Source organism: Streptomyces sp. NPDC059255, assembly GCF_042752355.1.
Classification (GTDB): Bacteria; Actinomycetota; Actinomycetes; order Streptomycetales; family Streptomycetaceae; genus Streptomyces.
In genome coordinates, this window is record NZ_JBHYZP010000039.1 from 1 (window position 1) to 57,671 (window position 57,671).

The 57,671-nt window shown below is 72.2% G+C and carries 37 protein-coding genes and 3 pseudogenes (1 of these 40 running past the window's edge); 28 read left to right on the top strand and 12 right to left on the bottom strand.

The window, feature by feature from the left end:
* On the bottom strand, window positions 1-407 hold a 407-nt coding region (locus ACFXKG_RS33495; RefSeq protein WP_384846999.1), incomplete at its 3' end, for an SDR family NAD(P)-dependent oxidoreductase.
* 341 nt (window positions 408-748) lie between these two features.
* On the opposite strand from ACFXKG_RS33495, the gene ACFXKG_RS33500 reads away from it, so the two are divergent.
* Window positions 749-1,465 (top strand): TetR/AcrR family transcriptional regulator, encoded by a 717-nt coding sequence (locus ACFXKG_RS33500; protein ID WP_384847001.1) that lies wholly within the window; start codon window positions 749-751, stop codon window positions 1,463-1,465.
* Between the two features lie 211 nt (window positions 1,466-1,676).
* Here the strand turns inward: ACFXKG_RS33500 and ACFXKG_RS33505 are convergent, their stop codons facing one another.
* Complete coding sequence (locus ACFXKG_RS33505) at window positions 1,677-2,375, bottom strand: alpha/beta fold hydrolase (RefSeq protein ID WP_384847126.1); 699 nt, start codon at window positions 2,373-2,375, stop codon at window positions 1,677-1,679.
* 159 nt (window positions 2,376-2,534) lie between these two features.
* Here ACFXKG_RS33505 and ACFXKG_RS33510 point away from each other — a divergent pair.
* Window positions 2,535-2,649, top strand: a pseudogene (locus ACFXKG_RS33510) (glycerol-3-phosphate acyltransferase); the annotation flags it as partial.
* Between the two features lie 110 nt (window positions 2,650-2,759).
* On the opposite strand, the gene ACFXKG_RS33515 reads toward ACFXKG_RS33510, so the two are convergent.
* The gene (locus ACFXKG_RS33515; RefSeq protein WP_384847003.1) at window positions 2,760-3,917 is read right to left on the bottom strand and encodes a Dyp-type peroxidase; all 1,158 of its coding nucleotides are present in this window, start codon (window positions 3,915-3,917) and stop codon (window positions 2,760-2,762) included.
* A 220-nt stretch (window positions 3,918-4,137) separates the two neighbouring features.
* Here ACFXKG_RS33515 and ACFXKG_RS33520 point away from each other — a divergent pair, with 220 nt between their 5' ends.
* Complete coding sequence (locus ACFXKG_RS33520; RefSeq protein ID WP_384847128.1) at window positions 4,138-5,349, top strand: right-handed parallel beta-helix repeat-containing protein; 1,212 nt, start codon at window positions 4,138-4,140, stop codon at window positions 5,347-5,349.
* 7 nt (window positions 5,350-5,356) lie between these two features.
* On the opposite strand, the gene ACFXKG_RS33525 is transcribed toward ACFXKG_RS33520, so the two are convergent.
* Window positions 5,357-6,061: a hypothetical protein gene (locus ACFXKG_RS33525; protein WP_384847130.1), complete on the bottom strand. Its 705-nt coding sequence runs from the start codon at window positions 6,059-6,061 to the stop codon at window positions 5,357-5,359.
* 213 nt (window positions 6,062-6,274) lie between these two features.
* On the bottom strand, window positions 6,275-8,698 hold the full coding sequence (locus tag ACFXKG_RS33530; protein WP_384847005.1) for an SdrD B-like domain-containing protein: 2,424 nt from the start codon (window positions 8,696-8,698) through the stop codon (window positions 6,275-6,277).
* Window positions 8,699-9,249: 551 nt separating this feature from the next.
* On the opposite strand from ACFXKG_RS33530, the pseudogene ACFXKG_RS33535 reads away from it, so the two are divergent.
* From ACFXKG_RS33535 to ACFXKG_RS33570, 8 genes and pseudogenes are all read left to right on the top strand, one after another.
* Window positions 9,250-9,396, top strand: a pseudogene (locus ACFXKG_RS33535) (IS5/IS1182 family transposase); the annotation flags it as partial.
* A gap of 32 nt (window positions 9,397-9,428) precedes the next feature.
* A pseudogene (locus ACFXKG_RS33540) lies at window positions 9,429-9,527 on the top strand (IS5/IS1182 family transposase); the annotation flags it as partial.
* Between the two features lie 236 nt (window positions 9,528-9,763).
* Complete coding sequence (locus ACFXKG_RS33545) at window positions 9,764-10,801, top strand: SMP-30/gluconolactonase/LRE family protein (RefSeq protein WP_384847007.1); 1,038 nt, start codon at window positions 9,764-9,766, stop codon at window positions 10,799-10,801.
* Window positions 10,802-10,961: 160 nt separating this feature from the next.
* A complete protein-coding gene (locus ACFXKG_RS33550) occupies window positions 10,962-13,313 on the top strand; it encodes an MMPL family transporter (RefSeq protein ID WP_384847009.1) in 2,352 nt (783 codons plus the stop codon).
* A gap of 253 nt (window positions 13,314-13,566) precedes the next feature.
* A complete protein-coding gene (locus tag ACFXKG_RS33555) occupies window positions 13,567-14,244 on the top strand; it encodes an HAD family hydrolase (protein WP_384847010.1) in 678 nt (225 codons plus the stop codon).
* Window positions 14,241-15,884 (top strand): FAD-dependent monooxygenase, encoded by a 1,644-nt coding sequence (locus tag ACFXKG_RS33560; protein ID WP_384847012.1) that lies wholly within the window; start codon window positions 14,241-14,243, stop codon window positions 15,882-15,884. Before ACFXKG_RS33555 ends, ACFXKG_RS33560 begins: the two co-directional genes overlap by 4 nt.
* 52 nt (window positions 15,885-15,936) lie before the next feature.
* Window positions 15,937-17,004, top strand: coding sequence for a ScbA/BarX family gamma-butyrolactone biosynthesis protein (locus tag ACFXKG_RS33565; protein WP_384847014.1), 1,068 nt, complete (start codon window positions 15,937-15,939; stop codon window positions 17,002-17,004).
* Between the two features lie 170 nt (window positions 17,005-17,174).
* Window positions 17,175-17,417, top strand: a complete 243-nt coding sequence (locus ACFXKG_RS33570) for a transposase (protein WP_384847016.1) — start codon at window positions 17,175-17,177, stop codon at window positions 17,415-17,417.
* A gap of 244 nt (window positions 17,418-17,661) precedes the next feature.
* On the opposite strand, the gene ACFXKG_RS33575 is transcribed toward ACFXKG_RS33570, so the two are convergent.
* Complete coding sequence (locus ACFXKG_RS33575) at window positions 17,662-18,018, bottom strand: hypothetical protein (protein ID WP_384847018.1); 357 nt, start codon at window positions 18,016-18,018, stop codon at window positions 17,662-17,664.
* A gap of 373 nt (window positions 18,019-18,391) precedes the next feature.
* On the opposite strand from ACFXKG_RS33575, the gene ACFXKG_RS33580 reads away from it, so the two are divergent.
* From ACFXKG_RS33580 to ACFXKG_RS33605, 6 genes are all read left to right on the top strand, one after another.
* Window positions 18,392-18,754, top strand: a complete 363-nt coding sequence (locus ACFXKG_RS33580) for a peptidase inhibitor family I36 protein (protein WP_384847020.1) — start codon at window positions 18,392-18,394, stop codon at window positions 18,752-18,754.
* A 573-nt stretch (window positions 18,755-19,327) separates the two neighbouring features.
* Window positions 19,328-19,642, top strand: a complete 315-nt coding sequence (locus ACFXKG_RS33585) for a hypothetical protein (protein ID WP_384847022.1) — start codon at window positions 19,328-19,330, stop codon at window positions 19,640-19,642.
* A 245-nt stretch (window positions 19,643-19,887) separates the two neighbouring features.
* Window positions 19,888-20,274: a hypothetical protein gene (locus ACFXKG_RS33590; RefSeq protein ID WP_384847024.1), complete on the top strand. Its 387-nt coding sequence runs from the start codon at window positions 19,888-19,890 to the stop codon at window positions 20,272-20,274.
* Window positions 20,275-20,438: 164 nt separating this feature from the next.
* The gene (locus ACFXKG_RS33595; RefSeq protein ID WP_384847132.1) at window positions 20,439-22,310 is read left to right on the top strand and encodes an ABC transporter ATP-binding protein; all 1,872 of its coding nucleotides are present in this window, start codon (window positions 20,439-20,441) and stop codon (window positions 22,308-22,310) included.
* A 248-nt stretch (window positions 22,311-22,558) separates the two neighbouring features.
* Window positions 22,559-23,587 carry a GNAT family N-acetyltransferase gene (locus tag ACFXKG_RS33600; RefSeq protein ID WP_384847134.1) on the top strand — a complete coding sequence of 343 codons (1,029 nt, stop codon included), beginning with the start codon at window positions 22,559-22,561 and terminating at the stop codon, window positions 23,585-23,587.
* 492 nt (window positions 23,588-24,079) lie between these two features.
* Window positions 24,080-24,985 (top strand): phosphotransferase family protein, encoded by a 906-nt coding sequence (locus ACFXKG_RS33605; RefSeq protein WP_384847026.1) that lies wholly within the window; start codon window positions 24,080-24,082, stop codon window positions 24,983-24,985.
* A 31-nt stretch (window positions 24,986-25,016) separates the two neighbouring features.
* Here ACFXKG_RS33605 and ACFXKG_RS33610 read toward each other — a convergent pair whose 3' ends face one another.
* From ACFXKG_RS33610 to ACFXKG_RS33620, 3 genes are read right to left on the bottom strand one after another with little or no spacing between them, the layout of a single operon-like run.
* The gene (locus ACFXKG_RS33610; RefSeq protein WP_384847028.1) at window positions 25,017-25,820 is read right to left on the bottom strand and encodes an ABC transporter permease; all 804 of its coding nucleotides are present in this window, start codon (window positions 25,818-25,820) and stop codon (window positions 25,017-25,019) included.
* The gene (locus tag ACFXKG_RS33615; protein WP_384847030.1) at window positions 25,817-26,431 is read right to left on the bottom strand and encodes an ABC transporter ATP-binding protein; all 615 of its coding nucleotides are present in this window, start codon (window positions 26,429-26,431) and stop codon (window positions 25,817-25,819) included. Before ACFXKG_RS33615 ends, ACFXKG_RS33610 begins: the two co-directional genes overlap by 4 nt.
* Before the next feature lie 12 nt (window positions 26,432-26,443).
* Entirely contained in the window at window positions 26,444-27,814 is a 1,371-nt protein-coding gene (locus ACFXKG_RS33620; RefSeq protein ID WP_384847032.1) for a wax ester/triacylglycerol synthase domain-containing protein, read from the bottom strand.
* 651 nt (window positions 27,815-28,465) lie between these two features.
* Between ACFXKG_RS33620 and ACFXKG_RS33625 the strand changes: the two genes are divergently transcribed.
* From ACFXKG_RS33625 to ACFXKG_RS33640, 4 genes are all read left to right on the top strand, one after another.
* Window positions 28,466-29,605, top strand: a complete 1,140-nt coding sequence (locus ACFXKG_RS33625; protein ID WP_384847034.1) for an SDR family oxidoreductase — start codon at window positions 28,466-28,468, stop codon at window positions 29,603-29,605.
* 78 nt (window positions 29,606-29,683) lie between these two features.
* On the top strand, window positions 29,684-31,279 hold the full coding sequence (locus ACFXKG_RS33630) for a PfaD family polyunsaturated fatty acid/polyketide biosynthesis protein (protein WP_384847036.1): 1,596 nt from the start codon (window positions 29,684-29,686) through the stop codon (window positions 31,277-31,279).
* Between the two features lie 56 nt (window positions 31,280-31,335).
* The gene (locus tag ACFXKG_RS33635; RefSeq protein WP_384847038.1) at window positions 31,336-37,428 is read left to right on the top strand and encodes an SDR family NAD(P)-dependent oxidoreductase; all 6,093 of its coding nucleotides are present in this window, start codon (window positions 31,336-31,338) and stop codon (window positions 37,426-37,428) included.
* 78 nt (window positions 37,429-37,506) lie between these two features.
* Window positions 37,507-44,232, top strand: coding sequence for a beta-ketoacyl synthase N-terminal-like domain-containing protein (locus tag ACFXKG_RS33640; protein ID WP_384847040.1), 6,726 nt, complete (start codon window positions 37,507-37,509; stop codon window positions 44,230-44,232).
* A gap of 27 nt (window positions 44,233-44,259) precedes the next feature.
* On the opposite strand, the gene ACFXKG_RS33645 is transcribed toward ACFXKG_RS33640, so the two are convergent.
* Entirely contained in the window at window positions 44,260-45,120 is an 861-nt protein-coding gene (locus ACFXKG_RS33645; RefSeq protein ID WP_384847042.1) for a helix-turn-helix transcriptional regulator, read from the bottom strand.
* A 127-nt stretch (window positions 45,121-45,247) separates the two neighbouring features.
* Between ACFXKG_RS33645 and ACFXKG_RS33650 the strand changes: the two genes are divergently transcribed.
* Entirely contained in the window at window positions 45,248-46,243 is a 996-nt protein-coding gene (locus tag ACFXKG_RS33650; protein WP_384847044.1) for an aldo/keto reductase, read from the top strand.
* Between the two features lie 34 nt (window positions 46,244-46,277).
* Here ACFXKG_RS33650 and cobF read toward each other — a convergent pair whose 3' ends face one another.
* Window positions 46,278-47,156: a precorrin-6A synthase (deacetylating) gene (gene cobF, locus ACFXKG_RS33655; RefSeq protein WP_384847046.1), complete on the bottom strand. Its 879-nt coding sequence runs from the start codon at window positions 47,154-47,156 to the stop codon at window positions 46,278-46,280.
* Between the two features lie 321 nt (window positions 47,157-47,477).
* Between cobF and ACFXKG_RS33660 the strand changes: the two genes are divergently transcribed.
* Window positions 47,478-51,416 (top strand): amino acid adenylation domain-containing protein, encoded by a 3,939-nt coding sequence (locus tag ACFXKG_RS33660; protein ID WP_384847048.1) that lies wholly within the window; start codon window positions 47,478-47,480, stop codon window positions 51,414-51,416.
* A gap of 187 nt (window positions 51,417-51,603) precedes the next feature.
* Window positions 51,604-52,473, top strand: coding sequence for a TauD/TfdA dioxygenase family protein (locus ACFXKG_RS33665; protein ID WP_384847050.1), 870 nt, complete (start codon window positions 51,604-51,606; stop codon window positions 52,471-52,473).
* Between the two features lie 85 nt (window positions 52,474-52,558).
* Here the strand turns inward: ACFXKG_RS33665 and ACFXKG_RS33670 are convergent, their stop codons facing one another.
* Complete coding sequence (locus ACFXKG_RS33670) at window positions 52,559-53,602, bottom strand: LacI family DNA-binding transcriptional regulator (RefSeq protein WP_384847052.1); 1,044 nt, start codon at window positions 53,600-53,602, stop codon at window positions 52,559-52,561.
* Window positions 53,603-53,897: 295 nt separating this feature from the next.
* On the opposite strand from ACFXKG_RS33670, the gene ACFXKG_RS33675 reads away from it, so the two are divergent.
* The 4 genes in view from ACFXKG_RS33675 to ACFXKG_RS33690 are tightly spaced (at most 29 nt apart) and all read left to right on the top strand, a layout consistent with a single transcriptional unit that may run on beyond the window.
* Window positions 53,898-55,292 carry an ABC transporter substrate-binding protein gene (locus tag ACFXKG_RS33675; RefSeq protein ID WP_384847054.1) on the top strand — a complete coding sequence of 465 codons (1,395 nt, stop codon included), beginning with the start codon at window positions 53,898-53,900 and terminating at the stop codon, window positions 55,290-55,292.
* A complete protein-coding gene (locus ACFXKG_RS33680) occupies window positions 55,289-56,257 on the top strand; it encodes a carbohydrate ABC transporter permease (protein WP_384847056.1) in 969 nt (322 codons plus the stop codon). Before ACFXKG_RS33675 ends, ACFXKG_RS33680 begins: the two co-directional genes overlap by 4 nt.
* Window positions 56,258-56,286: 29 nt before the next feature.
* Complete coding sequence (locus tag ACFXKG_RS33685) at window positions 56,287-57,117, top strand: carbohydrate ABC transporter permease (protein ID WP_384847136.1); 831 nt, start codon at window positions 56,287-56,289, stop codon at window positions 57,115-57,117.
* A gap of 6 nt (window positions 57,118-57,123) precedes the next feature.
* Window positions 57,124-57,671, top strand: the 5' portion of a protein-coding gene (locus tag ACFXKG_RS33690; RefSeq protein WP_384847058.1) for a hypothetical protein. The gene runs 55 nt beyond the window's last position; the window shows 548 of its 603 coding nt (coding positions 1-548); it begins with the start codon at window positions 57,124-57,126; its stop codon lies off the right edge, out of view.

Sequence of the window (57,671 nt, forward strand, 5' to 3'; positions counted from 1 at the left end):
ATGCTCGGCCAACGGGCACGTCCGGTTCGGCGGGCGGGGATGGGAAAACCGACACCCGAGAGGGTGCACGGCGTCCCGTCCCCGACCCAACTCCTGAAGAAGGGCACGGGCTCGGCCGGGCCCGGGAACCGATCCGGCCCTGGCGCCAGGAAGGCGTCGAGCACCGGGTCCTCGCCCGCCGCAGCGTGAGCGACCCGAACGAGATCGCCTACTACGTCATCTTCGCTGGTGGCGTCGTGGTGGAGGAACATGCCGCCGATCTGGGCGGCGGTCTTCGTGTCCTGTTCGTCGAGCAGGTCGGTGATCACTGTCTTGGCGCCCTCCCGGGCCATGCGGGCGGCCGTGGCCGCGCCGATCCCGCGGGCGCCGCCCGTCACGATCACTACCTTGTCCTGCAGGCCAGCCATAGTCGCACTCCTCCTCCTTTTTCGTAGCGCTTGGTCGGGTCCTTGGGCTTACGGCCCAGAGCTTCCTCGACGCCATGGGTCACACAGGCGGTGTTGTCGCGCAGGCTCCTCACGAAGTCGTCCACCACCTCCTCCGGCATGCCACCCTTCAGCAGGGACGCGCGGAACTGCTCCACAGGGAGCGGGGTGTAGGTAATCTCCCGCCCGCCGGCCGTGGACAACTAAAGGGGTGAACGCGCGAGAAGCACTGGCCAACGTCACCCACTAAACGGCATACGGAAACTATATGGTACGAAGTTTAGATACGACGAATGGAAAGTGTGAGGCTGTAGACTGCAGGCATGGCAGGTACTGGGACCACATCGCGGCGCGAGCGCCTGCGGATCGAGACGACAGCCGAGATCAAGGACACGGCGTTGCGGCTAATGGCGTCGGGCGGTCCCGGGGCGATCACTCTGCGGGCCATCGCCCGGGAGATGGGTATGACGCCCAACGCGATCTACGGCTACTTCGCCACCCGGGACGACCTGGTCACGGCCCTGATCGATGACGTCTACACCTCGCTCGCCGACACCGTCGAGGCGGCCGTCGCCCCTGTCCCGACGACGGATGCAGGCGGCCGTATCCAGGTGTGGGGCTACGCGTACCGGACCTGGGTGTTTGCCAACACCGAGGGTTTCCGTCTCGTCTACGGCGACGCCGTCCCCGGCTACGTCCCGCCGTCGGGCGGCGCCGCGCCCGAAGCCGAACTGCGGTTCTGCAAAAGCCTGACCGAGCTGGCCGCTGCGGCCTGGCCGCACGCCGAGCACCTCTACGCCGCCAGCGACTTCGAGTGGTCCGACTTCGACCCCGCCCTCCTGGACGAGGTCCGCCCCTACCTTCCCGGCCTCCCGCCGGCCGCGGTCGCCCTGGCCCTGCGCATCTGGGGCCACCTGCACGGCCTGGTGACGCTGGAGATCCACGGACACCTGCGCGGCGGGACGAAGAGCATGGACAAGCTCTTCAAGGAGGAACTCACCCAGCTCGTCCGGTCCTTGACCATCCCGACGCAGAACTGAGGACCCCGCCCGGCCTGCCGCCGGGTCCGGCGGTCCTCCGCCCTCCGCCTGGCAGCCGACACCACCGCCACGATGGCGACAGCGACGCCCGCCAGAGGGCATCCATCTGGGGAAGGGCGCGCCAGTGCTCGGGAGCTGTGCGGAAGCGGCAGGCAGGGGGGCGGGTCGGCCAGTGCCGACCCGCCCCCCTTTGTCGCCTCCGCCTGTCCTGTCAGTGAGCCGCTACGTACCTGTGGGACCAGCCGCGGATCGCCGAGAAGAGGATGGGAGCAGTGAACTGCTGGTTGATCGAGTGCCCGCTGTCGGGGATCACCACGGCCCGCAGGCGTGCGGACGGCGCGAACCGGGGAGCCTCCTGGGCCTGCAGGGCAGCAGAGCTGGAGCAGTCGGAACCGGTGCCGCCGCACACCACACGGTCGTACTCACCCACCGCGATCAGGACCGGGACCTTGATCTGCCGGTAAACGTCGGGCGTCTCGGGCGTCCCGGGTGCCTCGGACGTGGGAGGCGCGCTGCTCGGCGCCAGGGCGTCGGGCTGGGCTGCCGCCTCGTCCTGCGCGATGGTGGCCGGCGACATCGTCGCCCGGTAGTAGAACCACTTGGAGCGAGTACCGGGCTTGGTGGTGATGTACCCGTCGTCCAGTCCGAGGCGTGCGAAACGCGGGTCCTGGTTGGCGGGATGCATGTCCTTTTCCTGCGCGGCGAATTCCGCCTCGTTCTGCTTGGTCGCTACGCCCGTGAGCACGACGCCGTCAATGTCGTGGGGGCATGTGACAGCCACGTCGATGGCGACGCCCGAACCCAAGGAGTGGCCGACCAGGACGACTCGCTCGAAGCCCTGGCCCGCGAGCTGACCGGCACGCAGCTTCGTCCAGAAAGCGAGTCGGGAACGCGTCCCCGCATTCTGCACGCTCAAACGCAGTCCCGGCGGGAGTCGCACGAGCGGCGGCTCCGCTCCCCCTCTGTCCAAGACAGGGGTCTCCGTCCGTTACTAGCGGTAATTCCAGGGGCCGGTCACGTTGATGGCATCGGTGTCGATGCAGAACACGAGGCCATGGTGATCTCTGGCTTCCGCCCCTACACCAGCACCGATGTGATCGGCTGTGAGCTAGGGCGTGCCGTGAAGAACATGATCGCCCTTGCCGTCGGCAGCGCCTCGGGCATGGGGCTGGGTCACAACGCGGCCGGCGTCCGTCCGTCGCGCAGGAGGGCCCAGAAGACGTCGACGTGGCGACGGGTCAGGGCGAGCACTGCCCGCTTGTGCGGCCTGCCTTCAGCGCGGGGCGTGGCGTGATCAGCCGAACAGCTGGGAACCGAGCGGGCGTTGTCGGTCGAAGCCGGGGAGGATCAGGAATGTCGCGCTGGCGGTTGTGGTGGTGAATTCCAGTAGTGCGTCGGAGGTGTCCATGTGGGTGAGGGTGGCGGTGAAGGTCCGCAGGTCGTTCTGGAAGCTGATGAAGAGCAGGCCAGGGACGGGCTCGTCGGTGTTGTAGGAGCGGCGGAGCATGTGGCCGACGCCGACCACGGAGGGGTTCGACCTGCGTACGTGGGCGTCCACGGGGACGAGATAGCGTCCGTCCGGTGTCTTGGCGCCGAGTTGCGGGCCCGAGGCCACGGCGCCGCCGGAGAGAGGGACGCCGCTGCCCCGGCGTCGCCCGAAGACCGCCTCCTGCTCGGCCACGGTCAGGGCAGCGAACCGCGGCAGGTCGAGTTCCATGCGCCGCACCACGGCAAGGGTGCCGCCGGCGACCGCAGAGGGATCGGCCAGCCAAAGGTCGCGTCCCTGTTCAGCTTTCGTGTGCGGGCCCACGATGCCGTCGATGAAACCGAGCGAGTTCCGCGGCGCGGTAAAGCCGTTGCCGAGGGGGACGTTCGCACCGCGACGCGCGGACTGCCGCCAGCGTTCGTCGATACGGTCACCGGCCTGGTCCAGGAGTGCGGCGGCCACGACCGACAAGAGCACCGCGTCGCCGGCGCAGATCTGTATCAGCAGGTCACCGCCACGTGCCCGCGGGGCGATCCGCTCGCGGGAGAACCGCGGGAGGTCGGCCGCGCCGGGCAGCGAAGCACCGACCGTGCGCACCAGCCGAGGGCCCACGCCGACGGTCACGGTGAGGTCGCCCGGCTCCAGGCCCAGCAGCCGCGGGTCGGTCCCCGCGGTGAGTCTGCTGATGGCCCGGCCGAGTTCGGCCAGTAACGGGCCGGGAGCCACGTCGGCGCCGAGGTCGGCCACCACGGCCAGCAGGTTGCCCTGGGCCGGCTGGGGAAACGTGATGCCTGCCTGATGCCGGCCCGTCGGCGCAACCGGCGTCGGCGCGGACGCCGCGGCAGGGGCAGGCCGGCCTGCTTGGCCGGAGTCCGAGGTGCACCCGGCGGTCAGACCGGCGGCCACCATGGTGCCGGTGACATTCAGGAGCATGCGACGCGACGGGTGGTGCTCAGCTGGGTGCATGACGTGCAGAGTGCCACACGCACATCACGTCTGCCGGTCAATCCCCCCGACTTCGGCGCGGAGTTGGGCGCCGTGCCAGAATGAGACCATGCCTCGATCAGCTCGTCGCGTGTGTGCAGCGGTACTGGGCACGCTGATCCTTGTGGCCGGCTGCAGCGGCGGCGGCGATGACGGATCGAGCAGAGGCCGGCGACCGGCCGGTGCGGATGTGACGATTCGAGTGCCCGCCGACGCACCGACGATCTCAGCCGCGGTGTCGTTGGCCAAGCCCGGTGACCTGGTGCTGGTCGCCTCGGGCGTGTACCACGAATCGGTGAAGATCAAGACGGCTCGCATCACTCTGCGCGGCGCGTCCCGGGACAAGGTCGTCATCGACGGGCGGTTGCGGCAGCCGAACGGTGTCGTCGTCTCGGCGCCCGGGGTGGCCGTGGAGAACCTGACCGTGAAGAACAATACGCAGAACGGCATCCTGGTCACCGGTTCGGCGAAGGCGGCCGCCGGACTGACCGGGCAGTCCGGGGGCTACGACATCGGCGACGAACCCGTCACCCTCCTGAAGTCGTTCCTGGTCTCCCACGTGACCGCGACCCGCAACGGGCTGTACGGCATCTACGCGTTCTCCGCGCAGAACGGTGTCATCGAGCACTCGTACACGTCAGGCTCGGCCGACTCGGGGATCTACGTCGGACAGTGCAAGCCCTGTCGCATCGTGGTGCGGGACAACATCGCCGAACTCAACGCGGTCGGTTACGAAGGCACCAACGCCGGCGGAGACATGTACGTGGTGGGGAACCGCCTGGTCGGCAACCGGGTCGGCCTGACGACCAACTCCGACCACCAGGAGAAGCTGCTCCCGCAGCGGGACGCCGTCATCGCGGGCAATCTGATCGCCGCCAACCAGCAGACGGCCACCCCGGAGCAGGCCGACGGCGGATGGGGCATCGGCATCGGCATCGACGGCGGCAGCGACAACCAGCTCATCCACAACCGCGTCGCCGACAACAGCAACGCCGGACTGGTGATCACCGCGAACTCCGACATACCTCCGGTCGGCAACAAGATCGTGGACAACTCGTTCGCCGACAACGGCGTCGACGTCGGATGGACGTTTCCCACCGCCACGCGGGGACGGGGCAACTGCCTGCGCGGCAACGAGCTGCGCACCACGGTGCCCGCCCGGCTCGCGACTACCGCGCCCTGCCCCCAGGCGGCCAAGACCCCCTCACCAGCCGGCAGTTGGGAGATGCCGACAGCGCCCGGCGGCATCGCGTTCACCAAAGTCGCGGCACCTGGTCCACAGCCGCAGTTCCCCAAGGCCGCCACCACGGGCGCCACCGTCGTCCCGGCCGTTCCTGACCTGCCGGACACGGCAGTCATCCCGCTACCATCGGCGTCCCTGCTCACTGCGAACGCACGGGTGCGGGTGTCCTGAACAGCGGCTACGGCGTCGGCAGGACCCCGGGTACCGCCTTGACCGGAAGGTACTTCTGGGTGTCGAAGTCGATGACCACCGGCTGCGGCTCGGAAGCCAGGCTGATGCGGACCCGGTACATGGTGCCGTCCGAACCGACCCAGTAGCGCACTCTGCCCGCCGTACCGGTGCTCGCCGTACCGGGGCGGTCATGGGAGGACGCCGACGGCCCGGTCATGACGTCCACCCGGTGCCCGTCGACCCGGTCTCGTCCCCACCACGCGGCGCCGTTCTGCGGCAGCAGTTGGGCGTTGTCCGGCCGGTCTCTGCCGAGACCGAGCGCGATGGCCAGCGCACTGTCCAGCGAGCTTCCGGACGACTGCAGCGGACGGCTGTACCAGCCCGAGCGGGGCGGCGACGCGGGTGCGTGCGCCGGGGCATCCGCCATCGGGTGAACGTACACCGAGGTGGCCGTCCACTGGATCAGCCCGTCGCTGGATGTGTCACGCCCGGTGCCGTGCACCACGCCGTACCCGAGCTTCTTCTGGTAGTCGACGGAACCGGTGACGACCAGCCGTCCGGCGGTGCCCGGCACAGCGATCGTCAGCGCACGGCCCTGCGCCTCATAGTTACGGAACCGCATGATCGCCAGCCGGTCCGCCTCATCCGAAGTCAGTGCGCGCGGCCCGCTCGGGCCGGAACCGCCGTCGGCGACCAGGAACACGGCCACCATGACGGCCGCCAGGCCGATGACAACTGCCGCCCACCGTGGCCGCAGCCATCGGCGCCGGCCGGCCACCCGGCCTGGTGGAGCCTGCTGGATTCTCACGCTCCGCACGCGACTCGATGCTGACACTCTTCTGGTTCACCCTCTCCGTCACGGACAACGCCAAGGCCGGCCCTCGTGGACCGGCCGAGACGTGATCTGTTGTTCGTTCGTTCAGTGCTACAGGGTGGGACGCTTCCGACTCACAAACGCGATGACCAGGCCCGCACCCACCAGCAGACCGACGAGCGCGATCATCTGGGGCAGCCCGGACGTACCGGTGCTCGCCAGCGAACCACCCGAACCACCCGAACCATCCGAGCCACCACCGGCGGGGGCATGACCGGCAGGCGGCGTGGACGCCGGTGGCGTGGTCGGGCTCGGGGTCGGCGTCGGTGTCGGGGTGGGCGTCGGTGTCGGGGTCGGCGTTGCCTTCGGGATGTACACCCCGGCGTCGATCGTGTGATCGACCTCGCCCGCCTCGTCCGGCGCCGTGACCGGTGCGGAGCCGGCACACAACCGGCCGGTGGCCGGCGGGGTCACATTGGAGTCATGCGCACGGTTGTCACCGGCCCGCGGGAGCGTGAAACGCAGCTCGCCCGCCGAGGGCTGCTCGGGCACCTTGCTGGTGTCCGCGGTGCACACGTCGAACTGCACCGTGTACTTCGCACCCGGTGTGAGCTGGTACTCGGCGCCGACACCACCGAAGTAGTACTCGCCGGCGGCATTGGTCCTGGTCGTGGCGACCTGCTTGCCGTCCGCGTCCAGCAGGTTGATCGTCGCCCCCGGCAGCAGCACTTCCGCCGGGTCCTGGATCCCGTTGTGGTCGCCGTCGAACCACACGAGGTTGCCGATCTGGATCGGCGCGTTCGCCGCCGCGAACTCGATGTCACCGAGCCCACCGGCCTTGCCGAACCCGTTCTGATCCCGGCTGACGAACTGATACGCGTTGGCGTTCGGAGCGTTTCCTGGGCCCTGACCGGTCGCGATGTCGTAGTAGCCGGTCCCGGCGGATGAGACGTTGACGGTCGGGTCGAACTCCGTGCTGACGACCCACTGCTGTTGCGGCATGTAGGCCACCGACCCCAGGGCGGTCTCCAGGTGCGCGGTGGTGTAGAAGTCGCCCGGGAAGTACTCGACGACACCATCGGCCTGGCTGCCACCGGTGGCGGGGGTGGCGTGGTTGGGACAGCTTCCGGTGCCTTCCCACTCGTATCCACCGGTGGGACTGGCGCAAGCCATGTTGATGTCACCACCGGACATGCCCACTTGCGGCGAATTGTTCAGCGGACGAGGGTCCAGTCCGCCCGAGCTGAGAACGTCCATGAACCGGTCACGGAAACCCAGAATCATCGAACCGTCCCGGGCGAAGGCGAGGGAGGCGAGCTCCGGCTGCGGATCGATGAAGGCGCCGCCCAGGTTCCGTTCGTCCCACGTGGCCAGGCTGGTGTTCCACGGGTTCCAGTGGGTGGCCTGGGTGACGCCGGCGTGAGGGCTGAACACGGCGCCGCGATTGTAGGTGAGCGGTTGGGTCAGCACCGTGGTGAACCGCTCGCCGTCGTAGGTGTAGACGACAGCCTTCAGGTCCGCGCGCCGCTGCGTGCTCTCCGCGCTGCACACACCGCCTACGTACAGCGTGTTGTCGTGGGTGGTGAGGCTGAACGGCCGCCAGTCGCTGCGACTCGCGCACCCCGGGTCCGGAATCGGCACCGTCGCCTCGGGCGCCGAGGCGGCGGCCCCACTCGCGTCGAAGCTCACCAGGCTGCGGGTCAGCAGGTTCACCGCGTACAGCGTGGAGCCGTCCTCCGACAGGGCCAGGCCACCGAGGCTCTCCTTGCCCGGTGCGTCGGTGAAGCCGGCGTCCTTGTTCATGTTGGTGAGGTCGTGCGGCGTCACCGCAGCGGACGGCACCCGCGCGAACAGCTCCGGAGCGCCCCCGCCGTTGGCCGGCACCGTATAGATCGCGCCACTGCCCTGCGGCCCGTACTCGGCGTACCTGCGGGCGAACGCGCCCTGGAACACCCGGCCCCGGTACTTGTCGTACGCCAGCCCGAACGTCGTGCCCACCTGGTCCTGCGTGGCCAGCGTGTCCGGGCACGACACATCGGTGGGACACGTACCTCGGGTCTTCGTCCCGAACGCCACCAATGCCCGGGTGTCGGTTCCGCCGGCGCCGTTCTGGACCGCCACGAAATACCGTGAGTCCGGCACAGCGTAGTCGGCCGGATTCCACACCCCCGTCACCACCGAGGCGTTCTTTCCGTCCGACACATCCACGAAGGACGTGAAGCTGTCGAAGTTGTTCTCCGCCGTCGACGCGGGCGCCGCCTGCAGATAATCGCTGTACGGTGCCGGGACGCTGACGTCGACGCGGTACCGGCCGCCGCTCAGCACGGTCGACTGCGACACCACGACCTTTCCGGTGGCGTCCGTGACGCCGGTGACATGGCGCCCGGCGGGGTCGGAGATCTCCACCTTCATGCCCCGCTGCGGAACGTCCATCGTCTTGTTGATCACGCCGGTGCCGAAGAAGTCGCGCAGCACCTCAACGGTCAGGGTGCCGTCGGAGGTCGAAGCGGCGGCGGGTACAGCCGCTGTTCCCACGCCGACACCTGCCAGCAGAAGCACGGATAACCCTATCCGCGCCAGCGGCCCCACAGGCCGCCAGGCCAACCGGCCCGAGTCTCTACCGACTCGGTTCATGGCATCACACTCCACATTTCTCTTGTCATGAAAACGAAGCACCCGCTTTTCGCCGCACGTCCACTTCATGGCCCCGCACACGGACACCCACCACGAACACCAAGGAAAGAAAAAAGAGCCCACTGCCGTTGCAGTGGACCGCTTTGTGGCGATCGCTTGAGGATGTTGTGAACGAACCGTAAGTGTCGCAGGCCAGGAAAAGCGAACGCACATTCAGGGCCTCGGGCGGGACGGCCCTGGATTGTGTGTTTCTGCAGCTCAAGCACAGTGCCCCGCCCCCACCACCGACCCTGCCGACCGCTATCGCGAGCAGCGCGCGACATTCTATCCACTGGATTCCCGTCGTTACCGCAAACCCCGGATATCCATCGGGCCACGAAAGTCCTGAGCTCCCGAAGAATGGAGACCGGAAGAACGTGCGACAGCGAGGTGCTGACCGGATCCGTTTCCACGCGGCCGCCGAAGTCCCCGCCACCACGACCGGCCGGGATCCGGCCGAGCGGGTGCCGGGCCGCAGGCGCGGGCCGACCGTGGACGTCCTGGGCCTGGTTATCGCGGTCGTCATCCTCGCCGCGAATACGCACGAAAACAGCGCGGGCAGGCTCGGCCGGCGGGGCTTGGTCCAAGGCCCCACCTCGGGCACTCGCTCGCGCTGCGGCCCCGCAAGCGGTTCCGCGAGGACACCGTGCTGATCGCGGACAGCACCCTGGCACCCACCCGCGACCACAGCGCACTCTTCGGCCTCTCCCGCTCCCGCCCAGGACGGTGTTCCCCATGCACAGCACCGTTTCAGCGGTTCTTCAGCGCGTGTTGAGAGCCTCTTCCACGCAGCCTGGCTCGGTGGTTTCGCCCGTCGGCGCCGGGCGGCTGCCCGGCCCTTCTGCCGTGCCCTATGCCGGCCGGCCGATCACCCGCCCTCGGGTCTTGCCACCGCGGGGTCGTCACCACCGCCTGAAGGAGCACACCTTGGACGCGCCAGTTCCGGCCTCCCGCCGTACTCTGCTCGGACTCGCCGCCGCGGGTGCCGTGGGTGGCACACTCGCCGCCACCCCCCTGCCGGCGTTCGCGGTGTCCCGGTCCGCAGGCGGCCCGCTGCCGCGCACCCTCTCCGTCACCGCCCCGGGCGTGTACCCGGAGGGCGTCGCCTGGGATCCGCGGAGGAAGGCGTTCCTCGTCGGGTCGAGCGCGCAGGGCACGATCTCGGTGGTCAGGGCGGACGGTTCGGTGACTCTGCTGGTCGCCCCGTTCGCCCAGGTCTCGGTGCTCGGCATCACGGTGGACGCCGCCCGTAACCGGGTGGTGGCCGCCTACACCGACCACTTCTTCCGGCTGCTCGGCATGGTGGACCCCTCGCGACCCCCGGTGTCCGGGGTCGGTGTCTTCGACCTGGCCACCGGTGCCGTACAGCACCTCGTCGACCTGTCCGCCGGTCAGCCGGAGCCGCGCGCCAACGACGTCACCGTCGACGAGGACGGCACCATCTACGTCACCGACACCGGGGTCGACACGGTCAGCGTGGTGAGCCGCGACGGCCAGGTGATCCAGGTGATCCAGGACGACCGCTTCGTCACCTCCGACACGGGGCCGAACGGGATCGTCCACCACCCCGCGGGCTTCCTCCTCATGGGCAAGTACGACGGCGGCCGGCTCTTCCGCATCGACCGTCCCCGGTCGGCGCGGCCGGTGGTCGGCGAAGTCCGCCTCGACCGTGCGCCGCTCTCCCTCGACGGCCTCGCGCTGCGCCCGGACGGCTCGCTGGTCGCCGCGGTGAACGACCTGTCGCTGTCCGGTGGACGCGCGGGCAGGGACGCCGTCGTGGTGCTGCGCTCCACCGACAAGTGGCGTACCGCGCGCACGGTGGAGGACCGGTCCTGGCCGACCGAGGACCCCACGACCATCGCGGTGACCCCGTACGGCGACTACGTGGTCAGCGGCGGTCTCCGGGAGATCCTTACCGGCGTCCCCTCCACCACGCCGGGCCAGTTCCACCTGCGTCGCCGCTGACGGCGCGCCGGCGCCCCGACCGGAGTCCGCGTGCACGGCTCTGCACGCGTTGCTCCGTACACACGGCTCCGTATCCACGGCACATACGGCCCTGCCCGCGGCGTTCGCCGCGTACGGCTCCGTACCCACCTCACCAGCTCAGACCTCCCGGGAGCCCCCCATGTCACCCGTTGCCCATGACGCCCCGCCGCCCGAAACGGCCCCGCCCCGCGGCCTGTTCACCGCCCTTGCCCGGCTGACCGGGTCCCGGGCCCGGCTGCTGCTCGTCCTCACCGTGATCCTCCTGGCCGGGGCCGTCGTCCTGGGCGGCGGGGTGGCCGACCGGCTGCGCAGCGGCGGCAGCGGCGGCGTCGTCGACCCCGCCTCCGAGTCCTCGCACGCCGCGGACATCCTGGAGCGGGAGTTCCCCGGCGCCCGCCCCAACCTCGTCCTGCTGGCCCGGGCCGGCAGCGGGGTCGACGACGCCGGCACCGCACGTCAGGGAAGGGAGCTCGCCGCCCGCCTCGCCGACGAGAAGGGCATCACCGGGGTCACCTCCTACTGGGACACCGGGGCACCGGCGCTGCGCTCCGAGGACGGCCATGAGGCCTTGGTGGTGGCCCGGCTCACCGGGGACGAACTGGAGGCCGAGCGCACGCTGGAGGAGCGGATCACCGGGCACTTCGACGGACGGCAGGGCGACCTCACCGTCCGGATCGGTGGCAGCGTCGCCGTCCAGCACGAGCAGCAGACCCTCATCAGCGAGGACCTGCTGCGCGCCGAGGCCATCGCGCTGCCGATCACGCTGATCATCCTCATGATCGTGTTCGGCAGCGCCGTCGCCGCCCTGCTCCCGCTGAGTATCGGCATCATCGCGATCCTCGGCACCAACGCGGTGCTGCGCGTCCTGACGTCCTTCACGGACGTCTCCGTCTTCGCCACCAACCTCACCACCGCACTGGGCCTCGGCCTCGCCATCGACTACGCGCTGCTGATCGTGCGCCGTTACCGGGAGGAACTCGCGAACGGCCGGGACATGCCCGGCGCGCTCACTGTCACCCTCAACACCGCAGGGCGGACCGTGCTGTTCTCGGCCGCCACGGTCGCCGTCTCGCTCGCCGCGATGCTGGTCTTCCCGCTGTACTTCCTGCGCTCCCTCGCGTACGCGGGGATCAGCGTGGTGGTCCTGGCGGCCGTGGCGGCCCTGGTCGTCCTGCCCGCGCTGCTCGCCGTCCTGGGCCGCCGGATCGACGCGCTGGACGTCCGCAAGCTGTTCCGGCGCCGCTCCCGCGAGCAGCGGCGGCCCACCGAGGCCGGGGCGGGCTGGGCCCGGCTGGCGCGGTGGGTGATGCGGCGCGCGCCCCTGGTGGCCACCGGCACCCTCGCAGGCCTGCTGCTCCTCGGCGCGCCCTTCCTGAACGTCGACTTCGGCACCGCCGACCACCGGCAGCTCCCCGTGTCGGCCGAGCCCCGGGTGGTGCAGCAGCACATCAAGGACGGTTTCCAGGGCAACCCCACCGGAGTGATCGAGGTCGTCACCGAGCAGGCGTCCCCCGCTGAACTCGGAGGCTACGCGGAGGAGCTGTCCCGTCTTCCCGGAGTGCTGCGGGTGGACGCCCCGACGGGTCGCTACACCGAGGGCAAGGCCGCCGGGCCCGCGCAGTCCGGCCGCACCTCCGGCGCCGTCTCGTACCTCACGGTGGTGCCCGCCGCGGAGGCGGTCTCCGACCAGGGCAAGGACCTGGTACGGGACGTACGGGCGGTGGACGCGGCGTTCCCCACGTACACCTCCGGTACGACCGCGGCCATGATCGACAGCCAGGCTGCCGTCGGCCGAGGCCTGCCGTGGGCCCTCGGCATCATCGTGCTCGCCACGCTGGTGCTGGTGTTCCTGCTCACCGGCAGTGTGCTGGTGCCGGTCCAGGCGGTGCTGCTCAACGCGCTCAGCCTGACCGCGATGCTGGGGGCCGTGGTGTGGGTCTTCCAGAACGGGAACCTGTCGGGGCTGCTGGGCTTCACCCCGACCGGGAGCATCGAGACGGCGCTGCCTGTGCTGATGTTCTGCCTCGCCTTCGGGCTCTCCATGGACTACGGGGTCTTCCTGCTCTCCCGGATCAAGGAGGAACACGAGCGCGTGCTCGACCACAAGGCCGCCGTGGTGGAGGGCATCCGCAGCACCGGGGGCGTCATCACCGCCGCCGCGCTTGTCCTCTCCGTCGTCATGGTGGCCATCGGCACGTCCCGGATCACCAACACGAAGATGCTCGGACTGGGGGTCGCCCTGGCGATCCTCATGGACGCGATGGTGATCCGCACCCTGCTCGTGCCCGCGGTGCTGACGCTCACCGGCCGGGCGACCTGGTGGGCACCCGGGCCGCTGCGCCGACTGCACGCGCGGTTCGGCATCAGCGAGGGCGGCTCGGAACACCCTGCGCCCGTGGTGGACGCGACCGGCGGGCCGGACGCGGCAGCGGCGAGGCGGGAGGAACCCGCGCCCGCGATCGGCGCGGTGGGCGGGAAGCCGGCCGACTGACGACTGCGGCGATGCGGGAGGCCCCCAACAGGCCCTCCCGCACTCGCTCCGGCGGGGTGCACTCGTCCTGGCGGGGCGCAGCGGCTTTGGCACGGCGCAAGTCCTCGTCGTTAGCGTCCGGAGCACCACGTCAGGCGGACGCCGGAGCAACCCGGAGCACCTCTGGGCAAGGGGGGGTTCGATGACAGCCACTCAACCGTTCGGGCCACGGTCGCGGTCGCTACGCCGCGTCGTGTTGGGAGAAGGGAACGACATGGCCTTCGACACGATCGTCGTCGACTACGGGGGCGTGCTGACGAACCCGCTCGTGGAGACCTTCGTCGCTTTCGCCGAACTGGCCGGGATCGACGCGGGCGACCTCGCCCAGGCGCTCCTGGCATCGACGGAACGCCACGGGGAGATGCCGATGGCGGCACTGGAGACCGGCGCGATCACGGAGCGCCGGATGGTGGACCGGATCCTGGCCGAACTCCCCGAGGACGCGGGCCGCGTCCTGGCGGACGGGCGGAGCTTCGGCGAGCTGTGGTTCCGCGGCCGGCGCCCCAACGAGCCGTTCCTGGAGTTCCTGCGCGGCCGGCGCGGCGACGGGTACCGGCTCGCCCTGCTCACCAACAACGTCCGCGAGTGGGAACCGCTGTGGCGCGCCCAGTTCCCCGTCGACGAGCTCTTCGATGTCGTCGTGGACTCACACCGGGAAGGCGTACGCAAGCCCGACCCGGCCATCTACCGGATCCTGCTCGAACGGCTCGGCACCACCCCGCAGCGCTGCCTGTTCGTCGACGACACGGAGGAGAACTGCGTGGCCGCGGCGGAACTCGGCATCCGCTCGGTGCGGTTCGCCGACACCGACAGCGCCGTCCGCGAGATCTCCGCGTTGCTCGACCGCCCTCCGGCCATGGCCGCCGAGGCCGCGAGAGGTGAGCTGAATTGACCGTTCCGGTTCTGGTCGTCGGCGCCGGGCCCACCGGGCTCACCGCCGCCGCCGTGTTGCGGGACCTCGGCGTGCCCTGCCGCGTCGTCGACCGGCGCCCGGGTCCCGGCATCGCCCCCAAGGGGCTGGTGCTGTGGAGCGGCGCCCTGGAGTGCCTGCACCGCCTCGGCGTCGCCGAGAAGATCGCCGAGACGGCGCTGCCGCTGACCGGGGCGTCGTACTGGTCGAACGGCCGGCGCCTCGCCGGGGCGCGCTTCGGCGGGCTGACGGGTACCGCCTTCCCCGGCCCCCTCTGCGTACCGCAGCCGGTGACCGAGCGGGCGCTGCACGCCCGGCTGACGGAGCTGGGCGGCACCGTCGAGTGGGAGACCGAGGTCACGGCGGTCACCGTGAACCGTGGCGGCCCCGCGGAGTCGGCCACGGTGACGCTGTGCTCGGCCCGTGGCGAGGAGACTCTCACGGTGTCCTGGCTGATCGCCGCCGACGGCGCCCGCAGCCTGGTGCGCGACAGCGTCGGCATCCCCTTCGAGGGTCACACCTTCGACCGTATGTTCCTGATCGGGGACGGCCGGCTGGAGGGGGTGCCCGCCGAGGCCGAGGTGCAGCACCATGTCGCACCGGACGGCGTACTGGTCATCGTCCCCCAGCCCGACGGCCACCGCGTCTTCTTCGACATGGAGCCGGACGGGCAGACCGAACCGCCCTCCGAGGAGTTGCTGCAGCGGCTCCTCGACGAACGCGGTCCGGGCGGGCTGCGCCTGCACGGCACCTGGTGGGCCAGCCGCTTCCTGGTGCATGCCAAGGTCGCCCCGCGGTTCCGGGAGGGCCCGGTGCTGCTGGCGGGCGACGCGGTGCACGCCCACACCACCGCCGGCGGCCAGGGACTCAACACGGGTGTCCAGGACGGCTACGACGTGGGCTGGAAACTCGCGAGCGTCGTACGTGGCACTGATCCGGCGCTGCTCGACAGCTTCGAGGCGGAACGCCGCCCGGCGTCCGTCAGGGCGGTCGCGAACGGTGATCAGCAGACCCGGATGTGGCTGCTGCGCAATCCGGCGGCGCGGCTCCTGCGGAACACGGTGCTGCGACTGCTGTCCGCCACCGGCCTGCTGGAGAAGAAGGTGATTCCCCTGCTCGCCCAGCTCGACCTGGACCACTCCGGGAGCCCGGCGGTGGCCGATCCCGACGGTGCCCCGTCCGTACCGCGCGCACTGCGGCTCGGCCGACGCGCCCCCGACCTGGCGCTCGCCCCGGTGCACGGCACTGAAGCGGAGTCGCTCCACGCCCACCTGTCGGCCGGCCGGCACACCGTGCTGGTCCACGGCGACCTGGCCGCCGGGGAACTCGCCGCGCGAGCCGCGGCGATCGTGGGTGAGCGGGGTGCCGGGGACGTCGTGCGGGTGCTGTGGATCCAGCCTGCCGACACCGCTCCCACCGATCTCCCGCAGGACGGCACCGGGTTCGCCGTGGCGCGGGAGACGGGCGCCGGGCTGGGCGGAGCCGGTACCCCGTGGTGCGCGTACCTGCGGCCCGACGGGGTCGTCGCGGCCCGCTCGGGCCTGGGCGACCTCGACGCGCTCCTCTCCCGGCTCCCGTCCCGGCCGCCTCGCATCACCCCGGTACCGACCGTAGGGCCTTGACGAGGTTCAGCACACCGCTCGTGCTATCTCCCTGGAAGGATCGACCCCGACCATGACCATCCCCATGTCCGCGTCCCCGTCCCTTTCCGCGCATGCGTCCACGCCGATCCCCATGGCCGTACCCACCTCCACCCCCGCGTCCGGGACGGCCCCCGTGCCACCCGGGAACGACCATGTGGAGCTGAGCTACGACGCGACCGTTCCACGCTCCCTGGTCCACAGAGCCTCGATAGCCGAGGTTTTCGTCACCGACTCGACCGAGACGGGCGAGGGCACCTTCGTCGTCGCCGCACAGCTCCCGCGCGCCCATATGATCGGGGAGAGCTTCCCGCTGTACGACTTCAGCCTGATGGTCGAAGTGGTGCGTCAGGCCGGGGTCCTGATCGCCCACCGCCACCTGGAAGTGCAACTGGGCTCCGCGTTCATCTTCCGGAACCTGACGCTCCGTACCACCGCCTTCGAATCACTGCGCATCGGCTCGCGGCCCGCCAACGCGCGGATCGACGTGAGCGTGCGGACCCGGCGCAACAAGGCCGGCCGCCTGCAGGGGTTCAGCTTCATCGGGGACATCGAGGTCGACGGACGGCCCGCGATGCAAGGAGAGGGCGGGCTGCTGATCCTGTCCAAGGCCGCCTACCAAGCCATGCGCAGCAGACGGCTGTCGCCCGACCGCCCCGGCTTCCTGCTGCCGCGGTTCACGGCGGCCGAGCCCTCCCATGTGGGACGGCGAGACTCCCGGAACGTGTTCGTCACCGAGCCCGTCGCCGACGCGGGACGGTTCGGCTGCCAGTTGGTGGTGGACACCAGCCACCCGCACGTCTTCGACCATCCGCTGGACCATGTGCCGGGCCATCTGCAGATGGAGGCCGCGCGTCAGCTGGCCGTCGCCGCCGTCGCCCGGCTGCACGCCCTGGACCCCTACAGCCTGTCGGTCGCCTCCCTCACCTCCGACTTCGCCGACTACGCGGAGCTCGACCGCATCACCAGGTTGCGAGCGACCGTCGACGGATTCCGCTGGGACGAAGACCTGTGCACCTTCACCACTCCCGTCGTGGTGGAGGCCGTGCAGGAGGACACCATCACCACGGCCATGCGGCTCGAGGTGGCACAGTGGGTCTGAATCACTCGGACGCTGGAAACGCGGGTGAGTGTCAGGGGCTGTTCCGGCCTGCGGTGATGCTGTCCGGCCGGTGTCTCGGGGGCGGGTAGACCGATCAGTACGAGTGAGCCGAGGATCGTCCCGTTGCCCCGTGACCGTGACGGGATCTTGATCGTTCGTGATCACGTTCTGTGGGACGCGGGGATCTGACCAACGACCAGTGGGCCCGGCTTGAGCCGTTGCTGCCGCAGGGCATCAAGCCGGGCCGTCCGCCGGTGTGGACGCGGCGGCAGCTTGTGGACGGCATACGGTGGCGGCCCCGGACAGGCGCCCCGTGGCGGGGCGAGGCCACGTCACCGATGTCCCGGAACAGACCGTCACGCTACAGCCCATCAGACAAACGCCGCACGACGACAAGGAAGCGCCTTGGGTGAAGACTTCATCCTGCAAGGACCGCTCGGCCTCGCCTGGGTGAAGGAGTTCACAGAGCGCCGACGTGTGGAGCGGATTCCCCAGCGGATCGGTGGCGTCTGAAGCCCCGCGTGGCACTTCGACCGGGGGAAGTCGTTCTGGGCGAGGTAGGTCTGGAAGCAGTCGGCACCCGTCCTGTGCGCCACCGAGGAGGTCCCAGTGCTCGCGCCGTATGCGCACGAGCACCGGCGGTACAGGTACACGGAGTCAGGATCCCGTGGAAGACCTGCGGCAGTTCCGGGCCTGCAGCCACAGGTCACCTTCGGACCAGCCGTTCTCACAGTCGTACTGGGCTTTGCTGTCGCGGTCGATGACGACGAAATAGGAGATCGGGCCCCAGTGGCTCGCGTCGCACTGCCGTGCGGACAGACTGGGCAAGTCTGTGGCGTCGACCTCCCCGCAGATGATCCTCTGCGGCTGCTGTGCCGCCGGGCCGACGGTCCCGGCGGTGTGCGGCGCCGCGGCCGCGACCGCCGCGGGGGCAGTCACAGCGAGGAAGACCAGGAGCGCGCCGCTCGTGAGGAACCGCCCGCCGCTACAACGGGCCTGCCGTGTGGTACTCACGTCATTTTCTCCTTCGGGAAGGTCCGGATTCCATCGCGCCCGGACAACGCGGGCCCGGCGCCACCGGGTGTGCGTCCGGAACGTTCAGGCGCGCCCCTGAACCGGTTGGTCCAGTTCCCACTCTCGTCGGCACGCCGTGACCGGCGAGTTGAGTCAAACCACACCACAGGCAGGCGTTCGGAGTGCACCGGCGAACCCGCCGCACACCGCGCGCCCTCGATCCGCTCTCCGGGTGTGGCGACGGCTCCGGAAACCGATGGCGTGCGCCTTTACCGAGTCACCCTTCCGGGCGATTGGGGCAGGTATGGCCCGAGCCCTAACATCGTGGTCAAGTTGCCTGTATGGAGGGCAACTTGGCCAATCTCCCTGTTGAGTGGAAGCAGTGATCATCATGTGGCGAAAAGCAGCGACCGCAGTGGCCGCGCTGGTGGTAACAGCGGCCGGCGTCGTACTTGCCCCCACGGCGTCCGCCGCCGAGCCGTGTCCTGCCGGAAACCTGTGCTTGTACAGCAGTACTGACTACATCAGCATGAAGTTCAAGACCGCGCGACGTGGTACGTGCTGGGACCTTGCGAAATACGGGCTTGACAACAAAATCCTTTCCTACGACAACAATCTCGCTGTCTGGGCCCGCTTCTACGACGCGGATGGAAAGAACGTCTGGAACATCCGCAACGGCGGTAGCAATGCCAACAGTTCGGCCTACCGTGGCGAGCGGAAGGTCTGTACCGACTGAATCTCAGCGCCGGTTCACGTGCTGGTGGCCGTCTTCCGCGTGCCTGGCGTGGGGTTCTTCGGCGGCTTGACCCAGCCGACGTGTGAGGCGAGGTACGTGGTCTCGTGACCGCGCAGGTGGGGGTCGTCGGGGGGCTGGTCTTGGGCTGTCGGAGTGCCATGATGCGGGTTCTGTCTCCTGATGGGTGATGGGTGATGGGGTCCAGGGTGAGCGGTGCTGCCAGGCGGAGGCCCGCCCGGGGTGATCGGCCGTCAAGTAGTGCGCGGCGGGTCATCTCGGCGCTGATGTCCACGTCAGTCGCTCTGCGCGTCGTGGGCTCGGCTCATTGCGTCGACCGGGATCCGTGTCCGACGCGGACGTGGGTGCGGACCGGCTGATCCGGGGCCGGCGTGAGGTAGATCGACATCCACTCTCGGGCCACGAGAGTGGTTGCGAACCGGTAGCCCTGACCGCCCTCTTCGATCACCGGGAGGGACGGAACCGCCGCATGGCGAGCACGTCGTGATCCGGGTCCGTGCCGTACGCCCTCCGAACGCCTGCCCTCCGCATCAGCTCCCCACGGGCTACTCACCGATGAGGCTCGTCGGCGACTGCCGATCCCCCGGCACTGCGAAGTCCTGCCCCGGCAGGACCGACGACCGGGTCGAGGAGCATCTCGCCGCGCCCATCGAGTCGTCCGAGACTGTCTCCGCACGGCCGGCCATTGATGTCGAGCAGCGGCGGCTCCGCAGAAGGGGCGGCCTGCCCGTGCTGGTGGTGGAGGTCGACCAGACCCGCGTGCCGGCGGGCCGGTTCGCCGTGTCGTACCAGGTGCTGCGGGATGAGTCCGCGGGCTCCGGGCCCGAGCAGCCCTCGTCCGGCCTGCGCCGCTCTCGTACTGCCGCGTGACAGCGCGGCACCGGCCTGCTTCCGTGCCCCGGCCGGGGAATCCGATTCCCCGGCCGGGTATCCACATGGCGGCTTTTCTACGCTTCGCCGTCATGGCAGCAGCCACCGTCCGGTCTCCGCCTGCGGCCGGTTCCCGCCACGCCCGCCTGCTGTTCCGCGCCAGGCCGTCGGCCTCGCGTCACCCTGCCGGATGACCTCGGTGAGAACGCCAGCGCCGCCGCCGCGGGCGACCCTAGGGTTTGCCCATGCCTGTGAAGGTTCCCTTGGAAGAGACCGCGTTCAACGCCGACCGTATCGCTCCTGTCGGTCGCGAACTCCACTCCGTGAGGCCTGAGTTCGGCATCGCGAGCCTCGTCGGTGAGGTGGCGGCCGAACCGCCCCGGCTGGAGTCGAAGGAGCGGATCGCCCGTACCGGCCAGTCCCTGGATGCCCGCGCCCGCCTCACCCGCAGCCCCGCCGGACTCGCCGCCACCGTCACCATCGCCACCCCGCCGGTGCCCCAGTTGGAGGACGTCATGCATCCTGCCCGTGCGTACCAGCCCCCTGGAACCGAACGGCGGTTCAGCGCGATCCCCCACCGCGTCGGCAGCGTCATCCGCTCGGCAACCCCGGATACGGGGTGGGCGGCGTGAGCGACGAGCCCACCGATGCGTCGGCCGGCGGTGTCCCGGGGCCGCGCACCGCCCCGCTTCCGCCCGCTCCCGCGGCAGAGCCCGCCGGACCGGCGAAGGGACCGGTCCTCCCCCTCGAAGCCGGGCCGGACGCCGCCGTGGATTCGGCCGATCCGGGGCCGCAGATGCGGTACGTGGATCTGACCGGCAGTCGTGAGGCGGCCGGCCGCTCGATCCGGATGCGCGACATGGCCAGGCGCCTCCCGCAGTTGGTGCGCCGGTCGCTGGCTCTCGCCTGGCGGGTCGACCGACGGGCGACCGTCGGCCTCCTGCTGTGCCAGGCCGTCGCCGGCGTGATGCAGGCCCTGGGCCTGATCGCGATCAGCGGCACCCTGACCGCGCTGCTGACCAGCGGCGACATCTACCACCGGCTCCTGGAGGCATGGCCGTCCGTGGCGCTGCTCGCCGGCGCGTCCGGCGTGCGCGCACTCCTGGGAATCACCGTCAGCTGGCTCTCCTCCCGGCTGGGTCCTCTGATGTCGCGCGAGGCCGAGCAGATGCTGCTCACCGGCTGCGCCGAGGTGGAGCTGTGCGCCTACGACGAGCCCGACTTCAACCGCGACCGCGAGGCCGCCGACCGCGGCGCGCAGGTCACCGGAGACCTGATCGACGAAGGGCAGGACCTGATCGCCTCGGCGGCTTCCTTCCTCGCCGGGGCCGTCGTGCTGGCCGGAGTGAGCTGGGTGCTCCTCCCGCTTCTGGTGGCGGCCAGCCTGCCGCAGGCCCTGGCCCAGGTCAGCGCCGCGCGGGTGCGTTATCTGGCGAACCTTCGCAGCAACGGGGACAACCGGATGCTGTCGGTGCTGCGGTGGCACATCTTCACACGGGACGCCGCCGACCAGATCCGGGCCGGCACGATGGCCGCGTTCCTGTCCGGCCGGTACCGGCAGACGGTCGCCCGGATCAACCACGAGGACCGGACCGCGGCCGACACAGCGGCGCGCATGTCCCTGGTCGGCGCGGTGTGCGGAGGCGTCGGATCGGCGGTCGTCTGGGCCGCGGTCGTGTGGCTGCTGGCCACCGGCCGTATCAGCGTCGGGCACGCCGGAACGGCCGTCTTCGCCCTGCAGACGGTAGGACAGTCGGTCCGGGGACTCGTGGCCGTCGGGGCACGCACCGTGCGCACCGGCCTGTACATGGACGACTGGACCGGATTCCTTGACAAGGCCGGCGGCTTCCGCATGCGCCGGGGCCCGCACCGGCCCGAACCGCCGAAGAAGATCGAGCTCAGGTCGGTCACCCACCGCTACGCCGGCAAGGACCGGGACGCCCTGTCCGACGTCTCGCTCACCCTGCGCCGGGGCGAGGTCACCGCCCTGGTCGGCTTCAACGGCTCGGGAAAATCGACACTGTCAAAGCTGGTCAGCGGCCTGTATCTGCCCACCGACGGCCAGGTGCTGTGGGACGGCACCCCCACCGGCGACACCGACCCGCAGGCGCTGTGGCAGCAGGTCGCCCTGGTCCCCCAGGACTACGCCCACTGGCCCCTGACCGTACGGGAGAACATCACCCTCGGGCAGCCCTCGCCGCGCGGCGACGCGGCGGTCCGCGAGGCCTGCGAAGCGGCCGGCGCCGACGAGGTCGTCGACCGACTCGGCGCCGGCCTGGACACCCTCCTCGCCCGGGAATGGCTCAACGGGGAGGAGCTGAGCGGCGGCCAGTGGCAGCGCATCGCCCTCGGCAGAGCGTTCTTCCGCGAGGCGGGGCTCCTGGTCCTCGACGAGCCCACCGCGAACCTGGATCCCCGCGCGGAGTACCGGATCTTCCAGCGGCTGCGCGGCCTGGCACGGGACCGGGTGGTACTGCTGGTGACCCACCGCATCACCAACGTGGCCGTGGCCGACCGGATCGTGGTCCTCGACGAAGGCAAGGTCGTACAGGAGGGCACCTACCAAGAACTCGCCGAGCAGGAGGGACTGTTCAAGCAGTTGCTGTCCTACCAGGTCACCTCCGACACGGCCCGCGGTGACGGCGAGCAGCACGGGACACGCCCATGAGCCGCCCCGGCGTTCCGGCCCTCGGTATCCGGGCGAGAGGGCACTCGTCGCGCACCGGCCGCTGACGGGCGCCGCGCCGAGGAGGCACGCCCGGTCGAGGCGCCCCTCGGCGCGGGGAGCCGAATCGTCGTCGGCGGGCCCCATGGCGATCCGGAAGTCATCGAGCTCGGACGTCGGCCTCCGGCCCGGCCGCGCGCCGGGCGCCACCCGCACAACTCACCACAGGGAGAATCCACGTGAACCTCGACATGAGGCCCGTCGCCACGGCCGGACCACCGGCATCCGCCGGGCGGCCCGCGGTCCGCGCTGCCACGCCCGCCGACGCCGAAGAGATCGTCCGGCTGCGCTCCGCGTATGTCCTCTCCGAACCCTTGAGCGAGGAGTGGATCCGGCGGTGTGCGAACGAGCTGGCGCCGCGGCTGACACCGGCGGGAGACGCCCGCGCCTTCGTCGTCGACGCCGCGGACGGCTCGATCGTCTCCTGCGCCCTCGGTCTGATCCACCCCGTACTGCCGGCACCGGCCTATCCCAAGGGCCTGGCCGGCCGCGTGCACGTCGTCGCCACACACCCCGGCGCTCGGCGCCGCGGCTGTGCCAGGGCGGTGGTGTCCGCACTCCTCGACCGTCTCCACGCCGAGCACGTCACCCTGTTCGAACTGCACACCAGTGAGGAAGCGGCACCGCTCTACCGTGAGCTGGGTTTCGCCGGCAGCGCGTCGCTGATGCGGATGACGCGTCTCGAAGAACCGGTCGTCCCGAGCCCACGGGCGGGCGGCCCCGACTGGCTGCCGCCCGAGCAGTATGCCGAGACGGTCCTCAAGGCCACCGCCTTCGCGTGCGTCTACGTCACCGACGAGCACGACCGGCCGCTCCAACTGCACTCCGTCTACTCGCCTTCGCACCCGTGGCAGATGGTGGGCGGCACGATGGATCCCGGTGAGCGCCCCTGGCAGACAGCCGTTCGCGAGTGCCAGGAGGAGACCGGTATCACGCCGGCCGGGCCGCCTCGGCTCCTGGCGACGGTGTACGGTCTGCCGGGCACCGAGTGGCCCTACAGCACGATCGGTTTCGTCTTCGACGGCGGCCGGCTCTCCGAGGCCCGGATCCGCGGCATCGTTCTGGATCCGCGCGAGCACGACGAAGCCCGGGTCCTGCCCTTGGCCGAGTGGGAGGCGCTGATGCCGCCTCAGGACTTCGCCCGCCTGAGCGCCGTCGCGGAGGCCCGCCGCACCGGTGTGGCCGCGTACTTCGACACCTGGGACTGGAGCAACGAGTGAGCCCCGGATCGAAGTTCTCGCCTCCGGACGGCCCGTCGTGAGGTCCATGGACCTCGACGAGCCGGCCTGCTCCGCCATGTGCCCGTGCCCGGCCTCGACCCGACCGGGGAGGACATCCTGGACAGCGAGTCGATCAACTGCGGTGCCTGGACGGCGTACGGTACCCATCACCTTCAGCGAGGGACCGAGGTGCCCGAAGCCGGGGGTCTCGCCTGGGAGTTCCGGGCGACCGGCGGTGGTACCCGCTCGACCAGCTCCCCGACGGGCTCTTCATCCCCTGCGCCCAGGTGCTGACCGCATGGCGCCCCGGCCTGCCCATCGAGCACCCGCCAAGCCCACTCCACCCCGTTCGCCCCGCCCGGGCGCGGAGAGCAGGGTGGCACGGCCGTCGCCTCCGACAACCCTTCGCGTGTGACGCCGTCCGGATGATGAGGTGGCACGGTGACCCATCACCATGAGACGACGGCCGTCCGACCGCTGACACTGGCCTGGGTGAGCCGACAGCTGGAGGCCGGCGAACGGATCGTCGCAACCGAGGCGCTGCACGGCGGCATCACTGCCGACATGCGGAGGCTGACCATCGCCACGCGGGACGGAGGTACCCGTGACCTGGTGCTGCGGAGCTTCGTCGACCCGTTCCGCGTGGAGCACGCCGAGGACGGGCTGAACAGGGAGGCCGGCGCCCTGACCCTGCTCACGGGGACCGGCGTGCCGGCTCCCGGACTGGTCGCGGTGGATCCGACCGCCGCGCAGTGCGCGTATCCGTCGCTCCTCATGACACACCTCCCGGGCCGGACGGTCCTCGACGACGAGGGACTGGAGACGCGCCTCCCTCTGCTGGCCCGTCAACTCGTGGCGATCCACGCGGTGCGACCCGCCGAGCGGCCCCGGAGGTACGTGACGTTGACGACCCCCGACACCGTCGTGGTTCCGAAGTGTGCCGACGCGGCGGCATGGGCCGCGGCGATCGACGTGATCCGCCGTCCCGCGCCGCCCTATGAGGGGCGGTTCCTGCACCGGGACTTCCAGCCCGGCAACGTGCTGTTCGACGTCCCGAGGCCGGCGGACGCCCGGATCACCGGCGTCGTCGACTGGGCAGCGGCCTCCTGGGGCCCGGCGGATCTCGATGTGGCGCACTGCTCCACCAATCTCGCGCTGCTGCACGGCCCGGCGTGGGGCCCGCGGTTCGCCGAGGCGTACGAGGAGGCCGGCGGGGTGCTGGCCGCGACCACGAGCGAGCGGCTGTACTGGCAGGTACGGGACGGGCTGGCGTCCTCGGAAGAAGTACGGTCGGTGGCGCGGCCATGGCGGGAGGCGGGGCGGACAGAGCTGACGACGCGCGCCGTGGAGGAGCGGCTGGATGCCTATGTCACCGCTCTGATGGACGCGTCGGCCTGAGCCAGAGCGGTCCGGGAGCGCGCCCCCGGGCTCATCGTTCACCGCTCAAGGGGAGGGTGCGTCGCTTCCGTATCGGCGGGAGCGCGTCGCGGGTACGCCGCCGGAAGACCAGGAACGCGGCGAACGCCGCTCCGGTGAGCCAGAGGAGCTGGATCGCGAGTCCCTGGGCCACCGACGCGGTGGAGAAGGCAGCGGCCATGCTGGCCTGCACGGCCCCGTACGAGGGCAGGAAGCGTACGACGGCGCTGTCCGATCCGGAGCTGGAGAGCGGGTTCTGGAGTGCGACATCGAGGATGCTGATCATCAGGATGGCGAACATTCCCTCCACCTCGCGGCGGAGCACCGACCCCAGGACCACGCCGAGCGCGCCGTAGGTCAGGGCGGCGCAGAACAGCGCGGTGGCGAGCAGGAAGGGCTGCCGGGGCGACCAGGCGAAGCCGGCGGCGGCCGTGGCGTACGCGGCGATGGCGGCACAGACCAGGGTGAGCGCGGCGAGCTTGGCGAGCACCAGGTGGAAACGCGGGTACCCCGCCATCGCCAGGCGCCGGTCGAAGGCACCGCCCGTGAAGGTGGCGGCGAACATCATGAACCCGGCGATCAGGGTGACCGCGTTCAGCGCTCCGGTGATCTGGGTGAGGTGGTTGCCGGGCGGGGACAGGACCTGGCCGGTGGCCCGCAGCCGGAAGGGCGCCGGCCGGTCGGGAATGCTCACGTAGGCCAGGGCGATCCAGACGGGGATGTACACGACCACCAGCAGCATCGCGAACCGGTTGCGGGCGTGCCCGATCAGCGCGTACCGGGAAGCCGTGATGAACAGGGTCCAGTGCCTCCTCATGCCGCCGCCTCCGGCCGCCGGTCCTGGCGGGTGAGGCGGCCGCCCTCCAGGCGGTACAGCTCGTCCAGCCGGTCGACGTCGTACGCCAGGTGGGAGACGACCAGCACCGAGCGTCCGGCGTCGCGCAGCTCGGTCGCCAGGTCCCAGAAGCGCAGATACGTCTCCCAGTCGAAGCCCTGGTACGGCTCGTCCAGCAGCAGCACGTCCGGGTCGTGCATGAGCGCCAGGGCAAGGTTCAGCTTCTGCCGCGAGCCCCCGCTGAGCAGGCCCGCGCGCTGGTCGAGGTACTCGGTCAGGGCCAGGGCCTCCATCACTTCCCCGGCGCGCCGCAGGTCCGCGAGCCCGAAGGCGTGGCGGAAGAGGTCCAGGTGCTGCCGGACGGTGAAGGAGTCGTCCAGGACCACGGACTGCGGGCAGTAGCCGAACCTCCCGCTGTGGTGGACCGAGCCCCGGTCGGGCCTGAGTTCACCGGAGAGGATCTTGAGCAGCGTCGTCTTGCCCGCGCCGTTCTCCCCGACGATCCCGGCGAGGACCCCGGACCGCAGATGGAGGTCGACACCGCGCAGGACGACGTGCTTGCGGTAGGAATGATGCACTTCTCTGACGTCCATCGGGCCGCTCCGTCAATGCCGGGTCTTCGGGACCTCGGGTCGCCGTCCCGGGTCACCGTCCAGTTCCGCCACCGCCCGCTCCCACAGGCCCGGCAGCGACTCCCCGAGCGGAAGGGCGCGGTCGGCGAGGAAGGACACCTCGGCCCAGGTGTCGAAGAAGGAGAGGCCCACCCCGAAGAGGTGTCCGGGCACGAGCAGGGGGAGCAGGGCGGTTGCGGTCACCTGGGTCTCCCCCAGGCTGCCCTTGTCGGCGAGAGGCATGGACGTGGCCATGACGTCGGTGACACGTGGGGAGATCACCCGCCGCAGGTACCACTCGGTCGGACGGTCCGGCATGTACCGGACCAGGTCCTGAATCGCCTGCCGCCAGGCCTCGCCTCGTAGCTTCCGGGTCCTCGCCATGACGCGGTCCACTCGCCACAGGGGCGCATCGCTTCCCTGGCCGCCCTGCTCGCCCCGCTCGCCCCGGGAAGCGTCCGTGTCTTGCGGGCCCGTCCGTACGGGCAGCTCCAGCGGCAGGGCGAAACAGCGATTGCCCCAGGTCTGATCCTCGTCGGGGCGGCGCGCGTCGACGGGTACCAGTGCGGTCACCCGTGGGAGCGGTACGCCGGACCGCGCCGACCAGGCCGCCAACGCCCCGGCGAGCGCCGCCAGATGGACATCGTGGGCCGAGCCGCCACGCGCCGCGCCGATCCGGCGGAGTTCGCCCGCCGGTACCCGGCCGCGCCACAGCCGCCTCTCGCCCGTGGGAACGAAGGGGGCGACTGCCGGCCGGGGGCCGCGGCCGACGAGGGAGGCCGACGCGAACTTCACGGCCAGGCCGACAGCCATGCCCACCCGTCGGGGCAGGTCGGTCCGGCGGACCTTCCCCGGCACCGGGCGGGCCGAGGGTTCCCCCTCGCCCAGCATGGTCCGGAACGTCATCGCGGCGGCCGCACCGTCCTGACAGGCGTGGTGGAAGCGGTAACACACCGCGTACCGGTCGGGCGCGTGGCCGTGGACCAGCCAGACCCCCCAGTAGGTGCCGGGCGCGAACGGCGCGTTGATCGCGGTGTGCAGGGCCTGGTCCCACTCCTCGGGCCCGTCGGCGACCACCTCGTGGACGTGCCGGTCGACGGCGAAGTCCGTGTCCGTCCGCCACCGGGGGCGTCGCCGTCCGCCTTCGACCCGGCTGGTCAGCAGGGGCAGTTGGGGCAGGCGGAAGGCCACGTACGCGCGGAGGTCCGCCAGGCTCGGCGGCGGACCGCTCAGATACGCGACGCCACCGGCGTCCCAGCGGGCGCCGGGATGGCGGCGTTCCATGCCGAGGAACGCGCGGTCGAGCGCGTGGGCGGGGTGGCGGGGCGAGGGAACGTACGGGACTGACGGAACGGACTCGGGCATCGGAGGACTCCAGTTCGTGCCTGCGGACGAACGAACGGGCGGACGGTCGGGCCGGTGACGACTCCACCCGGCGCCGCCCCGCGTCGGATCGGTCGGATCGGTCAGATCGGTCGGACTCATCAGTAGGGTTCCTGGCCGGCCGCCGTGGACGCCCGTTCACCTCCGGTTATATCCGGCAGTGGTGAGCCTCCGTACGCGCCCGATGCCCCCGGAGTGCGCGCTGTCCCCGTGTCGTACCGGCCCAGCACCTACGCCCCGCCCACCGACCAGCGTCGCGTGCCTCGGGACCACATCCCGGCCGGCGCCCATGGAATCACCCGAAAGGAGGACATGGCCGGGGCCCGTACGGCCGGGGTCGCTTCATCAGGTCCGTACGGCCGGGCCCTGGCCTGGGACGGAGGCTCCTTGGGGGACCGTCCGAGGCGCACCACGGCCGTGGTGCGGGTAATCCGTTCGGGTGAGGAGGAGAAATCACGGGCTCTCCACCGCCCGCGTTCTGACACCGTGTGCGGTGCGTCAGCGGTCGTCGGCCTCCGGGGGGAGGGCCCTTTTCGTGTCGTCGAAATGCCCTGGTAGCTCCACACCGAGGCCAACCCGCCACCGTACGTGGTCGCGGTCCGGTCCTCTTTCGAACCCCTTGGAGTCGCGGTCGTGCATGTCGCCCTCACCGGCGCCACCGGATTCCTCGGACTGCGCCTGTTACGTCGTCTGCTCGCCAGGCACCGATCGGTGACGGTCCTGGCCCACGCGGGCTCGGGTGACGCGCTGCACCGCATCACCCGGTTCTTCGAACTGACCGGCGCGCCCGAGGCGTTCACCGCCCGACTCACCGACCGACTGCGGGTGGTGGAGACCGAGCTGGAGCGGCCCCGGCTGGGTCTGCCGGGGCGCGCCTTCCGGGAGCTGGCCGACGGTCTCGGCGCGATCTGGCACAGCGCGGGCAGCATCAACCTGGAGGGAGATCTCCCCGAGCTGCGCCGGACCAACGTCGAAGGCACCCGGCACGTACTGGAGTTGGCCGCCGCCGGGCGCGGGCGGCCCGTGGTCCACCACGTCAGTACCGCGTTCGTGGCCGGCGGACGGCGCGAGGGGGTGGCGTACGAGGACGAGCTGGACGACGCGTACGGCTTCGAGAACGCCTACGAACGCTCCAAGTACGAGGCGGAGAAGCTGATCCATGCCTGGTCGCGGGAGCACGCCCGTCCGGTCGTGGTGCTGCGGCCGAGCATCCTGGTCACGGATCTGGCGCCGCACCCGGAGCTGCCCTCGCATCCGCTCCAGGTCGTCGAGCGGATCATGCGCGACGCGCGAGGCACCCGAAGCGGGGGCCCGGAGCGCGACGGCCGCCCCCGCGTCCGGCTGGTGGGGCATCCGCACGGCCGGCTGAACCTGCTGCAGGTGGACCACGCGGCCCAGCTCATGGTGCGCCTCGCCGACCGGACGCCCTCGGGCGGGGTCGACACGTACCACGTCGTCCATGACCGTGACGTGCCCGTGCCGATGGTCGTGGCCCTGCTGGAACGGCTGGTGCCGGTCTCGGTCGAGCTGGTCGGCACCGAGCCGGACGACCCGTCGGCGCTGGAGTCCCTGCTGGACTTCTACCCCGGGCTGGCGGTCTATCTCACCCACCGGCGGCGCTTCGACGACACCCGGGTCAGGGCCCTGCTCGGTCCTTCGGCGGCCTCCGACCGGGTGGACCTCGACTATCTCAGTTCCGGCCTGGCCGCGAGGGACCGCGTGCGCGCCGGGCCTGCGGACGGGCCCGGCCTCTCCCCCGCCCGGTACTCCTGAGCGGCCGGTACTCCTGAACGCCCGTCAGCGCCGCCGAGTCTTCCCGTCAGTCCCTGCCAACTCCCGCTGGAGTCCTCCGTGTCCGTCCTCGCCGCTCCCGGCTCCCCTGCCGGGTCCCCGCCGGTCTTCTCCCCCGAGGAGATCGTCGCGCTGGCCCGGCGCATCCGGGAACCCGTCCACGTCGTCAGCGGCCCCGGCGGCCGTGAGCTGGGGCTCGCGACCGGCCCCCGTCCCGGGTCGGGGTCCGGTGCGCCGGTACTCGGTACGCTGCCCCCGCTGTATCCCGAGTGGCTCGGCGGACGCACCTTCTGCGAGGCGCACGGCGTCCGTTTCCCCTATGTCGCGGGTGAGATGGCGAACGGCATCGCCACCACCCGGATGGTGTCCGCGATGGCCCGTGCGGAGATGCTCGGGTTCTTCGGCGCCGGCGGCCTGGCCTACGGCGATGTGGAGCGGGCCGTGCACACGCTCGCCGAGGAGCTGCGCTCCCGCCCGAACTGGGGCGTGAACCTCATCCACTCACCGGCCGAGCCCGAGCTGGAGTTCCGCGTCGCCGAGCTGCTGCTGCGGTGCGGGGTGCCCCGGATCTCGGCGTCGGCGTTCATGGAGCTGACCCCCGCCGTCGTGCTGTGCTCGGCCCGGGGGCTGCGCCGGGGCGCGGACGGACGGATCGTCCGGCGTACGCGGATGCTCGCCAAGGTCTCCCGCCCCGAGGTCGCCGAAAGGTTCCTCTCGCCGGCCCCGGCCGCGCTGCTGGACCGGCTCGTCGGACAGGGCGGGCTGACGCCCGAGGAGGCGGGCCTCGCGGCCCTCGTACCGGTGGCCGAGGACATCACCGTGGAGGCCGACAGCGGAGGACACACCGACAACCGGCCGCTGTCGGTCCTGCTGCCGAGGATCGCCTCGCTGCGCGACACACTGTGCCGGCGGTTCGGCTACCACCGGGCGGTCGGGGTCGGCGCGGCCGGCGGGCTGGGCACACCGGCCGCGGTGGCCGCCGCCTTCGCCCTCGGCGCGTCCTACGTGGTCGTCGGGTCGGTGAACCAGACGGCCACCGAGGCAGGGCTGTCCGACGAGGCCAAGGCGATGCTCTGCGCGGCGGACGTCGCCGATGTGACCATGGCGCCCGCGGCGGACATGTTCGAGCTGGGCGTCCAGCTGCAAGTGCTCTCCCGGGGAACGATGTTCGCCCAGCGGGCCGGCAGGCTCCACGCGGCGTACCGGGCCCACGGTTCACTGGAGGAGATCCCGCCCGCGGTGCGCGCCCCGATCGAACGGGATGTGCTGCGCGCCCCGTTCGACGAGATCTGGCGGCGCACCGTCGCGTTCTGGGAACGGCGCGACCCCACCGAGATCACCCGGGCCGAGTCCGACCCGAAGCATCGTATGGCGCTGGTCTTCCGCTGGTACCTGGGCAGTTCGAGCCGCTGGGCGATCACCGGCGAGACGGCCCGGCGTGCCGACTACCAGATCTGGTGCGGTCCCGCGATGGGCGCGTTCAACCGATGGGCTGCGGGCACCTTCCTGGCCGAGCCGGCGAACCGGTCCGTCGTACAGATCGCGCTCAACCTGCTCGAAGGCGCCGCCGTTCTCACCCGCGCCCATCAACTGCGCACCTACGGAGTCCCGTTGACATCCGACGCGTTCACCTACACACCGTGCGCGCTGGCATGAGCGGTCCCGGTGCGCCGGATCCGTCAACTGCCGCCGTCCGAACCCGAGGAGAGACCGTGACCGCCTCCACCCCCCGTCAGGTGCCCGTCGCCGTGGTCGGTGCCGGCGCCCTCGTGCCCGGCGCGACCGACGCGGCCGGCTACTGGCGGATCGTGACCGGCGGCCGGGACCTGATGACCGAGGTGCCGGCCTCCCGCTGGCTGGTGTCGGACCACTACGACCCGGACCCGGCCGCACCCGACAGGACGTACGCCCGCCGGGGCGCGTTCCTGCCGGACGTCGACTTCGACCCGATGGCGTACGGTGTGCCGCCCACCAGCCTGTCCGCGACGGACAGCTCGCAGTTGCTCGCCCTGATGGTGGCCGACCAGGTGCTGGCCGACGCCGGTGGCCTGTCGGACATGGACCGGGACCGGGTGGGCGTCGTCCTCGGGGTCTCCGCCCTGGAACTGCTTCCGCACATGTACGGTCGCACCGAACGCCCGGTGTGGTTCAAGGCGTTGCGGGAGAGCGGACTCACCGAGGCCGAGGCGCGTGCGGTGTGCGACCGGATCTCGGCGCACTACACACCGTGGCGTGAGTCGACCTTCCCCGGGCTGCTCAGCAATGTCGTCGCGGGCCGGATCGCGAACCGGTTCGATCTGCACGGCACCAACCACACCACCGACGCCGCCTGCGCCAGTTCCCTGGCGGCGCTGTCCACCGCGGTCGGCGAACTGGCCCTCGGCCGGGCCGATCTGGTGATCAGCGGTGGGGTGGACACCGGCAACGGAATCGGCATGTTCCTGTCCTTCTCCAAGACCCCCGCGCTGTCCCGCAGCGGTGACTGCCGCCCGTTGTCGGACGCGGCGGACGGCACGATGCTCGGCGAGGCGGTGGTCATGTACGCGCTGAAGCGGCTGTCCGACGCCGAGCGGGACGGCGACCGCGTCCACGCGGTGGTCCGGGGCATCGGCACCTCGTCCGACGGCAGGAGTTCGGCGATCTACGCGCCGCTGCCCGGCGGTCAGGCGCGGGCCCTGCGACGCGCCTACGAGGAGGCGGGCTACGGTCCGGAAACCGTGGAGCTGGTCGAGGCGCACGGGACCGGTACGAAGGCCGGGGACACCGCGGAACTCGACGCGCTGAACGAGGTGTTCGGGGCGTCGGGGCGTACGGACGGGCAGTGGTGCGCGATCGGCTCGGTCAAATCGCAGATCGGCCACACCAAGTGCGCGGCGGGCGCGGCGGGGCTGCTCAAGGCGGTCATGGCACTGCACCACAAGGTGCTGCCGCCGACCATCAAGGTGGACCGGCCGAATCCGGCGGCCGCCACCCCGGACGGCCCGTTCTACGTCAACACCGAGGCCCGGCCGTGGGTACGGCCCACCGGTCACCCGCGCCGGGCGTCGGTGTCGAGTTTCGGCTTCGGGGGCAGCAACTTCCACGTCACGCTGGAGGAGTACGTGCCCTCGGGCACCCCGGCCCGGGCGGCGCCGCGCCACCGCTGCGCGCCGAGCGAACTCGTCCTGTTCAGCGGCGCGTCCCCGGCCGCCCTGGTGGCGCCGGACACCGGCGACGACCGCTCGCTGGCCGTGCTCGCGCGGGAGAGCCACAGCGCGTTCTCGCCCACCGATCCGGTGCGGCTGGCCGTTGTCGCCACCGGCGTCGAGGAGTTGCGGGAGCGGTACGCGCAGGCGCTCGCGCTGATCCGGCGGCGGCCCGGCACACCGTTCTCGACACCGACGGGGATCCGGTACGCCGCGGGGACACCGGCGCCCGGCCGGATCGGCTTCCTCTTCCCGGGGCAGGGGTCCCAGTACGTCGGCATGGGCGCCGATCTCGCGATGCTGGCACCGGCGGCCCAGACCGTGTGGGACGAGCTGGGCGGCACCGGGTTCGACGGACTGCCCTTGCACCGGGTGGTGTTCCCGCCGCCCGCCTTCACCGACGAGGAGCGCGCGGCCCGGCAGGCGTCGCTGGCCGCCACCGAGTGGGCGCAGCCCGCGCTCGCGGTGCACTCGCTCGCGCTGCTCGCAGTGGTGCGGTCGCTGGGCCTGCGGCCCGACTGCGTCGCGGGCCACAGCTTCGGTGAGCTGGTGGCGCTGCACTGCGCGGGTGTCCTGGACTCCGGTTCGCTGGTCACCCTGGCCCGCAGGCGCGGTGAGCTGATGCGGGACGCGGCCGCCGTGCCGGGGGCGATGCTCGCCGTGGCGGCGGACCGGGCGCGCGTGGCGGCGGTACTGGCCGGTGGCGGACCCGGTGGACCCGGTGGACTGGATGACCTCTGGCCGGCCAACCACAACTCCCCTCTGCAGACGGTGCTTTCCGGGACGACGGAGGCGGTCTCCCGGGCCGAGAAGGTGTTCGCCGCCGAGCGGATCGGCACCCGCCGGCTGACCACCTCCACCGCCTTCCACAGCCCGCTGGTCGCCCCGGCCGGTGAGCCCCTCGCCGCGTTCCTGCGCACGGTCCCGCTCACGGAACCCCGGATCGAGGTGTACGGGAACGCGGACGCGGCCCCGTACCCGGCCTCGCCCGACGGGATACGCCGCCGGATCGCCGGCCATCTCGCCTCGCCGGTGCTCTTCCAGGACCAGATCGAGGCGATGTACGCGGCGGGGGTGCGGACCTTCGTCGAGGTGGGCGCGGGCACCACCCTGACCGGCCTGGTCGGGCAGATCCTCGGCGACCGCGAGCACGCGGCCGTCCCCCTGGACCGGCCGGGCCGGTCCGGGGTCAGCACCCTGCACACCGCGCTCGGTGAACTCGCCGTACGCGGTGTGCCCCTGGACCTCGCCCCCCTCTGGGCGCCGTACGCCGCGCCCGGAACGGCGGCGAAGGAGCGCGGGCCCCGGATGACCGTGAAGATCAGCGGAGCCAACCACGGCCAGCTCTACCCGCCCCGGGCCGGAGCCCCGGCACCAGCCCCGCCCGTTCCGGCAGCTCTGCCGGAACGGCAGCCGCGGCCCGCTCCCACTCCTGGTCCTGTTCCCGCCCCTGTCCCCTCTCCTGACCACGCCCCCGCTTCCGCTCACGACACTCTGGCGGTTCCCATGCCCGCTCACGTCTCGACCACCCTCCGCGCCCCGGAGCCACCGGTGTACGACACGGCGCCCGCCGACGACGGCGGGCCCGGGGCCACCGTCGGAGCCGACTGGTACGCCGCGGTCGAGAGTGTCCAGCGGCAGACGGCGGAAGCCCATGCCGCCTGTCAACGCATGCTGACGGACAGCCATATCGCGTTCCTGCGGATGACCGAGACCACCCTGAGCGCGATGCTCGGTGCGCACGGCGGGCAAGGAGGAGTACGAGGAATCCCCGGCGGAGAGGATCAGGGCACCCTGGCCCAAGGCGGCCTGGACCAAGGCAGCCTGGACCAAGGCAGCCTGGACCAGGGCGTCGGCGGAGTGGTCGAGGCGCCGGCTCCCCTGGTGCCGCTGTCGCTCCCCCGCCCTCCGGCACCGCGCGCGGAGTCGGCGCCCGTAGCCCCGCCGGCACCCGCGCCGTCCGCCGCCGAGGACCGGGCACCGGCTGTCGCCACCGCGCCCCTGTCGGCGTCGGAGCTGGAGGAGCTGCTGCTCTCGGTGGTGGCCCGGCTCACCGGCTATCCCGTGGACATGCTGGGCATGGACATGGAGCTGGAGGCTGATCTGGGGGTCGACTCCATCAAGCGCGTCGAGATCCTGTCCGCCGTGCGCCGGCAGGTCGGCGACGTCGTGGCGGGGGATGTCGGTCAGCTCGGCAGGCTCCGCACCCTGCGCGAGATCGTCGAGGCGCTCACCACACCCACCGGCGCGGAGGCCCCCGAGGCCCCCACCCTGCCCGCCGCCTCCGACTCCGGGACCAGGGCCGGGGCCGGGCCGAAGGCGGCGCTGACCAGGCTGGTGCCGCGCGCGGTGGCGTCACCGGCGGCGGGGCTGGCGATGGCCGGACTCCTGGACGGGCCGCTCGTGGTGACGGGCGGGGGTCCCGACGGCGCCGGGCTCACCGGCCTCGTCGCACGGAAGCTGGCGGAGCGCGGCGTGGACACCACCGCCGTCGCCGAGGTGCCCGAGGACGCGCGCGGTGTCGTACACCTCGGCGCGCTGACCGGGAGCGGCGTGCCGGAAGAGGCGCGGGAGGTCCACCGGTCGGTGTTCCGCGCGGCACGTTCGGTGGCGGCGCGGACGGCCGGGCGGGGCGGACTGTTCGTGACCGTGCAGGACACCGGGGGCGACTTCGGGCTCGGCGGTCACGCGCCCGGCCGCGCGTGGCTGGGCGGTGTCGCCGGTCTGGTCAGGACGGCGGCGAAGGAGTGGCCGGACGCCTCGGTCAAGGCCGTCGACTGCGAGCGGGGCGGCCGGAGCGACGAGGCGGTCGCCGACGCGATCGTACGGGAGTTGCTCGAAGGCGGCCCCGCCACGGAGGCCGGTCTCCGCGCGGACGGTACCCGCACCACCCTCCGGTCCGTACCCGCCCCGGTGACGCCCGCCGCCGCGCCGCGGATCACCTCCGCGTCGGTGATCGTGGCCACGGGAGGGGCCCGCGGGGTGACCGCCGCCGCGCTGCTGGACCTGGCCAGGACGCACCGGCCGCGGATCGTGCTGCTCGGCAGGACGGAACCGGTCCCCGAGCCCGACGGGGCGGCCTCGGCCGACGACGAACCGGCGCTCGTCCGGCTGCTCGCGGAACACGCCGCCGAGCACACCGCGGAGCACACCGCAGAGCACTCCACCGGATCCACGGCGGACTCCTCGCCCGCCCGGATCACGGCACGGGCCCGGGAGATCCTGGCCGCGCGTGAGGTACGGGCGACGCTGGCCGCGCTGGAGGCGGCGGGGTCGCCCGTCCGGTACGTCCGGGCCGACGTCCGCGACAGCGAGGCCCTCGCCGCCGCGCTGCGCGACGTACGCGACGCGTGGGGCCCGGTCACCGGCATCGTGCACGGTGCGGGGGTCCTGGCCGACAAGCGGATCGCCGACAAGAGCGACGCGCAGGTCGAGCAGGTGATGTCCACGAAGGTGGACGGTCTGCGCGCGCTGCTGGCCGCGACGGCCGACGATCCGCTGGACGTGATCTGCCTGTTCTCCTCGGTGGCCGCCGGGTACGGCAACGCGGGGCAGAGCGACTACGCCATGGCCAACGAGGTCCTGGGCCAGGTGGCCTCGGCCGAGCAGGCCCGCCGCCCGGACTGCCTGGTGCGGTGCGTCGCCTGGGGCCCGTGGCAGGGCGGCATGGTCACGCCCGCCCTGGCCGCGCACTTCGGCCGGTCGGGGGTTCCGCTCATCCCGCTGGAGCAGGGGGCCGCCGCCTTCACCGCCGAGTTGGACGGCACGGCCGGCGAGGCGCGCGTCACGCTGGCGGCCGGGGACGATCCCGCGGCCCTGTCCCCCGTCGGCGATCCGCCGCCGGCCCAGCTGCTGGTCCGGGCGGACACCATGGCGCACCTGGCCGACCACGCGATCGCCGGGGTTCCCGTGCTGCCCGTGGCGATGGTCCTGAACTGGTTCGCCGGGGCGGCCACCGCCTGGCGGCCGGATGCCGGTCCGCTCGTCCTGCGCGACCTGCGGGTGTACAAGAAGTTCGCCCTGCCTGAACTGGCCGGCGAGGGCCACCGGCTCACCGTGCACGGGAGCCGGGGCGCGGCCGGTTCGGCGGCGGGGCTGGAGGCGGAGCTGCGGGGCGCGGACGGCGTGGCGCACTTCCGGGCCGTACTGGACTCCGGTGCCGTGGAGCCGGATCCGGCCGGCTGGGGCAGCCCGGAGGGCCTGGAGCCGCTGGACCGCGGCGCGTTCTACGACGGAGAACTCCTCTTCCACGGCCCCCGGTTCCAGGCCGTCCGTACCCCGCGCGGTGTCTCGGAGCACGGCGCCGAGGCCACCGTCGCGGGCCTGCGCGCCCTGGGCTGGCCGGGGGAACACTGGCCGCTGGACCCGGCCGCCGTGGACGGCGCGCTCCAACTCGCCCTGGTCTGGGCCCGGCACGCCATCGGTGCGGCGACGCTGCCGATGGCCGTCGCGGAGTGCAGGGTGCACCGGCGCGGCCCGGTGGACGGCACCGTGCGGTGTGTGGTGCGGGGCCGGAAGGCGCACAGCACGGGGGCGCGCTGCGACGCGGCGCTGATCGACGCGGACGGGACCGTCCGTCTGGAACTCCTCGGCGTGGAACTCGTCCGCCGTCCCGCCTAGGCAAGTCACTCCGAAGTCCCGCCCGTCTCCGCTGCGTTCGACCCGAGCGACCCGTCCCTGACCCGGAGTGAGCCCCGTATGGAATGCGAACCGATCGCCGTCGTCGGCCGGGGGTGCGTGCTGCCCGGCGCGCTCGATCCCGACACGTTCTGGGAGAACGTCGCGGCGGGCCGCGGCAGCCTGTCGGCCGTCCCCGAGGGCAGGTGGCGGCTGCCGCACCGCTGGGCCATGGGCTCGGTGGACGATCATCTCGACCGCACCTACGGCGATGTCGGCGGGTACGTAAAGGGGTTCGAGTCCGTCTTCGACCCGGGCGGTTTCCGGATCGCCCCGGAGCGGATCCTGTCGCTGGACCCGCTCTTCCACTGGGTCATGTACGGCGTCCGCCAGGCCCTCGCGGAGGCGGGCCGCGAGGGTCCGCTGCCGCGCGCGGGACTGGTGCTGGGAAACCTCTCCTACCCCACGCCCCTGGGGACGGCCTTCGCCGAGCATGTCTGGCTGTCCGCCCAGCGCCCGCCGGTCCGTGACGCCCTGCTGACGGGAGAGCGCCGGGTGCGGCCCGACGCCCGTAACCGTTTCTCGTCCGGACTGCCCGCCCGGCTCGCCGCCAGGGCGCTCGGGCTCGGCGCGGGCGCGTGGTCCCTCGACGCCGCCTGCGCCTCCTCGCTGTACGCGATCAAGCTGGCGTGCGACCGGCTGCACGACGGCACGGCGGACCTGATGGTGGCCGGGGCGGTCAGCCGGGCCGACCCCCTCTATCTGCACGTGGGGTTCTGCGGGCTGTCCGCGACCAGCCGTACGGGGCGCAGCCGGCCCTTCCACCGGGACGCGGACGGGCTGGTGCACGGTGAGGGCGCCGGTTTCGTCGCCCTGGCCAGGCTGTCCGAGGCGCGCGCCGCCGGGCTGCCCGTGCTCGGCGTGATCCGCGGTGTGGGGCTGTCCAACGACGGGCGCGGCGCCGGGCTGATCAGCCCGGCGGAGGAGGGCCAGGTACGGGCCATGCGCCTGGCGTACGAAGCGGCGGGCCTCGCGCCGGGGACGGTATCGCTCGTCGAGTGCCACGCGACGGGGACACCGGTCGGGGACGCGGTGGAGGCGCGCGCCATGGCCCGGGTCTTCGGGGCCCGGGACGATGTGCCCGTCGGTTCGGCGAAGTCGAACGTCGGGCACCTGCTGGCCTCGGCGGGGGTGACGGGGCTGCTGAAGGTGCTCGGCGCGCTGCGTACGGGGATCCGCCCGGCGACGCTCGGCGCCGAACGGCCGCTGGACGCGCTGACGGGCACGCCGTTACGGGTGCTGACCGCGCCGGAACCGTGGCCGGGGCCGCGCAGGGCGGCGGTGAGCGCCTTCGGGTTCGGCGGGACCAACGCCCATCTGATCGTGGATCACCCGGACGACAGCGGCCCGGTGTCCGCAGGACGCTCCTCCCCGGCCCGCCCGGTGTCCGCCCCCGCCCGCCCGGTGTCCGCCGCGCCCGTCCCGGCCCCGGCGCGGGGCACGCCGGGCGGCCGGGGCCCGGTGGCGATCGTCGCCCTGGGCGCCCGGGTCGGCGACGGGACCTGCGCCGAGGACTTCCGCCGGGCGGTGCTGGGCGGCGAACGGCGCGGCCCCGCCACGGAGATCGCGGTGGAGCTGACGGACCTGTGTTTCCCGCCGCTCGCCCTGGAGCGGACCGTACGCCATCAGCTCCTGGTGCTGGAGGCCGCCCGGGAGGCCGCGGGGGCGGTGTCCCTGCCCCGCGAGCGGACCATGGTGGTCATCGGTATGGGAGTCGACCCGGAAGTCGCGCGGGCCGGTGCCCGCTGGCGGGTTCCTTACTGGCTGGAGCAGGCGGGAGCGGGAGCCGCGCTCCCGTCCGCGGCCGTCGCCCAGGACGCCTTCGTGGGGCCGATGACCGCGGAGGGGGTGGTGGGCAGCATGCCGAACCTGGTGGCGAACCGCATCAGCACCCAACTCGACCTGGCCGGAGCGAGCTTCGCGGTGTCGGCGGAGGAGGCGTCCGGGCTGGTGGCGCTGGACGTCGCGGCCCGGGCCCTCCGGGCGGGCGAGGCGGACGCGGCGCTCGTCGGCTCCACCGACCTGTGCCACGAGGTGGTCCACCGGACCGCGCTGCGGGAGCTGGGGTACGAGAGCGAACCGGGGGACGCCGCCGTCGTCCTGGTCCTCAAGTCCCTGGACACCGCCCGCCGGGACGGTGACACCGTCATCGCGCTGCTCGACGAGGAGCCCGTCAGCCCCACTGCCGCCACCGACCCCGCCGACATGCCGGACATGGTCATCGGGGACGGCCCCGACGCGGTGTTCGACCCGGCGTCGGCCTTCGGCCGCGCGCATGCCGCGTACGGGCTGGTCTCCGTCGCGGTCGCCGCGCTCGCGCTCCAGCACCGCGCGGTGCCACGTCCCGGCCGGCCCGCGGACACCGCGGCCGTCGCCCGCACCGCGCAGGTCGCGCTGACACCGATGGAGGGGCCCGCCGCGGGCGTCCGGCTGCGCGCGGGGGACGCCCGGCCGTGGCTGCGGGGCCCGGCTCCGCGCCTGCACGTCTTCTCGGGAGCCGACCGCCGGGAGGTGCTGGCGGCGCTGGAGGCCGGTACGCGGTCCACCGCCGGCCCGGCCCGGCTGGCGCTGGTGGTCGACGACGACGCCACGTTGCCGGGCCGCGAGGAGGCCGCCCGCCGCTGGCTGGCCGAGGGCGGAATCCGTCCGGCGGACGTGCTGTACCGGGACGGGCCGGTCGCGGGACGGACCGCGTTCGTCTACACCAACGGTTCGGCCGCGTACCCGGGCATGGGCCATGAGCTGATGCTCGCGCTGCCCTGCCTCGGAGAGGCCGTCCGGGCCGGGCACGGGGCGATCGGCGCACGGCTGCGGTCCCGGACGGAGCGGGGGGTGTTCGACCAGATCTGGGACGCCGCCGAACTCGCCGTCTTCCACACCGTACTCACCCGGGACGTGCTCGGGCTGCGGCCGGACGCCGCCGTCGGGTACTCCTCGGGCGAGTCGGCCGCGCTGGTCGCACTGGGTGCCTGGCCGGACGCCGCGGGGCTGTACGACGCCACCCTGGACAGCGGGCTCTTCACGACGGAGCTGACCGGTGAACTCCGGGCGGTGCGACGCCACTGGGAGCGGCTGGGCGTCCACGGCACCCGCTGGGCCACCTATCTGGTCAACGCGCCCTTGGAGGCGGTACGCCGGGAGCTGGCCGGTGAGGTCGCGGTCCATCTGATGGCGGTGAACGCGCCCGAAGTCTGCGTCATCGGCGGCGAGTCCCGTGCGTGCGGGGCCGTCGTGGCCCGGATCGGCGCCGACCGCGCGATCGAGCTGGACTACGATCTGGCGGCCCACGCACCGGAGTTGGCCGAGGTGCACCAGGCCTGGCGCGCGGCACACCACCGTCCCACCGTCGATGTCCCCGGGGTGCGGTTCTACAGCGGGGCCGGTGGGGAGTCGTACCGGCCGACGGCCGAGCGGGCCGCCGAGGCGCTCACCGCGCAGGGGCTGAACACGATCGACTTCGCGGCCACGGTCGAGCGGGCCTGGGCCGACGGCGTCCGGATCTTCGTGGAGCACGGGCCGCGCAAACTGTGCACCGGCTGGGTCAAGCGGGTGCTGGGCGACCGCGACCACGTGGCCGTCGCCCTGGACGCCCCGGGCGACACCGGGTTGCGGCAGCTCTGCCTCGCGGTCGCCGAACTCGTCGTCGCCGGGGTGCCGGTCCGCGCCGACGAGCTGTTCGCCCGGCTCGCGGAGGCCGCCACCGAGGTTCCGCGCCCGGGGCCCACCGTCACCGTTCCCGTACCCGCGACTCCGTGTCTGCCGCCGCCGACCCAGGAGCCGGCCGTGGTGACCCTGCCCCGGGCCCCCCACCTGGTGCCGGTGCCGGACCGGGAGACCGGCCGACGGGGCGCCCCGGGACCCGAGCCCCGGTCGGTGGGAGGGGCGGAGACCGCGGAAGCGGCCGGAGCCGCAGGTGTCGCGGAAGCAGCCGGAGTCGCAGGTGTCGCGGAAGCAGCCGGAGTCGCAGGAGCGGCCGGATTCACGGAAGCCGCAGGAATCGCCGGAGCCGCAGCGGTCACCGGAGCCTCGGGGGGCCGTGCCGCGGTCGTCCGGCAGAGCCTGCGGGTCGCCGCGCTGCACCAGGAGATCATGGCCGTACACATCGAGGTCCACCAGCGGTTCCTGCGGATGTCGGCCCTCGCCGTCACCGCGCTGACCGCCGCCGGGCCCGTCCCCCTACGGGCGTCCGGCCTTGCGGCGCCGCGCCCGCCCGCCGGCGTGCTCACCCCCGTACGTCCCGAGCGGCTGCCGGAGACCCCACCCGCGCCCGCCCGACCGGTGCGGCCGGGGCCGAAGTTCGACCGTGCCCAGCTGGAGCACCTCGCCTCCCGGGAGATCTCCGCGCTGTTCGGCCCCCGCTTCGCCGAGCAGGACGCGTACGCGGTGCAGACCCGGATGCCCGGGCCGCCCATGCTGTTCGCGGACCGGGTCACCGGCATCGACGCGGTCCCCGCGGCGCTCGCCGCGCCCGGCCCGGTACGCACCGACGGGACGATCTGGACCGAGACCGACGTCCTGACTGACAGCTGGTACCTGGACTCCACCGGGCGCATGCCGGCCGGACTGCTGATCGAGGCGGGCCAAGCGGACCTGCTCCTGCTCAGCTGGCTGGGCGTCGATCTCCTCAACCGGGGCGAGCGCGCCTACCGGCTGCTCGGCTGCGAGGTGACGTACCACGGCAGTCCGCCGGAAGCGGGAGACACCCTGCGCTACGAGATCCACATCGACGGCCACGCGGAGCACGGCGGCGTCCGGCTGGCCTTCTTCCACTACGAGTGCTTCGTCGGCGGCGAGCTGCGGCTGAGCGTCCGCGAGGGCCAGGCCGGGTTCTTCACCCCGGAGGAGCTGGCCGGCGGTGGCGGTGTGCGGTGGGACCCCGCCGAACATCCGCCCGGTGACGGTCTGCCGCTCGACCCGCCCGCCGTACGGTGCGGGCTGACCCGCTTCGGCGCGGAACGGGTCGCGGCCCTGGCCCAGGGCCGGCCGGCGGAGTGCTTCGGGCCCGGTTGGGAGGCGACGGCGGCCCAGGTCCGTCCGCCGCGGCTCGATGACGGCCGGCTGCGGCTGATCGACGAGGTGACCGCGTTCGACCCGGCGGGAGGACCGTGGGGCCGCGGCTATCTGCGGGCCGAGACCGCGCTGTCGCCGGACGACTGGTTCTTCGCCGGGCACTTCAAGAACGATCCCTGCATGCCGGGCACCCTGATGCTCCAGGGCGGTCTCCAGGCGATGGCGTTCTATCTGGCGGCGATGGGCTTCACCGTGGACCGGGACGGCTGGCGCTTCGAGCCGGTCGACGGCCACCCGTGCCGGACGATGTGCCGGGGCCAGGCCACTCCGTCCGGCCGGCGCGTCGTCTACGAGGTGTTCGTGCGCGGTGTCTCGGCCGGCCCGGTGCCCACGCTCCACGCCGATGTGCTGGGCTCGGTGGACGGGGCGAAGGCGTTCCTGGGCCGCGACGTGGCGCTGCGGCTGGTGCCCGACTGGCCGCTGTCGCACTGGCGGCGCTCGGGCCCGCCCGCCGTGCAGGCCGGCACCACGCCGGTGCCGCTGCCCCTGCTCGGCGGGCTGGCCGGGCACCGGGAGGAGAAGCCCGTGGCCGCGGCGGCCGACGGATTCCCCTTCGGCTACGCCTCGCTGCTGGCATGCGCCTGGGGCAGACCGAGCGAGGCGTTCGGCGCCCCGTACACGCCCTTCGACGGCACCCGCAGGGTCGCTCGGCTGCCGGGGCCGCCGTATCACTTCATGAGCCGGATCGTCTCGGTGGACGGGCCGCAGGGCGGGATGCGGGAGGACAGCGCTGTCGTCGCGGAGTACGACGTACCCGCGCGGGCCTGGTACTTCGAGCAGAGCGGCGGCCGTACGATGCCGTTCGCCGTCCTCATGGAGATCGCGCTGCAACCCTGCGGATGGCTGGCCTCGTACGTGGGCAGCGCGCTGACCACCGGCACGGATCTGCTGTTCCGCAACCTCGACGGGACGGGGACGGTCGGCGGTGAGGTCACCCCGGCGACGGGCACGGTCCGTACCCATGCCGTACTGACCCGTGTCTCCCGCGGCGGGGACATGATCGTGGAGTCCTTCCGGGTGCGGTGCACGGCCGACGGCGCGCCGCTGTTCGAACTCTCCACGGTCTTCGGCTACTTCCCCCCGTCGGCCTTCGACGACCAGCCGGGCCTCGCGGTGCCGGCCGAGGACCGGGCCAGGATCGACGAGCCCGGCGGGCGCCCGGTCGATCTGACCGGACGGCCCGCCCGGTACTTCGCCGGGGAGCCGCGGCTGCCGGGGCCGATGCTGCTGATGCTCGACCGGATCACCGGCTGCTGGCCGGACGGGGGCCGTGCGGGGCTCGGCCGGCTGCGGTCGGAGAAGGATGTGGTCCCGGACGAGTGGTTCTTCCGGGCACACTTCTTCCAGGATCCGGTGCAACCGGGGTCGTTGGGCCTGGAGGCCATGTGCCAGCTGCTCCAGTACCACCTGCTCGAACGCGGCGCCGCCGACGGCGTCCCGCACCCCCGGTTCGAGCCGGTGCTGCCCGGCCGCGAGATCGCCTGGACGTACCGCGGCCAGATCACCCCGGCCAACCGGCTGATCCGGGTGGACCTGGACATCGTCGAGTCCGGTACGGACGCGCGGGGCCCGTACGCGGTGGCGGACGCGTCGCTGTGGGGTGACGGCACGTGCATCTACCGGGTGCGCGGGCTGGGCATGCGCGTGGTCTCCGGCGCCGCTCCCGCACCCGGGTGACCGCCCGGGGAGGGTCCCGCACGCGGTTCACCGTACGGGCGGGCCGGCCCGCCCGGTGGGGAACTCCTGGGTGCCGAGCACCCGCAGCAGATCCAGCCGCTCGCGGGTCCCGGTGTCCGCCGGGGTGAGCACCAGCAGTTGCTGGCGCTGGTCGGGCGTGACCAGGGTCTCGCAGTCCATCAGCAGGCGGCCCACCCTCGGGTGCAGGAAGGTCTTGCGGTCGGCGCGCCGGACCGCCACCTCGTGCTCGGACCACAGTCGGCGGAAGTCGGCGCTCGCGGCCCGCAGCCGGTCGACGAGTCCGGCGACCGTGGGGTCGCCGGACCGGCGGCCGGCGGCCGCGCGCAGGTCGGCGACGAGCTTGCGGGCGTGGTGCTCCCGCTCCTCGGGCGGGCAGACGGCACGGGCGGCGGGGTCGGTGAACCAGCGGTGCACGACGTAGCGCCGGTCGCCGGAGAAGGCGGTGTGGTCGCCCGTGAGCAGGACGGCCGTCCGGTTCTGGGCGAGGATCTCGCCCAGGTCCGACAGGACGAGGGCCGGGGTGTCGCCGAGGAGGTCGAGCATGCGGATCAGGCCGGCCCGGGCCAGTCCTGCCACTCCGTCGGCGGGCGGCGGCTGGTGGTCGGCCAGGTGGAACAGGTGGTCGCGCTCGTCGTCGGAGAGCCGCAGCGCCCGGGCCAGCGCGCCGAGCAGCTGGGGCGAGGGCCGGCTGCTACGGCCCTGCTCGATGCGTACGACATAGTCCACCGACATGCCGGCGAGCATGGCCACCTCTTCCCGGCGCAGGCCGGTGGTGCGGCGCCGGGGGCCGTCGGCGATGCCGGCCTCCGCCGGGCGGATCGCCTCGCGGCGGCGGCGCAGGAAATCGGCGAGCTGGTCACGTTCCATGGCCCCATGGTCCCTCGCGAGGGACCGGCCGATCCAGGGAGCGGCTCTCCCATGATGAACGCTCCGCTCCCGTAGGCGGCGGGGCGGGCGCAGGGTGGGTGGCAGATCGACCACGAAGGAGAACACGATGCAGATGCGAACCCTGGGCAGCACCGGTCCGGCCGTTTCCGCGCTGGGCCTGGGCGCGATGGGCATGTCGGGCGCCTACGGCGCGGCCGACCGCGCGGAGAGTGTCGCCACCGTGCACGCCGCGCTGGAGGCCGGCGTCACACTGATCGACACCGCCGACTTCTATGCGATGGGCCACAACGAGCTGCTGCTCGCCGAGGCGCTGCGCGGCAGGGACCGGGACAGCTACCGGCTGAGCGTCAAGTTCGGCATGCTGCGGGGTCCGGGGTCCGAGTTCGGCGGGCACGACGGCCGTCCGGCGGCGGTGAAGAACTTCCTGGCCTACTCGCTGGCCCGGCTGGGCACCGACCACATCGACATCTACCGTCCCGCCCGGCTCGACCCCGCGGTGCCGATCGAGGAGACCGTGGGCGCGGTCAAGGAGTTGATCGACGCCGGGTACGTGCGCCACCTCGGCCTCTCGGAGGTCGACGCGGCGACGGTCCGCCGGGCGCACGCCGTGCACCCGGTCGCCGACCTGCAGATCGAGTACTCGCTGATCTCGCGGGCGGTCGAGGCGGAGGTCCTGCCGACGCTGCGGGAGCTGGGCATCGGACTGACCGCGTACGGCGTCCTCGGCCGCGGCCTCATCTCCGGGCACTGGTCCGCCGGCCGCGCCGCCGGCGCCGGCGACAGCCGCGGTTTCAGCCCCCGGTTCACGAGCGGGAACGTGGAACACAACCTCGGCCTTGTCGAGGCGCTGCGCACGGTCGCCCGGGCGAAGGAGTGCACGGTGGCCCAACTGGCCATCGCCTGGGTGGCGGCGCGGGGCGAGGGCATCGTGCCGCTGGTCGGCGCCCGCACCCGCGAGCGGCTGGCCGAGGCGCTGCCCGCGATGCGGCTGAACCTCACCGCGGACGACCTCGCCGAGATCGAGAAGGCGGTGCCGCCGGGCGCGGCGCGCGGCGACCGGTACCCGTCCGCGTTCATGTCGGGCCTCGGCGTGGGGAACTGAAGCGGGCCCTGTCCCGGAAGCGGCCCGCCCGGTCTCAGGCGGCGGGCCCGTCGGGCCCGTCGTTCTCCCCTGGCGCCGTCGGGGTACGGGGACCGTCCGGTGTCTCCATGCTCCGCAGCAGGTACGTGTCCATGATCCAGCCGTGCCGGGCCCGCGCGTCGGCCCGTACAGCGCGGATACGGTCCGACACCTCACGCAGCGGCCCGGCGATCAGCAGTTCGTCCGGTGTGCCGAGGTAGGCGCCCCAGTAAATCCAGATGTCGTCGCCCTCGACCTGCGTGAACGACGCGTGCGCGTCGAGCATGACGACGATGTCGCCGTGGTCGCCGTCGTCGCCCCGGCCGAGGTCGGGGAGGCGACGGGCCGGGGTGATGCGCACCGGCTCGCCGACCCGGTTGAGGGGGATGCGGTGCCGGGCGGCGAGCGTGGAGACGCTGGTGATGCCCGGGATCACCTCGATCGTCGCGGAGACGGAGCCGCGGGACTCGACGGCGGAGAGGATCCCGAGGGTGCTGTCGTAGAGCGACGGATCGCCCCAGACGAGAAAGGCACCGGTCTCCCCCGGCCCCATCTCCTCGCGCAGGAGCCGTTCGAAGAGGTCCGCCCGGCGGTCCCGCCAGTCCTGGACGGCGGACCGGTAGGCACCGTGGTCCATCGGGCGGCGGTCGCGGCTCGGGTCCGCCACCCGCACGACGCGGTACGGGCCCCGCGCGTGCTCCTCGATCATGGTGTGGCGGAGATCGGTCAGCGATTCCTTCTCCCGCCCCTTGCCGACGACGAAGAAGACATCGGCACGGCTCATGGCCTTCACGGCCTGGAGGGTCAGGTGATCGGGGTCGCCCGCTCCGATACCGATGACGAGGATCGCGCGCTGCTCCCTGCTCGTGGGCGTCATGGGCGTCAAAGGCGTCATGGGCGCAGTCTCTCAGGGCCCGGTCCCACCACGGGATCCGGCCCGGCGCGACCGCCGGACGCCGGGCGCGCGCCACCGCCCCGGGCCGAGGGCCGGGCCCGGCAAACCACCGTGAATCGATCCGGGTGCGCATCCGTCGACTTCGATCAATTTTCCTCTTGCACATGCGCGACAGTCATGGAACGCGAAATTCGTCCATTGACATGATCAGAACCGGAGTCCAATGATGACTCCCGCCAGCCTCACGAACTGATCCACGCCACCCGCACCTCGGTTGCCTCTCCCCCAACCACCGTTCACAGTTCGGCAGAAGGGCCGCCCTTGTCGGCAACGCGCGCATCCCGCCCCCGCCTCCTCCCGTCCGACACCCGCGATCACACACTCCTTCCTCCGCTCTCCCCCGGGCAGCAGCGCCTGTGGACCCTGGCCCAGACGGACGGCACCGGCACCGGCACCGCGTACAACGAGACGCTGGCGTTCTCCGTCGAGGGGCCGTTGGACAGGACCCTTCTCGCGCATGCTCTGGACATCGTTGTCACCCGGCACGAGACCCTGCGCACCCGGTTCGTGGCCGTGAACGGTGACGCCCGCCAGGAGGTGGGCCCCGCGGCGACGGGTTTCCCGCTGACCGTGGAGGACCTCGGCGGCGTCCCGGATCCGGAGGCGCGGGTCACCGACCGGCAACGCGAGGAGTGCGACACCCCGTTCGACCTGGCGCGTGGTCCGCTGGCCCGAGGGCGGCTGATCATCTTGGGGGAATCCCGGCACGCGCTGCTGCTGACCCTGCACCACGCGGTCTTCGACGGCAGGTCCATGGAGATCCTGCTGCGCGAGCTGAGCGCTCACTACGGGGCACTCACGCAGGGCGGGACCGATCCGCTGCCGCCGCCGAAGACACGGTTCACCACCCTGTGCCACAGGCAGCGCGAGTGGCTGGGCGGGCCCGGGGCCGCCGCGCAGGCCGAGTTCTGGCGGACGTATCTGGACGGCGCACCGGCCTCGCTCGATCTCCCCGCGGACAGGCCCCGCCCCGCGCGGCGGAGTGACGAGGGCGGCCGCGTCCCGGTACGCCTCGGCCCCCGGCTGACGACCGCCCTGCGCGCGGTGGCCCGCCGGGAGAAGTGCACCCTGTTCACGGCTGTTCTCACCGGCTGGCACATCGTGCTGTCCCGGCTCTCCGGGGAGAGCGACACCGTCGTGGGCTTCCCCGTGGCGGGCCGGCGCGGCCGGGAGGCGTCCGAGCTGATCGGTTTCTTCGTCAACTCACTCCCCCACCGGCTGGATCTGTCCGGGGAGCCGACCGGCTCCGAGGCGCTGAGCCGTGTCCGGGCCTCGCTCCGGGGTGCGCTCGACCACCAGGACCTGCCCTTCGAGCAGATCGTGGAGGCGGTGAACCCGCCGCGCAGCCTCGCGCACGGGCCGCTCTTCCAGACCATGCTCGCGTGGGGCACCTCCCAGAAGGGTCTGCTGCGTCTCGCCGGTACCCGGGTCGAACCGCTGGCCATCCCCTTCGGGCCCGCGAAGTTCGACTACACCCTGTCGCTCCACGAGGAGGACGGGGGCGTCGCCGGCCATCTGGACTACGCGCGCGACCTGTTCGACGACGAGACGGTCCGGCGGCACGCCCGCTACCTGACGCGCGTACTGGAGCAGTTGGCGGCCGACCCCGGGCGGTGCGTCGCGGACTTCCGCCTGCTCGACGAGCGGGAACACGAGGAGGTGCTGGCGCTGGGCCGGGGGCGGACCACCGGCCCGCCGACCACCGGTCTGGTCGAGCGCTTCGAGCAGCAGGTCCGGGAGCGGCCGACCGCTCCCGCCGTGTCCGACGGGGAAACGCGGCTGGACTACGCCACCCTCGACCGGCGTGCCAACCGGCTCGCCCACGCCCTCCTCGCCCGGGGCGTCCGCACCGGGGACGTGGTCGGGCTGCACTGCGGCCGCACGGTGGAACTGCTTGTGGGCATATGGGGCATCCTCAAGGCGGGCGCGGCCTACCTTCCGCTGGATCCCGGGCAACCGGGCGGCCGGCTGGCGGTGATCGTCGAGGAGGCGGCGCCCGCTCTGGTCCTGAGCGGCAGCGCCGGCCCGTCCTCCTCCTGGCTGCCGCTGCGGCGGGTCGAGGAGGAGGGGGCGCGCGACGACTCGCCCGGTACGGCGGTCCTGCCGTCCCATCTCGCCTACGTGATCTACACCTCCGGATCGACGGGACGCCCCAAGGGGGTGGCGGTCCGGCACGGCAGTGTGGTCAACCTGCTGGACAACTGGCTGCACCACTACGACGCGATCCCCGGGGAGGCGTCCTCGGTGTGGGCCAGCATCGGCTTCGACGCCTCCGTGCACGAGCTGTTCCTCCCGGTCACCACGGGCGCGGTCCTCCACCTGGTGCCCGAGGACCTGCGGGGCGACCCGGAACAGCTCATGGACTGGATGCGCGCGCACAGGATCGTGCATGCCTGGCTGCCTGCGTCATACATCGGCTGGATCGACGAGAACCCGGAGGACCGGCTGCGGGGTCTGGCGCTGCGCCAGGTGGCGACCGGGGCGGAGCCCCTCCCGGAGACGGCGCTGCACCGGATGCGGCAGGTTCTGCCGGGGCTGCGGATCTGCTACGTCTACGGTCCGACCGAGACGACTGTGTACAGCATCACGTACAACGAGCCGCTCGCGCGGGAGCGCCGGTGCCCGATCGGCCGGCCCGTGGACAACACCCGTATACAGCTGCTCGATCAGCGGCGCCTGCCGGTTCCGCGCGGGGTCACCGGCGAGGTGTACATCGGCGGGGCCGGTGTGGCCGCCGGCTACCTCAACCGGCCCGACCTGACCGACGAGCGTTTCCTGCCGGACCCCCTCGTCCCGGGCGAACGGATCTACCGGACCGGTGACCTGGCGCGGCTGCTGCCCGACGGCAACTTCGAGTTCGTCGGACGCGCCGACGACCAGGTCAAGCTCCGGGGCTTCCGGATCGAGCCCGGAGAAGTGGCCGCGGCGCTGCGGGAGTTGCCCGGGGTGACAGAGGCTGCGGTGCTCGCCGACCGTACCGAGGCCGGCGAGAGTGTGCTGGTGGCCGGGGTGGGCCGGTCCGACGGGCCGCCGCTGCCGCCGCACGAATGGCGCGCCGCCCTCGCGGAGCGGCTGCCGGACTACATGATCCCGTCGCTGTTCGCCGAGTTCCCCCGGCTGCCGCTCAACCGCAGCGGCAAGCTGGACCGCCGGACCGTGCTGGAACGGGCCCGTACGGCGCCGCCCTCCCAGGTCAACGTACGGGCGCCGCGCGACGGGGTCGAGATGTCGCTGTACCGGATCTGGCGGCAGGTGCTGCTGCGTCCGGGCATCGGCGTCACCGACGACTTCTTCGCGGTCGGCGGCACCTCCCTCTCCGCCATCAAGGTCGCGCACCTGATCCGTGAGCGGTTCGGCCGGGACCTGCCGATCCGTGACGTACTCGAACATCCCACGATCGAACGGCTGGCGGCGCACCTCCGCCGGGGAGCACCGGCGCGGGGCGACGATTCCCTGATCGAGTTCCGGGCCGGCGGCGGCCGGCGGGTGGTGTGCGTCCATCCGGCCGGCGGAACCGCCTTCTGCTACCTGGAGCTGGCCACGGCGCTGCCGGACGGGATCGGCGTCCTGGGCATCCAGGCTCCGGGGATCGACCCCGGCGAGGAACCGCTGCGGTCCGTGGAGGCCATGGCGGAGCATTACCTGACGCTCGTACGGCCGGTGCCGGACGAGGCCCTCGTCCTGTGCGGGCTCTCCTACGGTGGTCTGGTCGCGCACGAGATGGGGCGCCGGCTCGTACGCGCCGGTCACCACCGGACCGCCGTGGTCCTGCTCGACACCCACGGCACGGACGACGAGGCGAAGCGGGCCGCGTTCGCGCCGGTGGACGCGGCCGAGTTCCGGGAGAAACTCGTCCGCTTCAACGGCATGTACCCCGGCATCGACGACGCCCAGATCGACCGGTACTTCCGTACCTACAACCGCAACCGCGCCGCGGCCCGCGCCTACACGCCACCGCCGACGACCGCCCCGCTGCTGCTCGTCCAGGCGGACGCGGAAGGGCGGGACGCCGCGGAAAGGGCCGCGTCCGAGAAGGAGTTACGCCGCTTCTGGGAGGACCGGGCCCTGGGTGGCTTCCGGGTCGAGCGGGTGGCGGGCGGCCACTGGGACGTGCTGGAAGGTGAGCGGGTCCCCCGTATCGCCGAGCTCGTCACCGGCGAACTCGACCGGCTCGACGGCCACGCCCGGGACACCCGGTGACCCCCGCGTCGTAGGCCCTCTGAACCTCCGAGGGGCTCGGCCCCTCTTCCCCCCCTCCCCCCGCCGTGCCCCGCGCCCGTGGCGGGGACCGGCGGCACGGCCGTCGCACAGACCGGGACGACCGCCCGTCCGGCCGTCCCGCATCCGCACCCCCGACCGGCAGGCCCCCACCACCGAGGAGAACGCGATGGAGCCCTACGAACTCACCGCTCTCGAAGCCGTCACCACCAGGCCGCCGAGGCCCTACGAGCACATCTCCGTGGCCTCCTTGACCCCGGTCATCGGCGCCGAGGTCAGCGGTGTGGACCTCTCCCGGCTCACCGAGGACGAACTGGCCGAGATCAGAACCGCGTTCCTCGACCACCACGTGCTGGTCTTCCGCGACCAGGAGATCACCGTCGACGAACACAAGCGCTTCGCCGGCCGGTTCGGTGAGCTGCGGCCGGTCAATCCGCCGCCGCCCGAGGGCGATCCCCACGTGCTGGAGATCAGGACCAGCCCGGCCGCCGCGAACGTCGCGGGCAATGCCTGGCACGCCGACGGAACGGCCGACCTCGAACCGTCCCTGGGCTCGATGCTGTACATCACCGAGACCCCGGAGGGCGGCAGCGGAGGCGACACACTGTTCGCCAACATGCACCTGGCCTACGAGATGCTCTCCCCCACCATGCGCGGCCTGCTGGACGGTCTGACCGCCGTCCACGACGGTGCGCAGAGCTTCCGCGGCTACACCGTGCCCCCCGACTACGAGATCCCGGTGAACGAGCACCCGCTGGTGGTGCGGCACCCCGAGACCGACCGCCCCATCCTCTACGTCAACCAGGCCTACACCTCGCGTATCCCGCAGCTCTCCGCCGACGAGAGCCAGGCGCTGCTCGGCATGCTCTTCGCCCTCGTGCCCCAGCGCCCGATGCTCACCTGCCGGGTCCGCTGGACGCCGGGCACCCTGGTGTTCTGGGACAACCGCTGCGTCCAGCACCACGCGACGTACGACTACTACCCGCACACCCGTTACGGCCGCCGGGTCGCGATCAACGGCGGTCCGCTGAAGAGCTGACCGGCTCCGGGGGCCGCCGTCACAGCAGGCCGACGACGACACCGCCTGGTCCGGGAGCCGGTACGGCCTCCCGGACCAGGCGGTGTCATACCTCCAGCGGCCGCCGTACCCCGTCCGTGGACTCCCGCACCACGAGTCGGTGCGGAGCCAGGTGGACCTCGAAGGGCAGCGGCTCCGCCGAGCCGATCCGCGCGGCCAGCGACTTCACCGCCAGCGCGGCGATCGCCGCCTTGTCCGGTATGACGGAGGTGAGCGACGGCGTGCTGTAGAGCGCCTCCTCGGAGCCGTCGATGCTCGCCACGGCGACCTGCGAGGGAATGCCCACCCCCGCCTCGTGCAACGCGCGCACCGCCCCCACCGCCAGCAGGTCGCTGAAGCAGAAGACCGCGTCCGGGCGGGCGTCCGCCGGGAGAGCGAGCAGCGCGCGCATGGCCAGCAGGCCGCTCCGGCGGTCGAACTCCCTCACCGGCGGCGCCAGTCGCGGGTCGAAGGTCAGGCCGGCCTCGTGGAGCGCGCGCTGGAAGCCCTCCAGGCGCTGTCTGCTGGTCGCGGCCGACTGTGTCTTCACCCCGACGGCGGCGATCCGGGTGCGGCCCAGCCCGGCCAGATGCGCGGTGACCTCGCGGGCCGCGGCGACGTTGTCGATCAGGACGTGGTCGGCGGTGACCTGGTCGCGTCCGTAGCTCCGTTCACCGAGCAGGACCAGGGGGAACGTGTCGGCGGCGGAGGCGAGGTCGTCGAGCGGAACGTGCAGGGGCGAGAGGATCACACCGTCCAGCAGCGCCGCGCCGACACCGGTCGCCAGGCGCAGCTCCTCCGCCGCGTCGCCCAGCGTCTCCTCGATGAGGACGGTCAGCCCCAGCCCCGCGGCCTCCGCCCGGACCTGCTGGGCGAGCTCCGCGAAGTACGGGATCGCCAGGTCGGGCACGGAGAGACCGATCAGCCCGCTGCGGCCGGTGCGCAGCCGCCGCGCCGACGGGTTCGGCCGGTAGCCGAGCTCGCCCACGGCGCGCAGCACCCGCTCCCGGGTGGCCTCGGAGACCCGCGGGGCGCCGCGTACAACGTTGGACACCGTTTTGATCGACACTCCCGCGCGAGCCGCCACGTCCTTGAGCGTCGCTGCTGCCACCGACGGCCCCCTTCTCCGTTTTTCTCGCGGATTCCCGTGTTTCCGGGGCGGATCTCAGCGTATCCGACGCTCCGGATCGCATGCCGACGAGGGGTTGACCCCGAACTTGCACGGCCGGTACAACGTTGGAACAGAAAGCGCTTGCGAAGCTTCGTCGACGCCGTCCGACCCCGTGTACGAGGGCGGCGGTCGGTGTGTCCCGGCAGGCCACGGGGGCGCCGCCACCCCACCCCGGCATCCCCTCGGTCCCCTCCCCTCTCCTCAACCGCCCGCTCTCCCGGAAGGTCGCCCCCTCATGCCCGAACCCCCTGTGCGCGAAGCCCCGTTGCCCGACCCGCCCGTGCCCGACCCGCCCGTGCCCGGCCCCTCTCACGGCCGCCTGCGGCGCCCGGGCCGCCGCGCGGTACTGACCGTGGCGGCCGCCGGTGCCGGTGCCGCCCTGGCCTCCACGCTCTCCGCGTGCTCCGCCGCCGGCGGCTCGTCGCGAGGGGTCACCCTCACGTTCTCGTGGTGGGGCAACGACGACCGCGCCGCCCGCACCGAGAAGGCCGTACGGCTCTTCGAGCAGGAGAACCCCGGCATCACCGTCCGCACCTCGAACGGGGATTTCGGCGCGTACATGCAGAAGCTGGCGACGCAGGCGGCCGGCGGCGGCATCCCCGACGTGGCCCAGCTCGACTACCGGCAGATCTCCCAGTACGCGGGCGGCGGCGCGCTGCTGCGCCTGGACGAGATCCTGAGCGGCGGCGCGATCCGCACCGCGGAGATGGACCGGGGGTTCCTGCGCACGGGAACCTACGAGGAGCGCCAGTTCGCGCTGCCCATGGGCCGGGGCATCACCGGATACGCCTACGACGCCGCCCTCTACCGCAAGGCCGGAATCCGCACCCCCCGGCCGAGCTGGACCTGGCAGGAGTGGGCGGACGCCAACCGGCGGATCACCGCACTGGGACTCAAGGCACCCGACGGGCGCCCCTTCACCGGCGCCAACGACAACGGCCCCAACGAGGACATCTTCGAGACGTGGCTGCGCAGCCGCGGCGGACGGCTCTACACGAGCCAGACCGAACTCGGCTTCACCGAGGACGACCTCGCCGAGTTCTGGACCTTCTGCGACGACCTCCGCAGGGCGGGCACGGTCGCCGGGTCCAAGGACACCGTCCAGGCCCACAGCATCGAGACCAGCCCCATGGGCCGGGGTCTGGCGGCGGCGGACTTCACCTGGGACGCGCCGTTCCCCGGGTACGTCGGCCTCCTCGGCGGGGACATCCGCTTCGCGCCGGTCCCCACGACCGGCGGCCGCGCCGGCTCGTACTTCAAGGCCACGATGCTCCTGGGCATCGGATCAGGCACCGCGCACCCCGAGGAGGCGGCCAGGCTGGTCGACTTCCTCCTCAACGACGTACGGGCGGGCGACATCCTCGGCTTCACCCGTTCCACCCCGCCCAACCGCGTGATCGCCGACCGGGTCGCCTCGACCCTGACGGGACCGGAGAAGGAGATCTACCAGTACGCGCGGACGATGGAGGAGTACGGCCTGGCCGCCCCGCCGACGGCGCCCCCGCGCGGCGACGTCCCGATCCAGACCGCCTTCACCCGCATCTACCAGCGCGTGCTGTACGACCTGGCCACCCCCCGGCAGGCGGCGCGTGAACTCCTCGCCGAGGCCGACCGGGAGCTGAGGCCATGAGCACGGTGTCGACCAGGGCACCCGCGCCCGCCGGGCGGAAGACGGAAGGGCCCCGGCCGGCCGGGCGGCGGCGCGGGGTCCGCGAGAAGCGGTGGCCGGCGTACGTGTTCCTGTCGCCGTGGCTGATCGGCGCGGGCGTGCTGACGCTGGTGCCGATGGTCGCGTCCCTGTACCTGTCGTTCACGGACTACAACCTCTTCGATCCGCCGCAGTGGGTGGGGCTGCGCAACTACACGGAGATGCTCACCGAGGATCCCCGCTACTGGCGGTCGGTCGGCACCACCATGCTGTTCGTCGTGGTGGCCGTCCCGCTGAAGCTGGGGCTCGCGCTGGGCGTGGCGATGCTGCTGAGGAGTCTCGGCTCGGGCCGCGGTTTCTACCGCTCCGCCTTCTACGCGCCGTCCCTGCTCGGCGCGAGCATGTCGATCGCCCTGGTGTGGAAGGCCCTCTTCAACGACGGCGGCACGGTCGCCGAGGTCCTGGGTCGGGTCGGCATCGACACCGGCGGCTGGGTCGGCGATCCCGATCTCGCGGTGTACGCGGTGGTGCTGCTGACGGTCTGGCAGTTCGGTGCGCCGATGGTGATCTTCCTGGCGGGGCTGCAGCAGATCCCGTCCGATCTCTACGAGGCGGCGGCGCTCGACGGCGCGGGCCGCCGGCGGCAGTTCGTCTCGGTGACGGTGCCGATGCTCTCCCCCGTGGTCTTCTTCAACCTGGTGCTGGAGATCATCAACTCCTTCCAGGTCTTCACCCCGGCCTTCGCCATCAGCGGCGGCAACGGCGGCCCCGCCGACTCCACGATGTTCTACACGCTGTACCTGTACGAACGCGGCTTCACCGCCTCGCACATGGGGTACGCGGCGGCGATGGCCTGGCTGCTGCTGATCGCCATCGGTGTGATCACCCTGATCCTGTTCCGGACCTCCCGGTCCTGGGTCTTCTACGCGGACGAGGAGGGACGGTGAGTTCGGTGAACCCGGCTCGCACTGCGGGCATCGCCACGAAGCGGTGGCTGCCGCACTCGGTCGCGGCGGTCTGCCTGCTCCTGCTGCTGTACCCGCTGGCCTGGCTGCTGGCCACCTCGCTGAAGCCGGCGGACGAGGTGGTGACCAGCCTCGACCTGTGGCCCGGCCGTCTGGAGTGGTCGAACTACACCACCGCCCTCGAAGGCGTCTCCGGCATCTCCGTCGGCCGGCTGCTCGGCAACACCCTGCTGATCGCCGGGGGCGCCGTCCTCGGCAACGTACTGTCCTGCTCGCTGGCCGCCTACGCCTTCGCCCGGCTGCGGTTCCGCATGCGCACCGGGTTGTTCGCCTTCATGGTGGCGACGCTGATGCTGCCGCACCATGTCGTGCTGATCCCGCAGTACATCATGTTCAACCAGCTCGGTCTGGTGGACACGTACTGGCCGCTGATCCTGCCGAAGTTCCTGGCCACGGAGGCGTTCTTCGTCTTTCTCATCGTGCAGTTCATGCGCGGGCTGCCGCGTGAGCTGGACGAGTCCGCCCGCATCGACGGCTGCGGGCCCTTCCGCACCTACTGGTCGATCACGCTGCCGCTGAGCCGACCCGCCCTGATCACCACGGCCATCTTCACCTTCATCTGGACGTGGAACGACTTCTTCACACAGATGATCTATCTCTTCGCCCCGGAGAACTTCACCATCACCCTGGCGCTGCGCAGCTTCGTCGACCAGTCCAGCGTCTCCGCGTACGGGCCCATGTTCGCCATGTCGGTGATCTCCGTGCTGCCGATCGTGCTGTTCTTCTTCGTCTTCCAGCGCTATTTGGTGCAGGGCATGGCCACCTCCGGGCTGAAGGGCTGAGCCGCCGTGACCCGCACACCTGTCCCGGTCCGCCGCGAGCGCAAGGAGCCCGGCGAGATCTTCGGCTCCGGCTTCTCCCTCTTCGCCGACATGCTGCTGGTGGGCCTGCTGACCTGCGTCGCCTGTCTGCCGGTCGTCACCGCTCCGGCGGCGTTCGCCGCGGCGTCGGCGAGCCTCCGGCGGGCCGTGGGCGACGGAGCCCCGGTCACCTTCGGCGCGTACGCCGGCGCGTTGCGGGCCCGCCTGTCGGCCGGCAGTCTGTCCGCCGGGCTGGCGCTGCCGCTGCTGGTCGTGGTCCTGCTGGCCGACGCCGCGGTGGCGCGCAGCGCGCTGCCCGGGGCGGGGGTCGTGGCGCCCGCGCTCGCCCTGCTCGCGCTGGGGGCCGCGGTCGTGGGGCTGCGCGCCACGGCGCTGGACGCCCCGCACCGGCTCCCGGTCCGTGAGGGGCTCGTCCGCTCGGTCGCCGACCCGCGCGGCAGCCTGCTGCTGGCCGGGGCCGTACTGCTGACGGCGCTCCTCGCGTGGTCCATTCCGCTGCTGGTCCCGCTGCTGCC

Excerpts from the sequence above, each read along its gene's own strand:
- ACFXKG_RS33590 (WP_384847024.1), top strand. The coding sequence starts at position 19,888 with ATGCCTGTGAAGGTTCCCTTGGAAGAGACCGCGTTCAACGCCGACCGT.
- ACFXKG_RS33640 (WP_384847040.1), top strand. The coding sequence starts at position 37,507 with ATGGAATGCGAACCGATCGCCGTCGTCGGCCGGGGGTGCGTGCTGCCC.
- ACFXKG_RS33550 (WP_384847009.1), top strand. The coding sequence starts at position 10,962 with ATGTCACCCGTTGCCCATGACGCCCCGCCGCCCGAAACGGCCCCGCCC.
- ACFXKG_RS33610 (WP_384847028.1), bottom strand. The coding sequence starts at position 25,820 with ATGAGGAGGCACTGGACCCTGTTCATCACGGCTTCCCGGTACGCGCTG.
- ACFXKG_RS33565 (WP_384847014.1), top strand. The coding sequence starts at position 15,937 with ATGACCATCCCCATGTCCGCGTCCCCGTCCCTTTCCGCGCATGCGTCC.
- cobF (WP_384847046.1), bottom strand. The coding sequence starts at position 47,156 with ATGACGCCTTTGACGCCCATGACGCCCACGAGCAGGGAGCAGCGCGCG.
- ACFXKG_RS33620 (WP_384847032.1), bottom strand. The coding sequence starts at position 27,814 with ATGCCCGAGTCCGTTCCGTCAGTCCCGTACGTTCCCTCGCCCCGCCAC.
- ACFXKG_RS33555 (WP_384847010.1), top strand. The coding sequence starts at position 13,567 with ATGGCCTTCGACACGATCGTCGTCGACTACGGGGGCGTGCTGACGAAC.
- ACFXKG_RS33615 (WP_384847030.1), bottom strand. The coding sequence starts at position 26,431 with ATGGACGTCAGAGAAGTGCATCATTCCTACCGCAAGCACGTCGTCCTG.
- ACFXKG_RS33525 (WP_384847130.1), bottom strand. The coding sequence starts at position 6,061 with ATGGTGGCCGTGTTCCTGGTCGCCGACGGCGGTTCCGGCCCGAGCGGG.
- ACFXKG_RS33680 (WP_384847056.1), top strand. The coding sequence starts at position 55,289 with ATGAGCACGGTGTCGACCAGGGCACCCGCGCCCGCCGGGCGGAAGACG.
- ACFXKG_RS33645 (WP_384847042.1), bottom strand. The coding sequence starts at position 45,120 with ATGGAACGTGACCAGCTCGCCGATTTCCTGCGCCGCCGCCGCGAGGCG.
- ACFXKG_RS33650 (WP_384847044.1), top strand. The coding sequence starts at position 45,248 with ATGCAGATGCGAACCCTGGGCAGCACCGGTCCGGCCGTTTCCGCGCTG.
- ACFXKG_RS33675 (WP_384847054.1), top strand. The coding sequence starts at position 53,898 with ATGCCCGAACCCCCTGTGCGCGAAGCCCCGTTGCCCGACCCGCCCGTG.
- ACFXKG_RS33665 (WP_384847050.1), top strand. The coding sequence starts at position 51,604 with ATGGAGCCCTACGAACTCACCGCTCTCGAAGCCGTCACCACCAGGCCG.
- ACFXKG_RS33595 (WP_384847132.1), top strand. The coding sequence starts at position 20,439 with ATGCGGTACGTGGATCTGACCGGCAGTCGTGAGGCGGCCGGCCGCTCG.
- ACFXKG_RS33600 (WP_384847134.1), top strand. The coding sequence starts at position 22,559 with ATGAGGCCCGTCGCCACGGCCGGACCACCGGCATCCGCCGGGCGGCCC.
- ACFXKG_RS33500 (WP_384847001.1), top strand. The coding sequence starts at position 749 with ATGGCAGGTACTGGGACCACATCGCGGCGCGAGCGCCTGCGGATCGAG.
- ACFXKG_RS33585 (WP_384847022.1), top strand. The coding sequence starts at position 19,328 with ATGAGGCTCGTCGGCGACTGCCGATCCCCCGGCACTGCGAAGTCCTGC.
- ACFXKG_RS33515 (WP_384847003.1), bottom strand. The coding sequence starts at position 3,917 with ATGCACCCAGCTGAGCACCACCCGTCGCGTCGCATGCTCCTGAATGTC.